Source organism: Nonomuraea turcica, from assembly GCF_030718205.1.
Classification (GTDB): domain Bacteria; phylum Actinomycetota; class Actinomycetes; order Streptosporangiales; family Streptosporangiaceae; genus Nonomuraea.
In genome coordinates this window covers 1-55,127 of sequence record NZ_JAUZQF010000040.1, presented here as the reverse complement: position 1 = coordinate 55,127, position 55,127 = coordinate 1, and the positions used below count along the sequence as shown (strand labels likewise).

Here is a 55,127-nt window from a genome sequence, read left to right as displayed (position 1 = left end):
ACCCGGGCCCGCCGTAGGCGCGTAGGTGCGCGACCCGGCTGAGGCCGGTGCTGATCAGGAGGCGTTCGGCGTGCCCGTCCTCGATGAGGGCGAGGGCGATCCTGGCGGCTTCGTCGGCGCCGAGGCTGACGACGCCCAGGCTCACGTACGCGCCCTCTTCGGCGATCTTGCGTGCGGCCCCCAGGTCGCTGCCCGTGTAGCCGATGGCGATCCGGGAGCCGGGCAGGTTCTGGCCGAGCAGGATCTCCAGCAGGGCCAGGGCGTTCATGCCGTGCGTGGCGACGGGCAGGCGGGACTGGAGCGCGGCGCGGGCGGCGGCGATCAGGCAGCGTTCCTCGCGCGGCGTGGGCTCGGGACCCCAGCAACCGACCTCGCCGATCACGCCGGGGAACACGCCCGTGCCGTCCAGGCCGCTGGAGATCTCGTACATCAGCTGCCTGGTGAGCTCGTCCACGTCCTCGTCGCGCACGTCCGTGAACGGCTCGGCGAACAGGCCCGTCGAGGCGATCACCGGCACCCGGCTGCTCGCCGCGACGCGGGCCAGCGTGGCCGCGTCGCGACCCATGCCCAGGCTGGTCAGATCCACCACCAGGCCCAGGTCGCCGGACTTGCGCAGCTCGCGGAACTCGCCGGCGACGGCCGCCTCCTCGTCGAGCCAGCGGTACGGGTCGGAGTCGACGCCTACTCCCCAGCGCATGTCGGTGCGCAGATGCTCGTGGGGGAGGACGGCGCCGTTGACGGCGTCCGCGCGTACGGGACCGGTGACGGTACGAAGCAAGACCTCGGGCATAGCAGACATTAACCGATATTTGCCGAATAGTGGCAGCTCAGGCCGGTCCGGGGCCGGAAATTTTACGTTACGCGAAGTTTGGTGATTTGCTAGTCATCTGCAAGTTGATGACATGGACGGGGCCGTATCCTAGGGGGCACACCGACTGCCGGGGGGCATTGTGCCGATTCAGAACTCCGACACCGGCGACGCCGACGTCATCAAGGGGGAGGCCGCCGAGGACTCCAGCATGCCCGGACGCCGCCATGGCATCCAGGGCTGGCTCGACGGCATCAGAGCGACCCGTACGGGCGCGCTCACGCTGAAGATCGTGATCGGCGTGATCGGGGCCGTCATGGTGGTGGGCGGTCTCATCATGGTGCCGTTCCCCGGCCCCGGCTGGCTCGTGGTGTTCGCCGGCCTGGCGGTGCTGGCCACCGAGTTCCACTGGGCGCACAAGCTGCTGGAGTTCGGCAAGGCCACGCTGCACGCCTGGACGGAGTGGTACAAGAGGCAGGGCTGGACGGTCCGCATCATCGTGCTCGTCGTCACGCTGGCCGCGGCCGCCGTGATCGTCTACTTCGGTCTGCTCACGCTCGGCTTCGACGTCCTCGAGTTCGCGCAGCGCTACATCTAGAACGGTCCGGTATGGCCGCCCGGAATCGGGCGGATGGCTGCCTATTCTGCGGGCGTGATCGCCACTATCGCCCTCGCGCTGTCCCTGGCCGTATCCGCCGCCCCGGTGGATCTCGCGTTACCAGGCACCGGCGGCATGAAATATCACGAAAACACCGGCGATCCCGTTCGGCTCGCCGCGTACGGCCTCGGCACCAAGCGCACCTACCTGCGCTCCGCCACCGGATCCGCCTTCGCCTGGGAGAAGAGTCTCACCGAGGTGTCCGTCGCGCCCGGCGGCCGGCTGGCGGCAGGCGTGCCGGCCACGTACCGCTCCGGCTACGACGCCCTCGTCGTCACCGACCGCACCACCGGCGCCTCCACCAGGATCCGCACGGTCAAGAAGCCGCTGACCGCCTCCTACGCCTCCTGGTCCCGTGACGGCAAGAAGGTCGCGCTCACCGTCGAGCAGAAGGTGGGCGGCAGGTGGCGGGTGCTCGGCTTCACGGTCGTCGACGTGACGGCGAAGACCGCCCGCACGGTACGGATCGACGGCCTGAGCGCGAGCGCGGGCTTCTGGTGGAGCCCCGACGGCAACCTCTTCTCCCGGCACGGCACGGGCCTGCGCCTCTACCGGCCGTCCGACGGCGCCGTCATGCGCACGCTGGCCGGCGTCGGCCTGCCGACCGGTCCTGAGGACTCGTTCTCGCCGTCCGGGAAACGCCTGACCACCTGGTGCCCGTCGCGCTTCAAGGAGCAGCTCTGCCTGGTCGACCCCATCGCCGGCAAGATCGCCCAGCGGGTCGACGTACGGCCCGAGGCCGTGTTCGGCTGGTGGGACGAGAGCCACGTCATCGCGGTCATGCCGCACCGGGGCGCCTACCGCCTGTCGGTCGTGGACCTGAGCGGAAAGGTGACGCGCGTGCTCGCGAACGTCCCCGCCAAGACATGGGCCGCGGAGTTGTGGGTGTCCTTCACCCGCGGGTCATAGGTAGAGCCCGGTCCCGTGGTCGGTCTCCTGCGTAGCCACGGCGTGCAGGTCGCGCTCCCGCATCACCAGGTAGACCTGCGCGTGCACTTCCACCTCGAACTGCTCCTCCGGGTTGAACAGCACCTTGTCGCCCACCTTGACCGAGCGCACGTTCGTGCCCACGCCGCACACCTCGCCCCAGGCCAGCCGGTTGGCCAGCTTGACCGTCGCCGGAATGACGATGCCGGAGCCGCTGCGCCGCTCCTCCGCCTCCTGCTCCAGCTTGATCATGACCCGGTCGTGCAGCATCTGAATCTCGAACTTGGGCTGTTCCACGGCTCAAGTCTATGAGTCACGGCACCCGCCATCTTCCGGTACGCCCTCGGCGCCTTCGGCCGCCACGCACGACCGCATCGCCGACCTCGCGATCACGGCAGCCTGAGCTCGGCGAACACCGGCCGGTGGTCGGTGCGCCGCAGCGACGGCACCTCGAACGCGCGCACCGCCATCCTGGAGTCGGCCAGCACGTGATCGATCGTCACCCCCGGTGACTGGACCAGCGGGCCGTTCTGCGGCCACGTCGTCACGAAGCCCTTCCCCATGACGTCGGCCGCGTCCCGATAGCCCGCCGCCAGCAGCTCGCGCATCGGCAGGTGGTCGAGCGTGGCGTTGAAGTCGCCCGCCAGCACCCGCAGCACGTCGCCCCCGCGGGGCAGCGCCTCGAGCCCCGCCTGCCAGCACGGCTGGCGCCCGTACCGTTTGGGCGCGCACGGGTGCACCGACACGATCTCGATCCGCTTCCCGCCGGGATGCTTCAGCCAGGCCCTGGCCTGCCCGAACCCGCCCTCCATGATCAGCTTTCCGGCTTCGAGCGGGTGCCGGGCGTACACGGCCGACCCGCCGACGCCCGGCAGGGGGTGCGTGACGGCGTGCGGGAGCACCTTGCGCACCCCCGCCTCGTCCAGCCGCTCCATGGCGGCCGGCGTGAACTCCTGCAAGGCCAGCACGTCCGGTCGCAGCCGGCCGACCAGCTCCATCAGCTCAGCCGTGTCGGCCTGGCCCACCAGCAGGTTGGCCGCCAGCACCCGCAGCACCGGCCCCTTCGCGTCCGGATTGCCGTCGGACAACGCCCGGGGCAGTACGGCCGGCACCAGCCCCAGCACCGCCACGAGCGCGACGGTGCCCGCCGCCCGCCGCCGCAGCGCCCAGGCCAGCAGCCCGCCCGCCACCGCCGCCACGGTCGCGTACGGCGTGTACGCCACCACCGGCACCCACGGCCAGTCCGGCTCGAACCCGCTCAACCGCACCGCCGCCCACAAGGCGAAGGGGACCACCGCAATCCAGCTCACCCATGTCCGCACGCCCTGTATCGCCGCGAGTCCCCTCGTGAGTTCACGCCCCCCAGGCAGCAGGTCAGGCCGTGCGCGGTTACGCGGGCACCGGCACTGCTCGCGGGGCGCCGCCGCGGAGCACCTTGAGCAGCGCGGCCGGGCTCATCAGCGACGGCGGCGGGTCGTAGAGGTTGGTGACCCGCAGGAAGCGCAACACCAGCTCGGGGTCGTGCGCGGCGGCGGCGTGGAAACGCTCCAGGTACGCGTTCACCATGCGCATCCTCGGCGTCGGGTCACCCTCGACGCCGGGCATCTTCAGGTCACCGCCGACCGTGATGTCCCACGGCGCGTCCACGATCTTGGCGATCCGGCGGAAGAACGCCTGCGGCCGCAGCTCCGCCTCGAGCAGGACCTTCGCCTCCAGCGCGGCGACCGTCATGCCCTGGCCGTAGAGCGGGTTGAACGCGCACACCGCGTCCCCGATCACCAGCAGCCCTTCGGGGAAACGGCTCAAGCGCTCGTAGCGGCGCCGGACGCCGGCCGGGTTTCGGTACGAGCGGGGCTCTCCGACGGGCTCGGCGTTCCGCCACTCCGCCGCGCGGGTGCTCTGGCGTGGGGGCGATGATGACGACCAGGTCCCCGTCGAGGTCGCCGGGCCGGCGGCGGAACTCGCGGGTGCCGTACCGCACGTCGATCACCACCCGCTCCTCGCGGGGTGGCTCGTAGCCCAGCTCGCCCAGCCAGAACGGCGTGCGCGAGCCCCGGCCGCCCGCGTCGACCACGAGGTCCGCCGGGATCGGCTCGCCGTCGGCCGGCCGCACCCCCGTGACGCGGCCGTCCTGTGCCAGCAGGCCGGTGGCGATCCGGTCCGCCAGCACCCGCACGCCGGGCAGCGCGCTCACCCGGCGTCGTATCTGGCCTTCCAGCAGCGGACGGCTGGCCAGCAGCCCGGACAGGCCGCTGTCACCGCGGGCGAGCCGGTGCCCGCCGTGGATGTGCCTGGCGTCCCGCTGCAGGTCCCCCCTGATCGCTCCTTGCGCCACGAGCTCGGCCGACAGGCCGGGCAGTAACTCGTCGATGACCTCGCGGCCCTTGGCGAGCAGGCCGTGCGCGTGGCGGCTCTGCGCGACGCCCCTGCGGTGGGCGTCCACCGTGGGCAGCGTGTCGCGGTCGAGCACCGTGACCCGGCCGAACAGCCGGTGCAGGGCGGCCGCGGCCAGCAGCCCCGACATGCTCGCGCCGATGACGACGGCGTGGTCCATTTTCGTCTCCCCCTGTGTCGTGTGACTCGTCCGGGAGAGAGTCGCCTGCGGACCGGATTCCCTCTATGTCCTTTGGCGCGTTCCAGGAGAAAGGCCCGGCCTTGCGGCTGCCGGGCCTTTCTGCTACGGGGAGCGACTCTGCTAGGCGGACTCGACCGGCAGGCCAGCCTCGACCCAGTCCTCGATGCCCTCGACGTACCTGCGGACGTCGGTGTAGCCGAGCGCGCTCAGCCGGGCTGCCACGGCCTTGCTGTTGGAGCAGGAAGGATTGGTGCAGTACGTGACGATGGGGGCGTCCTTGTCGGGCAGCAGCGCGGCCGCACGCCCGGCGACCTCGCTTTCGACCAGGGCGATGGCGCCCGGCAGGTGCTGCTGGGCGTAGTAGTCGCCGCCCAGCGTGTCGACCACCGTCACGGTGCCCAGGGCCGACTTCAGTTCGTCGCGGGTGATGACGTTCATTGTGTCCTCCAAAGAAAATGGACTACAGTCCGGTTCGTGGACGAATCGAAAATTACCGGACCGCAGTCCGGTTCGTCAAGCATGCCTCTGGAGCTGCTGCGGGCCCGACCACCCAAAGAGCGCGCGGACGCGGCACGCAACAGGGAGAAAGTGCTCGCCGCCGCCGCGGCGCTCTTCGCGGACAAGGGCGTGGAGGCGGTGTCCATGGATGCGATCGCCGCGGCGGCGGGGGTGGGCAAGGGCACGCTCTTCCGCAGGTTCGGCGACAAGTCGGGGCTGGCCGTGGCACTCCTGGACGACCGCGAACGCGACCTCCAGCAGCGCATCCTGTCGGGCCCGCCGCCGCTCGGCCCCGGCGCGCCCGCCCGCGAGCGGCTGACCGCCTTCGTCGCCGCCTACCTGCGCTATCTCTTCGACCACCTGGACCTGGTCCGGATGTCGGAGACCGCCAGCCCGGGCGCGCGTTACCGCATCGGCGCCTACCGGTTCTGGCACCGGCACGTGGCCATCCTGCTGGCGGAGTCCCGCCCCGGCGCCGACGCCGACGTCCTGGCGCACGCGTTGCTGGCCGCCGTGGGGGCCGAGGCGGCAGGCGTGCTGAAAGCCGACTACGGCCAGGACCGGGCGGTGCGGGGCATCACCGACCTGGCCCTGGCCGTGGCGAGTCCGGACTGACGGGTGTCAGGCGGAGGCGGCGCTCACGCGGCGGCGCGCCTCCGGGACGATGAGAGGGGTGTCGGACTGCGGGTCGGGGATGATCTCGCAGCGCAGGTCGAACACCTCCTGCACCAGCTCAGGGGTGACGATCTCGGCGGGATCGCCCTCGGCCACGATCGTCCCGGCACGCATCACGATCAGGTGAGTGGCGTACCTGCACGCCTGGTTCAGGTCGTGCAGCACCGCCACCATGGTCCGCCCCGCCTCGTGGAGGTCCGCGCACAGATCGAGGACCTCGATCTGGTGGGAGATGTCCAGGAACGTGGTCGGCTCGTCCAGCAGCAGGATCGGCGTCTCCTGCGCCAGCGCCATGGCCAGCCACACCCGCTGCCGCTGCCCGCCGGACAGCTCGTCCACGATCCGGTCGGCCAGCTCGGCCACGTCGGTGGAGCGCATGGCCTCGATCACGGCCGCCTCGTCGGCCCGCGACCACTGCCGCATGAGGCGCTGGTGCGGATACCGGCCACGGGCCACCAGGTCCGCGACGGTGATCCCGTCCGGCACGATCGAGCTCTGCGGCAGCAGGCCGAGCCGTCGCGCCACCTCTTTCGACGGCAGCGAGGTGATGACGCTCCCGTCCAGGTGCACGGCCCCGGTCTTGGGCTTGAGCATCCTGGCCAGGGCCCGCAGCAGGGTGGACTTGCCGCACGCGTTCGGGCCGATGATCACGGTGAACGACTCGTCGGGGATCGCCACGCTCAGGTCCGTGGCCACGACACGCTGGTCGTAGGCGAGGGTCAGGCCGGTGCCGGACAGACGCGCATCGGGCATCAGTGGCGGTCCTTTCGCAGGAGCAGGGCGAGGTACGTGCCCCCGATGGCGGCGGTCAGCACGCCGACGGGCAGCTGGGTGGGGGCGAGCAGCCGCTGTGCCGCCAGGTCGGCGCCCGTCAGCAGCACGGCCCCCATCAGCGCCGAGGCGCCCATCGTGACGCCGGGGGAGCGGGTGAGCCGCCGGGCCAGCTGGGGCGCGGCGAGCGCGACGAAGATCACGGGGCCGGCGGCGGCGGTGGCCACGCCGGACAGCAGCACGCCGGCCGTGATGGCCACCGCGCGGACCGGCTCGACCCTGATGCCCATGGCCTTGGCCGCGTCGTCGCCCATCTCGATCATCCGCATGGGCCGCGCCAGATACAGGCACACGGGAACCAGCAGAGCCACCGCCAGCGCGACCGGTAGCGCGTGGTCCCAGCCGCGCCCGCTCAGGCTGCCGGTGAGCCACGCGCCCGCGGTGGCCGCGTCGTTGATGTTCGCCCTGGTCAGCAGGTACGAGTTGACCGCCAGCAAGAGCGCGTTCGCCCCGATGCCGACGAGGACCAGCCGGTAGCCCTGCACGCCGCCGCGGAAGGCCAGCGCGTACACGAGCACGGCCGTGACGACGCACCCCGCCAGCGCGCCGCCGGCGATCGTCATGGCCGAGCCGCCCGCAACCACGGCGATGATGCCGCCCGTCGAGGCCCCGGCGGTGAAGCCGATGAAGTCGGGGCTGCCCAGAGGGTTCCTGGTGAGGCTCTGGAAGATCGCGCCGCTCATCCCGAACGCCGCGCCGACCAGCAGCCCCGTCACCACACGCGGCGCGCGCAGCTTGCTCACGATCAGCTCGGCGACCGGTGTGCCCTGGCCGAAGAGCGCGGTGATGATGTCGGGCACGGGCACGGTGAACTCGCCCGTCGAGATCGCGGCCACGGCCACCACACAGGCGACCAGCAGGAGGGCGGCGGTGACGAGCAGGGCGCGGGGCGCCAGCCGTACGGAATAGGGGCCGACCCGGACGTTCACAGCGCCGCCACCCGCTTCCGCCTGGCCAGCATGATGAAGATCGGCGCGCCGATCACCGCCCACACGATCCCCACCTGCACCTCTCCCGGGCGGGCGATGAGGCGGCCCACCACGTCGGCCCCCAGTAGCAGCACCGGCGCGGCCACCGCCGAGTACGGCAACACCCACCGCTGGTCGGGCCCCACCAGCGCGCGCACCGCATGCGGCACGATCAGCCCCACGAACCACAGCGGCCCGGCCGCGGCGGTGGCCGCCCCGCAGAGCAGCGTGACCGCCACTCCGGTGAGCGCCCTGGTGCGGCCCACGGCCACGCCCAGCGCCTTGCCCGCGTCGTCGCCGAGCGCCAGCATGTTGAGCGGCCTGGCCAGCGACAGTCCGAGCACCAGCCCGGCGACCATGAACGGGGCCAGCCGCACCAGCGTGTCGGCCGTCTGCCCGGCCAGCGACCCGGTCAGCCAGAACCGCATCCGGTCGAAGGTCTGCGAGTCCATCCGCAGGATCGCCGAGGCGATGGCCGTGGCCACCATGCCGAGCGCGACGCCCGCGAGCGTGAGACGTACCGGGCTGGAGCCCGAGCGGCCCGCCGAGGCGAGCGAGTAGACCATCACGGAGGCCAGCGCGGCCCCGCCGAACGCGAACCACACGTAGACGGCGGGATCGGTGAGCCCGAACAGGCCGAGCGCCAGCGTGACGCCCAGCGCCGCGCCCTCGTTGATGCCCAGCAGCCCGGGGTCGGCGAGGGGGTTGCGGGTCAGGCTCTGCATGAGCGCCCCGGCCAGGCCCAGCGTGGCGCCCACACCGAGCCCGAGCAGCGTACGCGGCACGCGCAGCTCCCGGATGACCGTGTGGTCGTTCGAGCCGTCCGGCGCCAGGAAGGCGTCGATCACCGTGGCGAACGGCACGGACCGGGCGCCGAGCGCCACGCTGGCCATCGCCATCAGGGCCAGCACCGCCAGGGCGGCGACGAGTCCGATCGCCAGCACCCCGGGACGCGCCCACGCCGGTCTCTTCGCGGACTCGGCCGCCTCCTCGGCCGCCTGGTCCATGGTCACCGCCGGGCGCACCCGAACCCCTCTCGTCGCAGTCAAACTTAGGCAAGGCTAATCTAATGGGCTTGTAGCAAGGCAAGCCTAACCTTAGGAGATGACCATGTCGGGACCGGTACTGGCACGCAGGGGCTTCCTGTCGGCCACGGCAGGACTCGCGGCGGCCGTGACGCTGGCGGCGTGCGGCGACGACGGTGGCACACAAGCGCAGCCCACCACGGCCGGTTCCTCCGCCCCCGCGGCCCAGGCCTGGTCGTTCACCGATGACCGCGACAAGAAGATCGACCAGCCCAAGGTCCCCTCCAGGATCGTGGCCCAGGTCGGCGCGGCCGCCGCGCTGTGGGACTTCGGCGTGCGCCCCATCGCGGTGTTCGGCCCCCACAAGCTCAAGGACGGCAGCAAGGACCCGCAGGTCGGCAACGTCGACATCACCAAGGTCCAGGGCCTGGGCAACGTGTGGGACGAGTTCAACGTCGAGCAGTACATCGCGCTCCAGCCGGACCTCCTGGTCAGCAGCATGTACATCAAGGGCACCCTCTGGTACGTGCCCGAGAAGTCCAAGGACACCATCGAGCAGGTCGCCCCGACCGCCGGCATCATGCTCACCGGCAAGAGTGCCACCCAGGTGATCTCCAAGTACGAGGAGCTCGCCACGTCCCTCGGCGCCGACCTGCAGGGCGTGCCCGAGGCCAAGGCCCGCATGGAGGCCGCCACCAAGGAGCTCGCCCAGTTCAAGGACCTCAAGATCCTCATGGCGTCGGGCGGCGCGGACGCCTTCTGGGTGGTCAACCCGCCCGAGTATCCGGACATCGTCCACCTCACCGAGGCCGGGCTGAACGTGGTCACCCCGTCCAAGGTGGACGAGGGCGGCTTCTTCCAGACGCTGAGCTGGGAGAACGCCGACGAGTACGCGGCCGACGTCATCCTCTACGACACCCGCACCCAGGCGCTCAAGCCTGAGGAGATGATGAAGAAGCCCACCTTCGCCAAGCTCCCCGCCGTCAAGGCCGGCCAGCTCTACCCGTGGAACGCCGAGGCGCCCTACAGCTATCAGGGGTACGCGGACTTCCTCGAGGCCCTCGTGGCGAACCTGAAGAAGGCTAAAAAGCTCCTCTGACCTCGACGATCTCGGCGAGGGGGAACTCCAGGTAGTCGCCCGCCTCCTCGCACCAGGCGTCGAGCGCGCCGCCGTTGAGCTCGCCGTGGCTGATCGTGGCGGTCAGCCCGTCGGTGAGCGTGATGCCGGCCCGCACGCCCCGGTCCACCACGAAGCCCAGCAGCGACTGCTGTGCCGTCGGCAGCCTGGTCGCCATCCTGCCGATGATCGCCCAGGTGCGGCCGCTCTTGTCGGCCTCGGCCCGGCTGGCGGCGATCAGCCGGCGGGCGTGCTCGCCCGGGTCGGGCGGCGGCTCGGCCAGCAGGTGAGCCGGCGCCTCCAACCCACCTAGGCCGGGAAGCTCGGCCACCTGGCCGCCGGGCAGCAGGATCAGCTTGCCGTTGATCGGCTCCTCGCGCTCGGCGAGCTCCGTGGCCCTGACCCGGTGGATGGTGATCTCGCCGGTGTCGGAGACGGGCACCGGCGCGTAGCCGGCCTCCCGGAGTGCGGACAGCGTGCGCTCGGCCTCGGCCGAGCTCACCAGCACGGTGGGGGCCAGCAGGCGCAGGCCGAGCCGGCCCAGCCGCCGGTGTGCGGCGATCTCGGCGAGCAGCGCGGGGTCGCCGGCCTGGATGACGCAGCCGACCGTGGTGACCGTCACCTCACCGTGCCGCCGCGCGGTGTCGCGCACGAGATATTCGAGCGGCTGCGGGATCGCACCCACCGCAGCCAGCTCGTCGAGCAGGTCGTCGGCCTCGTAACCGCGGTCGAGCGCCCGGCGCACGCTCTCGGCGGTGAAACGCCACACCGAGGCGGCACCCCGCGACTCGCGCTCGGCGACCCGGTCCAGCAGCGCCGCCAGCTCCGCCGACGGCGGGCCGGTCACCACCGCCGTCAGGTCAGGGCCGAACAACGCGCTCCTGCGCACGCTCGCCAGCGCCCGCGTGGACACCTCGACCAGCACGGGATCGTGCTCGACCATGGGCACGGCCTCGTCGTTCTCGTCCCCGGGCTGGGCCGTGAGACCCGCCAGCCCCCGGCCGAGATCGGTCAGCGCGTCGTTGGCCACCAGCCCGAGCAGCCTGGCCTCGTCCAGCACCGGCGGCGCGCAGTCCAGCAGCAGCTGACGGTCGATCAGCGGCGCGTGCCAGTGGACGCTCGCGATGAGGCTGTCGCGATCGGCGAACGCCGTGCCGGCGGGCAGGCAGGCCAGCACCGGCAACACCGACCGGCGCACCCGGGCCACGGCGCTGCCCGCGGGGTCGTCGCCGAGCACGGTGCCGTACTTGCCGTCGATCTTGCGGAGCGATGAGCGCTCCATGCGCCACCACGCCGACAGCAGCACACGCAGCCGGGCCGCGCCCTCGTCCAGCCGCCAGCGATCGAAGCGCTCAGTGGGCACCAGACCGCCGGCGGGCTCGTCCCAGGCCAGCAGTCTGGCCACCGCGCAGATCTCCAGCAGCAGGCGGGTCTCGTCCTCGTCGCAGCCGGTCTCCTTGGCCACCCTGCGGATCTCGCGCACGCCCACGCCGCCGGTCTTCAGCAGCGGCAGGGGCGTCTTGGAGGTGTTGTCGAGCAGGGCCGCGCACCGCTCGACCACGTGCGGCGCGGCCAGCGTCATCAGGTGGTCGACCTCTTCGGGATCGACCGGGATCGTGGCGACCTCGGGCGCCGCGGGCACGAACGGCGGGTGGTAGCCGGGGCCGCGCAGGCAGATGGCCACCTCGCGGGGGATCTCGGCCACATGCCAGCTGGGACGGAAGAGCATGCCGTGGTCGGCGCACCACTTTTCCGGCGTGCCGGGCATGACGAACCTGCCGCCGTCCACGGGCAGCGCGGGCCCTTCCCAGGCGAACCGGTCGAGCAGCGCGGCGGTGCCGTCGGGGGCGCCCTGGATCAGCGCCTTGATCCGCTCGGCGTCGCCGAGCGTCTCGGCCACGCGGGCGATCGTGCGGCGTTTGTGGCCCTGGGCGGGCAGGCCGAGGTTACGGGCGAGCGCGCGCAGCGCGTCGTTGCTGATCGTCCAGGAGTTGAGGTAGTGGTCGAGCGGCTCGCCGAGGCCGAGCGGCGCCGCCCACCAGCGCGTGACGCCCTCCGCCAGGTGGATCACGCCGTCCTCGCCCGGCCAGGCCAGCGCGTGGTCATAGAGGTGCTCGAGCCAGCCGATCACGTCATCGGCCGGCGCGTCGACGAAGGCGGCAAGCCGCTCTGCGGTGGGCTCGCGCAGGGCCAGCGCCGCCTCGGCCAGCTGCAGGCAGGGCAGCGGCAGCCGCTGCAGCGTCTCCATCACGGCGAAGCCGTTGCCGAGGCGCTGGGCGAGCGTGTCGAGCCGCCGCGGCCACGGCGCCGCGATGGCGTCGGGCCTGTTCGCCAGGATGCGGGCAAGCCTGTCTTCGTCTAGTGTTCGCAGCCAGCCGAGCAGGTGATCTTCCATCCGTCAGCACTCTCATGGGGTCGCACGCGGGACTCACCGTGAGCCATGACCATCCACGGTAATGCAGACCACCTCCGGTCAGGAGAGGACTGCCCAGACGATCTTCCCTTGAGGTGTCAGCGCCGACCAGCCCCAGCGGTGGCTGAGTGATTCGACGATGTGGAGTCCGAGGCCACCGGTGTCCAGGGGCCCAGGGTAGCGCAGCACCGGCACCGAGGAGCCTGGATCGGTGAAGGCGCAGGTCACCAGTGGTCCCTGGCGGACGAGCGACATGTGGACGGGGCAGTCGCGCGGCGAGCCGGTCAGGCGCAGGCCGTGGCGCAACGCGTTGGTCGCCAGCTCGGAGACCACCAGCTCCATGTTCTCGATCAGCTCGGAGAGCCCCCATCCCGTCAGGGCGCCGACGGTGAAGCTGCGGGCGGAGTGGACCGAGGACGGGGTGGGCGGGAGCACGAAGGTGGCGCTCGCGTAAGGCCCGGGGACCAGCAGATCGCGTGCCGCCTCCGGCCACCAGCCGAGCGGGGGCCACCAATCGAACGTGGTCCACTGGCCGGGCGGCGCCGTGGTGGATTGCACGGTGATCATTGTGCGGCAAACTCTCGTGCAGGTGCAAGAGCGAATGCACGTGCAGACAATCCGTGCACACGCTACGGTAGCCATCAAATGGTCAATATGGGGGAAAGGGGATCTTGCCCGCGGCCATGATCTTTCGGCCGTGAAGTGACAGACTGTGTCGCGAGGAAACGACCAAGGAGCAGCACGTGTCCATTGATCCGCCCGGTTCCGGCTCGACCGTTCGGCGCATCATGCTGGGGGCGAGCCTGAGGCGCCTGCGTGAAGCCAGCGGGCTTGACCGGGCACAGGCCGGATTCCACATCCGGGCGTCCGAGTCCAAGATCAGTCGTATGGAGCTCGGCCGTGTCGGATTCAAGACACGTGACGTGGAAGACCTTCTCACCCTGTACGGCGTCGTCGACGACGCCGACCGCCGAGCTCTGCTGGAGATGGTTCGCGAGGCCAACACCCCCGGGTGGTGGCACAAGTATTCGGCCGAGCTGCCCGCGTGGTTCACCACTTACGTGGGCCTGGAGGAGGCCGCGAGTGTGATCCGCACCTATGAGGTGCAGTTCGTGCCGGGCCTGCTGCAGACGGCCTCGTACGCGCGATCGGTCTTTCAGCTGGGCCACCCCGATGCGGGTTCCGACAGAATCGAACGCCGCGTGCACCTGCGCATGCAGCGTCAGGAGCGCTTCAGCCAGAAGGACGGACCCCGGCTGTGGGCCGTCATCGACGAGGCGGCGCTCATGCGGACCATCGGCGGACGGGAGGTCATGCGCGAGCAGCTCCAGCATCTGCTGGAGGTCGCTGCCCTGCCCAACATCACCATTCAGGTGATGCCCTTCAGATTCGGCAAGCACGCCGCTGAGGGGGGTGCGTTCAGCATCTTGCGGTTTCCCGAGTCCGACTTGTCGGACGTTGTCTACGTCGAGCAACTCTGGGGTGCCCTGTACCTGGACAAGCGTGAGGACGTCGATCCGTACCTCACGGCCATGGAGCAGCTGTGCGTGGAAAGCACCACGCCAGGGGGCACCGTCGAGCTCATCGGCGGTCTTCTCAGAAAGATTTAGATGAACCAGACCTACAACGGCATGCCGGCGACCGATCTGACGCAGGTCGCCTGGCGCAAGAGCCGCTACAGCAACTCGCAGGGCAACTGCGTGGAGCTCGCGCAGCTGCCCGACGGCGCCATCGCGGTGCGCAACTCGCGCTTCCCCGACGGCCCTGCCCTCATCTACACACGCGACGAGATCCGGGCCCTAGTGCTCGGCGTGAAGGACGGAGAATTCGACGGCCTCCTCGTGTAACACCGTGTTAACCTCCGGCGTGCCTGCTTAACGGGGGTGCGCCGGAGGCGTAACCGCCCGGCCTCGTCCCCAGGTCAGGATTCAGGTCATGCTCGACCAGATGACCCTGTATCCGATCGCCGACGACGTGCTGTTCGCGCCGGGCGGCAAGGTCGTGATTCGCACTTATGGCGTGGCGCCCACGACGACGGGCGCCTCCGTCTCCTATCGGACGTGGGTGACCGGCATCCGCGACCAACCGCGCTACTGGCACTGGGGCCACTTCGAAGACGCCACCTCGGGGCACCGCAGGGTGCTGGAGTGGCTCACGGGCCGAGGGCCGCAGCCTTCCCAAGCGCTGGCCTGATCGCTATCCTCATGCCAAGCAACCGCTTGGTAGAGGAGGCGTGGTGCGGCGCGCGATCCACCTGCTCGAGGAGGTCGATTTCAGGCCGATGAACTCCAGACGGCCGCTGGAGTATCTGACCTGGCTGACCACGTACAAACGCGAGGACGAGACCCGCACCGCTCCCGAGCTCACCTCCGGCACCTCCATCAGGTCCCGCGAGATCGACCTCGTCGGCGCCTTCTACGCCGTCGGCATCACCGGCCACCCGCAGTTCAAAGCCGTCACGCTGTGGGACTGCCACGGCGGGTGGGAGGGCGGCTGGCGGCAGATGATGGAGATCTACCAAGGGGTCGACGCCAAACTGTTCCTGTCCGACATCGACGACCTGCGATTCTCCGCGTTCTCCCGGCCGCTCGGCGCCGTGCCCGGCTGCCCGCCGCTGGCCGAGGCGCCCGCCGCCGAGCTCTACCTCTTCGAGAGCGCCCGGGTCCGCCCCGGGGCCGCGCTCGACTACCTCGCCGCCGTACGCGCCGAGCGCGCCCCGCTGCTCGCCGAGCACGGCCACAGCCTGGTCGGCCTGTACGAGGTGCTGTTCTGCGACACCGAGGCGGTCACCCTGTGGGCCGTCTCGCTTGACGACCACCTGGCCACGCAGCGTGCCCGCGACGCCGCCCTCGGCCTCGACGATGAGGTCGCGCCCGATTCCCGGCTGCTGGACTGGGGAAAACGGGCTCGCGACTACCTTGACGGCCCGTGGCGTGAGACGCTTCTGGCACCGTTCCCCGGCTGTCGCCTGGCGCCCGGGGAGCTGCCGGGTTAGCGTCGGCTGCGGAGGTGGCCATGACGGATTCATACCTCTACAACGGACAGAGTCCCGACGATCACGTCGCGTCGTGTCCTGAGTGCAGCGCGGCCATCACGCTGCTCGACCGACCGGACACCGCGCTCGCGCCGCCACCCACGTTACGCGAGGCGGTGTTGTCCAAGGCACGCCGCCGCCGCAGCCCGGCTCTGGTAGGGGTGGCGTCCGTGGCGGTGCCGTACGCCGAGCAGGTCGCGATCATGGACGACCTGCTGGCCGAGCTGAGCCTGGCCCAATGGGAGGCCCCGGTCGCCAAGCACGGCACGATCAGGGGCATGGTCGAGCATCTGGCGGCCAACGACGCCGCTCTCGCCCACTTCATGGGCGTGCCGGCGGCCGGCGCCGCGACGGTGCACCGGCGCTGGCGCGAGCAGGCGGGCACCCTGCTCGAACGCGTCTCCTCCAGCAACGAGGTCCTGCTCGGCGTCGAGGTGACCCTGGCGGGGGCACGGCCGGCCCGCGCGCCGCTGCGCCAGGCCATGATCCAGCGCACGTTCGAGACCTGGACCCACACCGATGACATCAGGGCCGCCACCGGCGGCTCCACGTCCGCGCCGCGCGACGAGCACGTGCACATGATCGCCGAGTTCGGGCTGGCGCTGCTGCCGCGCGCCGTGACGGGGCCGCGCCGCGACGTGTCGGCGACCTTCATGCTGACCGGGCCCGGCGGCGGCACCTGGACGATCCCGCTCTCGCCTGCCTCCGACCATGTCGCCGTGCTCATCTCGGCCGACGCGGTGGGCTTCTGCCGGCTGCTGGCCAACCGATGGCCACCCGGCTCCTTCCCCTACGCCGCCGAGGGCGACCCCGTCCTCGCCCGCGACCTGATCCGTGCCGCCGCGACGCTGGGGTGCGACTGATGGCGACCGAGCCCGCCTCGCGGAGTGAGGCCAATGAACACTGACATGGAGCTGTGCGCGCGGCTGACGGCCGGTGACCTCGACGCGCTGGCCGACGCCTACGATCAGCACGGTCCGCACGTGTACGGCGTCGCCGCCAAGATCACCGGAAGCCGGCAGTACGCCGAGGAGATCACCCAGAGCGTGTTCGTCGCCCTCTGGGAGCAGCCCCTGTCGTACGACCCGAGCCTCGGCTCGCTGCGCGGCTGGCTGGTCAGCCGCGCGCTGCACGAGTCGGCGCTGCGCTCTAAGGTGAGTTGACCGGGGCGTTCCAGGTCAGCAGCACCGGTTCGGCGTGCTCGAACCCGAGCCGCGAATACGTGCCGGTCTCGAGCTTGAGCAGCCGGCCCTCCGCGGGCCCCAGGCCCAGCCAGCGCGCCGCCAGGACCCGCAGGAAGTGCCCGTGCGCGACCAGCGCCACCCGCCCCTCGGCCGCCCTGGCCCGTGCGATCACCCGGTCGGCGCGGGCGGCCACCTGGGCGGCGCTCTCGCCGGGGTGCTCGGCGTCGCCGGGGATCACGCCGTCGCGCCACAGGTACCAGCCGGGCCGGGTCTCGCGGATCTTCGGCGTGGTGATGCCCTCGTAGCCGCCGTAGTCCCACTCCCACAAGTCCGGATCCACCTCGAAGTCCGTCAGCCCGGCCAGCTCCGCCGTCCGCCTCGCGCGCTGGGCGGGGGAGACCAGCACCAGGTCGAACGACTCCTTGACCAGCGGCGCCAGCGCCCGGGCCTGATCCTCGCCGTGCTCCGTCAAAGGCAGGTCCGTACGTCCGGTGTGCCGGCCCGCCTTGCTCCATTCGGTCTCACCGTGCCGGAGCAGCAGCATCTCATCCATGGACTCCATCATCCGGCACGGTTGACCTCAACCAAGCTTGAGGTAGCAGGGTGGGGGCATGGATGCGATCAGACTGCACACATACGGCCCCGCCGCCAACCTCCGCCTTGAGACCGTTCCCGATCCGGCGCCCGGGCCGGGAGACGCCCGCATGGCCGTCCACGCCGTCGGGCTCCACTTCATCGAGACCCTCATGCGCCAGGGGCAGGCCGTCGGACCGCACCCCGCGCCGCCGCTGCCCGCCGTCCTCGGGACGGAGATCGCCGGCGTGGTGGAGTCCGTGGGCGAGGGGGTGCCCGCCGAGTTCGTGGGACGCCGCGTGGTGACGTCCGGCGTGACTTCGGGAGGGTACGCCTCGCTCGCCGTGGCCCCCGCCTCCTCGCTCACCACGCTGCCGGACCACGTGGACTACGGTCCGGCGGTGGCCATGAACACCACGGGGGCCACCACGTTCGGCCTGCTGGAGCTGGCGCCCTTGAGCCCGTCCGACGTGGTGCTGGCCACGGCCGCGGCCGGCGGCATCGGGACGCTGCTCGTGCAGTACGCGCGCCGGGCCGGCGCCCGCGTGATCGGGGCGGCCGGCGGGCCCGCGAAGGTGGCGCGGGCCGAGGAGCTCGGCGCGGACCTGGCCGTGGACTACCGGCAGCCCGGGTGGGACAAGCTGGTGCGGGAGGCGTTCGGCGAGGTCACCGTGACCTTCGACGGCGTCGGCGACGAGCTCGGGCGCGCGGCGTACGGGCTGCTCGGGCGGGGCGGCCGGTACGTGGTCTTCGGGGCGGCGGCCGGCGAGTGGTTCGTCCCCGGCAAGGAGGACGCCGCGGCGCGGGACGTGACCGTGTACGAGGGGATCGCCTACCTCCTCGGCCGCGACGGGGGTGTGGGCGACCTGGCGGCCCGGGCTCTCGACGCGGTCGCCGACGGGTCGCTCACGCCCGCCGTCCAGGCGTTCCCCCTGGCCCGGGCCGCTGCGGCGCACGAGGCGCTGGAGAGCAGGAACACCATGGGCAAGGTCATCCTCGTGCCGTAGCGAGCTCCGCGACGACGGGGACGAGGGCGGGGAGGTCGCGCTCGTGGTGCACGACAAAGTACGAAATATCGTGCTCATCCCGCCAATAACGGAGTTTGTCGACCATCTCGCGCTGCGTACCGAGGAGCACCTGGGGTGTCTCGTCCAGCGACGAGCTGTCGGCCGCGCTCCACGCCTCCTCCGCCTTCCGCCGGCCCGCCTGGACCACGCTCGTGCCCAGCTCCAGGCGGGCGTAGCGGTCACCGGCGGCCGCGCGGACGTGGCGGAGCTTGCCTAGAAACGCCTCAAGACCGCCGTCCCGCGTGTCGGGCCCGCTGCCGTCCGGCCTCACCCGCATCCCGATGTTGACGACGTCGGCCTGCTCGGCCGCCAGCCGCAACACCCGCGGCCCGCCGCCGCCCAGCACCAGAGGCGGATGCGGCCGCTGCACGGGCTTGGGCTGCTGGTCGAGCCCGTCGATCCGATAGTGGTCACCGCGGAAGTCGAACGCCCCGTCCCCCCAGAGCCCCTTGAGCACCGCGACCGCCTCCCGCAGCCGCTCCACCCGCACCCCGGGCGCCTCCAGCGCCATCCCCCCTCCGGCGTAGTCGCCCGCCATCCAGCCGGTCCCGATCCCGACCTCCAGCCGCCCGCCGGACAGCAGGTCGAGCGTCGCCGCCTCCTTGGCCAGCACCGCCGGGTGCCTGAAGTCGTTGGCGAACACCAGCGTCCCCACCCGCAGCCGGTCGGTGGCGCAGGCGGCCGCGGTCAGCGCCGCGATGGGCCCGAACCGGGGCCCGACCAGGTGATCGGGCACCAGGAGCACATCGAACCCGGCCCCTTCCAGCCGTCTGGCCTTCTCGGCCCACGCCTTCCCGGACTCCGCCTCCCGCACCACAGCCCCGAACCTGAACGGCCGCACGTGTCCTCCTAGGTCGTCAAGCAAGCGCTTGGGGGAAACCTTATGGGGAAAGCCTCCCTGAACGTGCCGTCGCGCTCCCCAGGGCGGAGGTGCGCTGAGCCGTCAAGAGCGTGGCAGGGCGAGGGCGATGCCCCCGGAGGCGGCGGCGAAGACGAGCCAGGCCGCGCCTGCCGCCAGGTTGCCCAGTTGGGCGATCCAAGCGATCGGGATGAGGAACGGCGCCACGATCATGGCGATGGCGGCCCACTTCGGCGCCGCGCTGCTCAGCGCCGCGATGCCCAGCAGGACGAAGCCGAGCAGGCTGAAGAAGAACGTGAACCCGAGCAGCGAGGTCGGCAGCCCTTCGTTCAGCTCCGTGATCAGCCGGTTCGTGGTCGGCACGTCCAGCCCTGCCTTGGCCGCCGCGTAGATCACGTCGTCGGTGTTCACCGTGACCGGCAGCGCCAGGATGAACGCGAGGATCATCCCTGCCAAGCCGAGCACCGGCCGCCCCGACCTGGCCACCTTGCTCACCGCGAAGATCGCCGGGATGAACGTGACGAAGCTCAGGACACTGATCCAGCTCCACAGGGGATAGCTGTCGAGGTTGGCGACGAGGCCCCGGATGTACGGCTCGCCCTCGGCCGTAGTGGTGAAGGGTGCGAACAGCAGCGAGAGGGCGAGCGTGAGCGGCGCGACCACCGCACAGGTGATCATGGCGTACCGGGTGAAACCGGCCGTCGCAGGGGGTGTCTCAACTATGGTCATGCCCCGAGGGTGCGGCCGGCGCGCGCCGGCCGCATGAGTAGGGGCTACTCAAAATCGTCTCTTACCAAGCGCTTGCTTCAGGTGCGAGACTGGGGCCATGGAGATCCCGGTGCGCCAGGCCACCGACGACGAGGTGGCGTTCTTCCACGAACATGGCTGGGTGCGGCTCGGCCGGCTCATCGATCCCGGCACCGCGGGCGAGCTGCGCGAGCGGGCCGCCGGCTACCTGAGCGGCCGGGCGAAGAGCAAGCAGACGCTGGTCGACCAGGCGTTCGGGCAGTCGAGGGACATCGCGGCGAGCGACGAGATGTTCGGCGCGCTGACCTTGAGCCCTCAGATGGGCCGCAACGCCGTACGGCTGCTGCGCGGCGTCCGGGCCGTCCGCGTGCAGGTCACCAATCTCCTGGTCAAGGAGGCCGGCGAGCACGGCGCCACCGAGTTCCACCAGGACTTCCCCTGGATGCCCATGGACCGCTCGGCCATGCTGACCGTATGGCTGGCGCTGGCCGACGTGCCCGCCGACATGGGCTCGCTCAGGTTCTACGAAGGGTCGCACCGCCACGGGCTGCTCGGGCGCAGCTTCACCCGGCCCGGGGACGACCAGCTCAGCCAGCACCCATGGCTGAAGGAGCTGGAGGTGTCCCCACCGCTCGACCTCAAGGCCGGCGACGCGACCGTGCATCACGCGCTGACCGTGCACGGCGCGCCCGCCAACCGCCACGACAGCCCGCGGCTGTCGTTCACCGTCACCTACTTCGACGCCGACGCGCTCTACACCGGCCTGCCGTACACGCAGACCGACGGGCTCGGGCTCGAGGTCAACCGGCCGTTCGAGCACGAGAGGTTCCCGTGCCTGAGACCGTGAGAGGCCCGGTCGCCGACCTCGGGGCGACGCTCATGCACGAGCACGTCTTCGGGCTGAGCCCGGAGATCCTTTGGAACTGGCCGGACATTCCGGAGGGGTGGGACCTGGAGACGCGGGCCCGGGAGGCGGCGGGCAAGCTGGAGGCGCTGAAGGCCGAGGGCATCGACACGATCGTGGACCTGACCGTGGTCGGTCTCGGCCGGCACATCCCGTCCGTGCAGCGGGTGGCCGAGCTGACCAGCGTGAACATCGTGGCCGCCACGGGGCTCTACACCTATGACGTGCTGCCGCCGTACTTCGGCAACCGCGGTCCCGGGTCCTTGTTCGGCGGTCCCGATCGGCTGGCGGAGTTCTTCGTACGCGACATCGTCGAGGGCATCGGGCGGACCGGCGTCAAGGCCGCCATGCTCAAGTGCGCTTCCGACCACCTCGGCATGACGAAGGGCTGTGAGCGGGTGTTCCGGGCGGTCGCCGAGGCGCATCTGGAGACCGGCGCGCCGATCACCACACACTCTCACAGCGCCAGCGAGGGCGGCCTGGAACAGCAGCGCCTGCTCGGCTCGCTCGGAGTCGACCTCGGCCGGGTGGTGATCGGGCACGCCGGGGACTCGACCGACGTGGCCTACCTCGAAGAGCTGGTCGCGAACGGCTCCTACCTGGGCATGGACCGCTACGGCATCGAGACGATCAGCTCGTTCGAGGACCGGGTGTCGGTGGTGGCGGCGATGTGCGAGCGCGGACACGCCGGAAAAATGGTCTTAGGTCATGACTCGTACTGCTTCAACGACCGATTCGACGCCGACGTCGTCCGGCAGCGTCACCCGAACTACCACCTCCTCCACATCTCCCGCGACGTCATGCCCGAGCTCCGCAAGAGGGGCGTCACGGACGACCAGCTCCACCAGATGCTCGTCGACAACCCGCGGAGGATCTTCACGTGATCAAGGACTTCGACGTCAGCTCGGACTGGCACGTCGCCGGCCCGTACCCGTTCCTCGCCCGGCTCCGCGAGGAGTCGCCGGTGTTCTGGAGCGAGCATCTCCAGGCGTACGTTCTGACCCGCTACGCCGACGTGCGGGCGGCCTACGGCGACCCCCGGCGCTTCTCCTCCAAGGGCTCGCTGACGATCTCCCGCAGCCTGACCGCCGAGACCAGGGAGAAACTGGGCGAGCACGGCTCGTTCCTGTCCAGCTTCGTGGCGAACGTGGACCCGCCCGACCACACCAGGCTGCGCCGGTCGGTGTCCAGGGCGTTCACGCCGCGTGCCGTCGCCGCCATGGAGGACACGTTCCGGACGCTCAACGAAGACCTCCTCGACAGGATCGCCCCACAGGGCGGGGCCGACTTCGTGGCCGAGATCGGGCACGAGCCGTCGATCAAGCTGACCGCCCGCTTCATCGGGGTGCCGGAGTCGGACGAGTCGTTCGTGCAGGCGCACGTCAAGGACTGGTTCCAGCTCTTCCTGTCACCGCAGCCGCCGCAGCGCCAGCTGGAGCTCGCCGGCAGCTTCCTGACTTACCTCGACTACGTGGACCGCCTGGTGGCCGCCCGGGCCAAGGACCCGCAGGACGACTTCACCTCGCTGATGACCTCACTGATCGGTGCCGAGCTGACCCACAGGGAGGTGGTCGAGCTGATCTCCACGATCCTGCTCGGCGGCAACGACACCGTGCCGAACCAGCTCGGCAACACCGTCCTGCGCCTGCTCAGGGAGGACGCCTGGCCGGTGCCGCCGGAGCAGGTAGCGAACGCGGCCGAGGAGTGCATGCGCATCGACGGCGCCTCGCTGGGCTCCTTCCGGTACGCCGCGACGGACCTCTCACTCCATGGCGTGACGATCCCCGCCGGCGCCCTCGTCCTGCTGTCCACCGATTCCGCCGCCCACGACGAGACCGTCTTCCCCGACCCCGAACGTTTCTGGATCGACCGGCCGAACGCCGCCGACCACATGGTCTTCGGCTACGGGATCCACTTCTGCGTGGGCGCCGCGCTCGGCCGCCTCCAGCTGCGCACCGCGCTCGACGTGCTCGGCCGCCGCCTGCCCAGCCTGCGGCTCGTGCCCGGCCGGCCGGTCGCCTTCAGGAAGTCCATCGTCGGCCGCGGCCTGACCTCGCTGCGGGTGGCGTGGTGACCGGCCGCTTCGACGGGCGCGTCGCCCTGGTGACCGGGGCCGGGTCCGGGATCGGCGCGGCCTGCGCGACCCGGCTGGCCGCCGAAGGCGCCTGCGTGGGCGTGCTCGACCTGCGCGCGGCCGCCGCCAAGGCCACAGCCTCCGCCATCCGCGCCCATGGCGGCACGGCCATGGCGCTGACCTGCGACGTCTCCGACGAGAAGCAGGTGGAGGAGGCGGTCGCGACCCTGGTGGCGTCGTTCGGCCGGGTCGACATCCTGCACGTCAACGCCGCCGTGTTCGACCCCGGCGTGTACGGCCGCGACCGCGAGCTCGAGACGCTCGACGTGGCCGTCTGGGACCGCACCATGGAGGTGAACCTGCGCGGCGCCATGCTCATGGTCAAGCACACGGTCCCCGTCATGCCCGACGGCGGCGCCATCGTGCTCATGTCGTCGGTGTCCGCCCTGGTCGGCGATACGGTGCACGCCGCGTACGGCGCCTCCAAGTCGGCCCTGATCGGCTTCACCCGCTACGTCGCGACCGCGTACGGCGCGCGGGGCATCCGCTGCAACGCCGTCGCCCCGGCCCTCGTCATGACGCCGGCCGCCCAGCGTGCCCTGACGCCGGCGCAACTCGCCGACAAAGCCGCCGAACGCCTGCTCCCGTGGCCGTGCACGGTGGACGACGTGGCGAACCTGGTGGCGTTCCTGGCCTGCGACGAGAGCCGCTGCGTCACCGGCCAGACCCTCGTCATCGACTCGGGCACCCTGGCCCACCGGCCCCAGCACGCCCTCCAGCGGTGGCGCGAGCAGCAGTGAGGCCGGATGCGCTTGGCGACGTGCGGGACGTATGCCCCATAGGGTGACCATGGGAGGTCTCATGGAGCCGGTGGCGGTCGGGTTGATCGGGGCGGGGCCGTGGGCCCGGATGGCGCACGCGCCCATGCTGGCCAAGGGGCCGCACACGCGGCTGGCCGGCGTGTGGGCCCGGCGTCCCGAGGCGGCGGCAGAGCTCGGCGCGCCCGTGTTCGCGCGGGTCGAGGAGCTGTTCGATGTCTGCGAGGCCGTGGCGTTCTGCGTGCCGCCGGCCGTACAGGCCGAGCTCGGCGCCCGCGCGGCCCGCGCCGGCAAGGCGCTGCTGCTGGAGAAGCCCCTCGGGGACTCCCTGGAGGCGGCCCAGAGGCTGGCCGACGCCGTCGCGGAGGCGGGCGTCGCCTCCCAGATGGTGCTCACCCTGCGCTACGCCGCCCAGACCCGCGCCTTCCTCGCCCGATGCGGCGAGATCCAGCCCTTCGGCGGCCACGCCGCGAACATCTCCGGCGCCCTCCTCGGCGACCACCCCTTCGCCACCCCCTGGCGGCTGCAGCGCGGCGCGCTGCTCGACGTCGGCCCGCACGTGATCGACCTGCTGGACGCCGCGCTCGGCCGGGTGACCGGCGTGCGCGCGCACGGCAGCTCGCTCGGCTGGACCGGCCTGCTGCTCGAGCACGAGGGCGGCGCGGTCTCCGAGGCGTCGCTGTGCATGGCCGCCGTCGGCGACGTGCCGCCCGCCACGTTCGCCGTGTACGGGCGTACCGGCACCGCCGTCCTCCCGTCCTTCGACGACGACCCCCTGGATGTGATCGCCGAGGAGTTCGCCGCGACCGTGCGTAACGGCGGCCACCCGCTCGACGCCGCGCACGGGCTCAGGCTGCAGCGGATCATCGCCGAGGCCGAGGCCCAACTCGCCCCTTGACGACACCGGCATTTAGGGGATTGATAGCGTTTGTCCGATGCGCAGGGCGCAGCGAAGTCCGGTGCGAGTCCGGCGCTGTCCCGCAACTGTCATAGCCAGGTCGCCTGCCTCTGCGCTGACGCCATCAACCCTCGTGGAAAAGGGTGATCCGTCGCACATCGCGGGTCTCTCGGTTCCGACAGTGTGAAAGGACTTCTCGTGAGGCCCGTACGCACGGCCTTCGCGGGCGCGCTGCTGGGAACGCTGGTGCTGGCCGGATGCGGCCAGTCCGGCACCACCACTGCCACCCCCACCTCGGCCCCCGCCACCACCTCCGCTCCGGCCTCTGCCTCGGCTGACTTCCCCGTCACGATCGAGGCAGGCAACGGCAAGGTCACGCTCACCAAGAAGCCGGAGCGGATCATCTCCCTCTCGGCCACCCACACCGAGACCCTGTTCGCCATCGGCGCGGGCCCGCAGGTCGTCGCGGCCGACGACCAGTCCAACCACCCGCCGGAGGCCCCCAAGACCGACCTGTCCGGCTTGAAGCCGAACGTCGAGGCCATCGTGGCTCACAATCCCGACCTGGTCATCGTCTCCGACGACCTCGACAAGGTGGTCGCCGAGCTCGGCAAGCTCAACGTGCCGGTCCTGCTCCAGCCCGCCGCCACCAAGATCGACGAAGCGTACGAGGAGATCACCGAGCTCGGCGCGGCCACCGGCAACAAGGCCAAGGCCGACGAGGTCGTCTCCGGCATGAAGGCGGCCATGGAGAAGCTGGCCGCCGAGGCGCCCAAGGACAAGAAGCTCACCTACTACCACGAGCTCGACCAGACGCCGTACGCGGCGACCTCGCAGACCTTCATCGGGCAGATCTACTCGATGTTCGGCCTCACCAACATCGCGGACAAGGCGCCCGAGGCGGCCGGCGGGTATCCCAAGCTGTCGGCCGAGTTCGTGGCCCAGGCCGATCCCGACCTGGTCTTCCTGGCCGACGTCAAGTGCTGCCAGCAGAGCAAGGAGACGCTGGCCAAGCGGCCGGGCTGGGCGAATCTGTCGGCCATCAAGAACGACCGGGTGATCCAGCTCGACGACGACATCGCCTCCCGGTGGGGCCCGCGGATCGTCCAGCTCGCCGAGAGCATCGGCGCCGCCGTGTCCAAGGCCGGCGCGAGCTGAGCATGACCAGGCAGGCCGGCCCGTCCAGGGCCAGACCCCGCTGGGTGCTGGGCGCCCTGGGCGTGCTGGCCGTGTCCATGGTCGCCGGGCTCCTCGACGGGGCCGCCGACATCTCGCCGTGGCAGGTGCTGCTCCAGGCGGTGGACTGGCTGCCGCTCGTCCACGTCGACTCGGGGCTCGCGCCCGTCGAACAGGGGCTGCTGTACGAGCTGCGGCTGCCCAGGGTGCTCGTCGCGGCCGTGGTCGGCGGGCTGCTGGCCATGGCCGGGGCCGCGTACCAAGGGGTGTTCCGCAACCCGCTCGCCGACCCGTACCTGCTGGGCGCCGCCGCCGGGGCGGGGCTCGCCGCGACGCTGGCCATCGTGATGTTGCCCGCCGTGGCCGGAAGCATCCCGGTCGCGGCGTTCATCGGGGCGGTGGGCGGCGTGTTCCTGGCCTACACGCTCGGCAACACGGCCGGGCGGGCCGGCGGCACCGCCACGCTGGTGCTGGCCGGGGTGGCGGTCACGTCGTTCCTGACCGCGATCCAGACGTTCGTGCAGCAGTTCAAGGTCGAGGAGCTGCAGCGCATCTACTCCTGGATCCTCGGCGACGTCGGCGGCGGGTGGGACCAGCTCTGGCTGGTGCTCCCGTACGCCGCCGTCTCCTCCGTCGTGCTCCTGCTGCACGGGCGGATGCTCGACGTACTCTCCGTGGGCGACGAGGAGGCCACGAGCCTCGGCCTGCGGGCCGCCAGGGTGCGTTTCACCGTGTTGCTGGCGGCGTCGCTGGCCACCGCGGCGGCCGTGGCCGTGAGCGGGCTGATCGGGTTTGTGGGCATCGTCGTGCCGCATGTCGTGCGGCGGCTCGCGGGCGGCTCCTACCGGATCGTGCTGCCGCTGTCGCTCATCGGCGGCGCGGCGTTCCTGGTGCTGGCCGACCTCGTCGCCCGCACCGTGCTCGCGCCCGCCGAGCTGCCGATCGGCGTGGTGACGATGTTCGTGGGAGCGCCGTTCTTCGTGACGGTCCTGCGCATGACCCGGCGGTCCTTCACATGATCGGGACCCGGGGCCTGTCGGTACGGCTCGGCGAGCGCAAGGTCGTCCGCGACGTCGATCTCCGGGTACGCAAGGGCGAATGGCTGGCGATCATCGGGCCCAACGGGGCCGGCAAGTCCACCCTGCTCAAGGCCGTCATGGGACTGGTCGCGCACCGGGGCGACGTCACGCTGTCCGGACGGCCGGGGGCGGGGCTGAAACCGCGCGAGCGCGCCAGGCTGCTGGCGTACGCGCCGCAGACCCCCGCCCTGCCGCCCGACATGACGGTCTTCGACTACGCGTTGCTGGGCCGGACGCCGTACATCCCGTATCTGGGGCGGGAGAGCCGCCACGACCGTGAGGTCACCACGTCCGTGCTCGACCGGCTGGACCTGACCGCCCTCGCCACGCGCCACTTGGGGGAGCTGTCCGGCGGGGAGCGGCAGCGGGTGGTGCTGGCCAGGGCGCTCGCCCAGGAGGCGCCCGTGCTGCTGCTCGACGAGCCGACCACCGCACTCGACCTCGGGCACCAGCAGCAGGTGCTGGAGCTGGTGGACCGGCTCAGGCGGGCCGACGGGCTCACCGTCGTCACCACCCTGCACGACCTGACCGTCGCCGGCCTGTACGCGGACGCCCTGCTGCTGCTCGCCGAAGGGCGGGCGGTCGCCTCGGGGAAGCCCGCCCAGGTGCTGACCGAGGAATTGGTGGGGCGGCACTTCGACGCCCATGTCAAGATCGAGCCCGGGCCGGATGGGCGGCCGGTCGTGCACCTGGTCCGGGGAGGATCGTGAAGCTGACGTATCGGGTGGAGGAGGGGGTCCGGCTCGGGGCGCTGCTCTGGGAGTTCGGGCCCGGGTGGCGGATGATCTCCTCGGCGATGCTCGGCGGGGGGATCGGGGTGCGGGAATGGGTGCTGAACGCCCAGGTCGTGGCCGGGTATGAGCGCATGGACCCGGTCGATCACCTCCGCTCGTTAGGGCCTAGGGGAGACGGGGTCGGCATGATGACCGCCGCGTCGGTGGATCGTTACGTGCGAGCCTCCGATGGCGGAGTGGAGGCCTTCGCGACCGTGGGTCTGCGGGTGCCCACGTGGGCGGCCGCGCCAGAGGGTTTCCAGGACCCTGAGCTGGCTCCCATGCGGGTGGGGACCGTCAACATCGTCACCGTGGTGCCTGTCGCCATGACGGATGCGGCACTGGTCAACGCCGTGATGACGGTCACGGAGGCCAAGTCCCAGGCGTTGATCGAGGCGGGGTTCGCGGGCACGGGGACGGCGTCGGACGCCGTGTGCGTGGCCGTGCCGGTCGATGGGCCGGAGGAGTTGTTCGGCGGGCCGCGGTCGGAGTGGGGGGCTCGGGTGGCGCGGGCGGTGCACGCGGCGGTGCGGCGCGGCGCCGACGCGTGGCGGCCTCGTGACTCAGAGTGAAGGAATTTGGGGAAGTAGCATGTGGGCGAGGGCGAGACTCCCGATACTGAGTGGGTGACCGCAATGGCGACGATCGAACCGACTCCGGGGCGCGGGTTTCTTCCCGGTGCACGGCCGTTCACGGTTGACGACCTGTTCAAGTTCCCCGATGACGGGAATCGTTACGAGCTCTTCAACGGGAGCCTGGTAGTGAGTCCTGCCCCCACCCCCCGGCACCAGCGCATCATCTACCGGCTGCAGCGCATCCTCGACGATGCGGCACCGGCTGAGCTGGAGCCCCTGTCAACCGTCAACGTCCGCCCCAGCGATAAGGATTTCTACATACCTGACCTCGTCGTGGTGCCCAAGGCGGTGTCTGACTCGGTAAGGCTCATGTTCGCCCCTCGTGACCTGCTGCTAGTTGTGGAAGTAGTCAGCCCGACCACCGGTGTCCATGACAGAACGGCCAAGGTAGCCGCATATGCGGCGGCGGGCATTCCCTTCTACTGGCGCGTCGAGCCCGATGAAGGCCCGTCACTCTATGTCTACGAGTTGCAAGGTGACTCCTATCGAGGGCCCGTCGCCTACAAGCCTGGAGCCCTGGCGATCCTGTCGTGGCCTTACCCGGTGAGCTTCGATCCTGCCGATCTGATCGGCGGCTGAGTCTCGAAACCGTAATCCTCAGCCGCTCCTCGAGGCGTGACGCGCCCCGCCTCGAGGTCGGCCAGGATCGCAGCAGCATCCCGTTCGGCCGGTGGGCCGAGGCCGGCGCCGCCTGTCGTCTCCACGATGAACGCCTCGTCGGCCGCGAACCGTACATTGTTGACCTTCGACGCCAGCCGCTCCACCGTCCCGTCCAGATGGCGCTTGAAGAAGCCGCCCAGCCGCCCCGGCAGCCCGCCGTCCCGGCCCGGGGGCGGCAGGCGGAGGCGGTCGCCGCGGGTTGTGACGTGGCAGTCGGCCAGGAAACGGTAGACGGTGCGCGAGCCCAGCCCGCCGCGATACCGCCCGGGACCGCCCGAATCCGGGATCGTCTCGATCGACTCGACGATCAGCGGGCAGCGGCTCTCCACCGGCTCCACCTGCGGCACCGAGTTGCGCCCGATGCCGAAGTGCACGCCCGTCGCGTCCGGCCCGTCCAGCCCTTGCCGGGCGCCGACGCCGCCGAAGTCGTACGACAGGTGGATCCAGTACGGCGCCCCGACGGCGGCGATCGAGAACGGCTGCAGGATCCCGCTGGGCGCGATCGCCCGTTCGGGCACCGCGTCGGACAACGCCTGGAAGACGGCCTCCATAGCGGCGTAGATCGGGACGTACCGGCCGCCGCAGGGATAAGGGGAGCGGGCGTTGAGCAGGGAGCCCTCCGGCAGGCGCACCTCGATGGCGCGCAGGCAGCCGTCGTTCATGGGGATCGTCGGGTCCAGGAAGCAGCGGACCGCGAAGACGGCCGCCGCCAGGGACTGCGAGGCCGAGGCGTTGATGGCGGCCGGGACCTGCGGGTCGGTGCCCGCGAAGTCCAGCACGGCCTGGGTGGCGCTGAGGGTGACGGCGACGCGGATGTGATGGGATTTTTCGGGATTTATGCCGTCGTCGTCGAGCGGGTATGCCGCCTCGAAGCGGCCCTCCGGGAGGTCGGCCAGGGAGGCGCGGGTCCTGGCCTCCGTGTAGTCCAGGTAGTCGTCGACGCCTGCCGCCAGCCCGTCCACCCCGTGCTTGGCGATCAGCGCCTCCAAGCGGGCGGCGGCCACCGCTGTGCCGGCCACGAGAGCTCGTACGTCCCCCATGACCTTGTCCGGGGTGCGGCTGTTGGCCCGCAGGATGGCCTCCATGGCCGGGTCGATGCCGTCGGCGGTCGCCAGGCGTACCGGCGGGAGCTGCAGGCCCTCCAGGAAGATGTCCGTGGCCAGCGGCGCCATCCCGCCTGCCGACAGGCCGCCCAGGTCCGAGACGTGGATCATGGTGGCGGTGAAGTACGCGGGTGCGCCGTCGACGAAGACCGGGCGGTAGACGAGCAGGTCGTTGGTGTGCACGCCGCCCCGGTAGGCATCGTTGAGCACGTACGCCTCGCCGGGGCGCATCGTGTCCAGATGGATGTCCTTGATCAGCTCCGGGAGCGCCACTTTGAGCGCCATGCTGTTCATGAGCGTGGTGGCCATGGACTGGGCGATCAGGCGTCCCCGGGCGTCCAGGACGGCGGCGGAGGCGTCGGATCCCTCGACGATGAAGGTCGAGTACGCCGAGCGCACCACCACGATGCTGGCCTCCTCCGCGGCCACCACCAGCGCGTTCCTGAGCACCTCCGCGGTCAGGGCGTCGATCATCTGCCGCTCCCGGGTGTCAGGTGGACGGCGCGGGACTCGGTGAGCGTGGCGGTCCAGGCGGGCGGGACGACGATGGTGGACTCGGCGTCCTCGATGACGGCCGGGCCGGGGAGCGTGGCGCCCATGGTGTCCCTGGTGTGCACGGGGATCTCGACGTAGCCGCCCAGCTCGGGGAAGTACGCCCGGCGTGGAGCGGGGAGGTACGGGTGGGCCTCGCTGGTCTCCGGGGACACCGGGTCGGCCGCCGCACGTGTTGCGCCGGACTCCGCCGTACCACGTCCCGCCGCATCGGCGCTGGCACTGCCCTCGTCGGCCCGGACGATCACGCGGACGCGGTAGCTGACCAGCTCGATCTCGCCCTGCTGTGCGATGCCGTACACCTGCCGATATCGCTCGAAGAACCGGGACGCGAGCATCTCCGGCGAATCGGACCACTCGACGGTCAGGTCGTGCGACTGGCCCTTGAAGCGGACGTCCACCGACCGCTGCATAGAAACCTCGGGATCCGCCGGCGAGACGCCCAGGTCGGCGGCGGCCTCCGCGGACAGTTCGGCGAAGATCGGCTCCGGGTCGCCCGCGCCCAGCCGGGATAGCACCCGGTCCGTGGACAGCTCCCCGGCCAGCAGGCCCGCCGCCGAGGCCACCCCGCAGTACGCGGGCGCCACCACGGTCGAGATCCCGAACCGCTCGGCCACCCTGGCCGCGTGCATCGGCCCGGCCCCGCCGAAGGCCACCAGGGCGAAGCCGCGCGGGTCGATGCCGCGCTGCACCGTCACCACGTGCACCGCGGACGCCATCGAGGCGCTCACGATCTCGTGCACGGCGTACGCCGCCTCTTCCCGCGACACCCCGAGCGGCCCCGCCAGCCGGTCCAGGGCCTTGTCCGCCAGCGACGGCGACAGGGGGATCGAGGCGGAGGAGAGATAGCCGAGCACCAGGTTCGCGTCCGTGACGGTCGGCTCGGAGCCGCCCAGGCCGTAACAGGCGGGGCCGGGTGACGACCCGGCCGAGTGCGGGCCCACGCGCAGCGCGCCCGCCGCGTCGAGCCAGGCGATGCTGCCGCCGCCCGCCCCCACCTCCGCCAGGTCGATGGCAGGCGTCTTGATCGGCACGCCGGTGCCCGCCCGCCGCCCGCCGAAGCTGCCCTTGCCGCCCACGTGGAACTCATGGGTGATCTCCGGCCGCCCGCCGCGCACCACGCACGCCTTGGCGGTGGTGCCGCCCATGTCGAACGAGATCACGTCCGCGAACCCGGCCCCGGCGGCCGCCAGCACCCCCGCCGCAGGCCCGGACTCGATCGTGGCCACCGCCCGCCTGGCGGCCAGGTCGGCGGAGATCACGCCGCCGCTGGACTCCATGACGTGGATGGGCGCGTGGATGCCGATCTCGGCCAGCCGGTCGCGGAGCCGCGACAGATAGGAGGCCATCAATGGCCCGATATAGGCGGACATGATGGTGGTGGTGGCGCGCTCGTACTCGCGGATCTCCGGCCATACCTCCGACGAGGTCACCACCGTGGGGACGGACTGCCGGAGGATCGCCGCCACTTGCCGTTCATGGTCAGGGTTGGCGTAGGCGTGCAGCAGGCACACGGCCGTCGACGCGATGCCGCGCCGCGCGATCTCCGCGGCCACGTGCCGTACGGAGTTCGCATCCAGCGGCGTCAGGACCTCGCCGCGCGCCGAGATCCGCTCCACCACCTCGAAGCAGTCCGCCGCGGCCACCGGGGGAGGGGGCGGGGAGAAGCGCAGATCGTAGCGGTCCTCCTCGACCCGCGCGTAGCGGCCGAGCGGGACGGAGGCGCGGAAGCCCTGAGTCGTGACGTAGGCGACGCGCACGCCCTTGCGTTCGAGCACCGCGTTGGTGGCCAGCGTGGTCGCGTGCACCACCCGGGTGACCTGCGCGGGGTCGCGGTCGCCGAGCGCGCGCGTAACGCCGGAGACGATTCCCGCGATGGGGTCGTAGTGGGTACTCAAGCACTTGACCACGGAAATCGCGCCGGACGTACTACGAAGGACCACATCGGTGAAGGTGCCCCCGACATCGACGCCGATCGTGTAGGCCACGCGGGTACGTTATGCCCCCTAGCAAGCGCTTGTCTACCGAGTGGTCTATTGACTTACGACAGGTGATTGGGACCCTGGTCCTATCCCTTGTGTTTGGAGCGGAGAGATGGCGCGCCTCACAGCTCTGGCAGGTGGCATCGCGGCAGCCCTGGTGCTGACCGCGTTACCGGTCGCGGCACACGAGCACCCGAGCGGGATCACCGACCTGGTGAGTCCGGCCGTGGTGCGCGTGGAAGCCGTGTCCCACGTGGAGATCACCCTGCTCGACCACCTCGGCGAGCTGAAGCACGTGGAGCGGTCCTATGACATCCCGTTCGGGTCGGGCACGGGGACCGTGGTCAACCCCGACGGGACGATGGTCGGGCTGCGGCGCTTCGCGGTGAACGACAACGATGTCGCGATCTACGCGGCCAACAAGATCTTCGCCGAGCACCACAAGGTGAAGCTCCCCGTCGACTACGAGAAGCACAAGCTCGCCGACGACCAGCTCAACCGCCATCTGCAGGCCTGTTATCCGCCCAAGAGCGACACCGCCACCTGCATCATCAACGTCACCCCCGACATCACGGCCTTCCCCAACGTCTCGCCGGCCAGCACCGAAGGTTTCAAGGTCAAGTGCATCAAGGCGGGCTCTGACCCCGACAGCCCAGCCGTGCTGGTGCCGGTCACGCCGGTCGCCGGCGGCGTCGGCATGCCGACCGCGCCGCTCGCCGACAAGGTGCCGGACCAGGTGGGCGCGCCCACCAACATCGCCGGTTTCCTCGGCCGGCCGGGCCCGAACGTCCAGCACACCGTCGAGATCGCCCACCTGAGCAAGGGAGGCGGGGCAGGCGAGAGCGGCAGGCCGTTCGCCGACCCCGAGAAGAAGGTGGACGAGCCGGTCAAGCTGGGCGCCCTGGCCGACAAGGGCCTGGTGGGCGCGCCGGTGATCGGTGACAAGAACGGCCACGTCGTCGGCCTGCTCGTCGGCGGCGGCAAGGAAGGCAAGATGATCGGGGTCAGGGAGATCACCGGCATCCTGTCCCAAGCCAAGGTGGTGCCGCGCCGGGGCCCGATCGACACGGCGTTCGAGGCGGCGCTGACCCGCTACCACACGAAGTACTACACCGACGCCGCGCCCGGCTTCCAGCGCGTGCTCGAGCTCTACCCCGGCAACGTGGTGGCCGCGGGGCTGCTGAAGACCTCACTGGCCAAGCGGGGCGGCCCTGAGGACCAGGGCACCAAGCGGGCGGCGGCCGAGCCGACCGGGTCCACGCCACTGTGGCCGTTCATCGTGGCGGCGGCGATACTTTTCCTGGCCGCCGGCGGCGGAGCGTATTTGTTGTGGCGCCGCCGCACTCCGGCTCAATCGACAGCACTGCCACAGCCGCTGGCGGCCGGTCCACCGCTCGACCTCGACGACGGAGCCAACCAGACCGTGGTCGTCCGGCGGTCCCAGTCGTTCCACGTGGCCCCACAGCAGCAGCAGGTGATGACGGCGCCCGATTCGGCGATCAAATACTGCACGTCGTGCGGCATGAGGCTCGGACAGGCGCATCGATTCTGCGGCTACTGCGGTCACCCCATCGAGACGTGATGCAATTGAACGAAAGATCGCTCATCGGCCAGGAGGTGGCCGGGTATTACATCGAGGACATCGTCGGCAAAGGCGGCATGGCCGTCGTCTACCTGGCGCTCGACCCCCGGTTGAGCCGCCGCGTGGCGCTGAAGATCCTCAACCCGGTGCTCAGCGTCGACGACCGGTTCAGGCAGCGGTTCATCCTGGAGTCCAGGACGGTCGCCAGCATCGAGCATCCCAACATCATCCCGATCTACGAGGCCAACGCCGACGCCGACGGCGTGCTCTACATCGCCATGCGCTACGTCGACGGCCTCGACCTGCGCCGCCTCATCTACGACCGGGGACCGCTGCCGATCGGCCCGGCCAACCAGCTCTTCGCGCAGGTGGCCGCCGCGCTCGACGCCGCCCACGCGCACGACCTGATCCATCGCGACGTCAAACCGGCCAACATCCTGCTGGCCGACAACCACGTCTACCTGACCGACTTCGGCATCACCAAGCACCGCTCGTCGATCTCCGGGCTGACCCAGACCGACCAGTTCATCGGCACGCCCCGCTACATGTCGCCCGAGCAGATCAACAAGGAGCACATCGACGGCCGGTGCGACCAGTACGCGCTGGCCTGCGTGGTCTACGAGGCGCTGTCGGCGCGACTGCCGTTCCAGCGCGAGAACGACATCGCGCTGCTGTGGGCGCACCTGGCCGAGCAGCCCACGCCGCTGTCCCAGCTGCGGCCCGACCTGCCGCCGCAGATCGACGCCGTGATGAACCGCGCCCTGGCCAAGTCGCCCGAGCAGCGTTACACGACCTGCACCGAGTTCGTCTCGGCGCTGCGCGACGCCGTCAGCGGGCACGCGCCCGACGACCTCGCCGGTGGGGCCTACTCCATCCCGCGTCCCGGCGGCAGCCCGCACTCCGGGCCGCACCCCGTGCCCGGCTCGGGCCCCGGGTCGGGTCCTCATTCCCTGCCGCATGCGGGACCGTCGTCCGGACCCCATGCCGGGGCCCCGCTCGCGGCCCCGCTCCCGCAGGCCGCCGCGGGCAGGGCGGCGGCGCCGCCCGCGCCGCCCACCCACCCCACCGGGCCGCACAAGCGCCCGGGCCGTGTCCCGATCGTGGCCACCACGCTGGTCGCCGCCGTCGCCGCGCTCGCGCTGGTCGCGTTGATCATCATGAACCACCGGGGTGACACCTGGTCCCGCTACCAGACCAGCACCGCCGCCCCGCTGACGTTCGAGTATCCGGGCGACTGGACGGCACGTACGCACCGCGACCTGTTCGCGGTGGCCTCGCCGCACGCCACGGAGTTCGAGGCCCTGTTCGTGGCCGGCCCCGGCGCCGACTGGTCGAAGGTCTCGCAGATCGTCAGCGACGACCCCGAGGCGGCGTCCGGCGTGTACGTCCAGACCTCCGACACCCTCGACCCCGCCGGCGACTCCGAGCAGATGAAGGCCAAGATGGAGGTCCTGCTGCCGGGCGAGGTCGATGTCGGCAAGCCCGTGCAGGATCAGGCCGGCAACAGCCCCGCCACCCGCTTCGACGGCTCGCTGCGCGATCCCGCGACCGGCACCAGGCTGGGCTTCGTGAGCTACGTGATCGACCGCCAGCCCAAGACGATGCTCGTGATGTACTTCTGCGCCAAGGCCACCTGCGACGACGCCACCCAGACCCGCATCAGGCAGAGCGTCCACGTGTCGTGACTTGTAACTCACTTGTGCCCGGCTTGGCCTGGGTATTCAAGGCAGGCGCCGGGCGTCTACCCTCCGCCTTGTGGGCATTCGCATAGTCATCGCCGACGACCAAGCGATGGTCAGGGCCGGGTTACGCATGGTCGTCGATAGCGACCCCGGCATGGAAGTCGTCGGCGAGGCCGCCGACGGGCGCGAGGCCGTCGCCGTGGCCCGGCGCACGCGTCCGGACATCGTCCTCATGGACATCTCGATGCCCAGGCTCGACGGGCTGTCCGCGGCGAAGGAGCTGCTCGACACACCGTCGCCGCCCAAGGTCATCACCTTGACCACGTTCGACACCGACGAGAACCTCTACGCCGCGCTGCGCGCCGGCACCAGCGGCTTCCTGCTGAAGGTGTCGCCACCGGAGCAGCTGCTCGAGGCGATCAAGGTGGTGCACGCCGGTGACGCGCTGCTCGACCCGGCCGTGACCAGCCGGGTGATCGCCTCGTTCGCCGGCCGGGCCGACCCGGCACCCTCGCCCATGCTGGCCGAGCTGACGCCGCGTGAGCTGGAGGTGCTGCGGCTGCTCGCCCGCGGCCTGACCAACGCGGAGATCGCCAGGGATCTGTACGTGGGGGAGGCGACGGTCAAGACGCACGTGGCGCGGGTGCTCATGAAGCTCTCCCTGCGCGATCGGGCTCAGGCGGTGGTGTTCGCGTACGAGACCGGCGTCGTCCGGCCCGGTGCCGCCTGAGGTTTGGCGAGGCATGCGGTAGTTATGTGTATATTTTCCTGCATAAGGCGGTAGATGCAGGAGATATTTCATGCGAGCGTTCCCTCGAGTGTTGTTCGACGAAGCCCACAGCGAGTCGTGGACCATCCGGCGCGAGGTGGCCGAGGCCATCAATCCCGCGCATCCCGACGACAACAGCTATGCCCGCGCGGCCGGGCTGCTGCGGCACCTGGGGCACACGGTGGTCGCTCACTCGTCGGGGCCGCTCGACGCCGCGGTCCTTTCCGATCAGGACGTCGTGGTGATCGCGCACCCCTCGGGGGAGCGATGGGAGCGCACCACCGGGCAGGGTAGCCCGGTGTTCTCCGCCGCCGAGCTGGACGCCGTCGAGGCGTACGTGGCCGCGGGCGGCGGGCTGGTGGTGCTGGCCGAGGAAGAGCAGGACAAGTACGGCAACAACGTGCGTGAGCTGCTCGGGCGGTTCGGGGTCGGGGTGGAGCACACCACCGTGCGCGACCCGAGGCACGCGCACCGGGACGTGGCCACCTGGGTGCTCGCCACGCGCGCCACCACGGACGGGCTGCTCGCGGGCGTCAAGACCGCCTGCTTCTACCGGACCGGCGTCCTGACCCTCGCGCCCGCCGCCGGGACCGCTGGCACGCCTTCGTCCGTCGGGGGCGCCACCGCGGCGGACGCGACCGTGTTGTTCACGACCTCGCCCACCGCCGATCCGGCCGGTGCGCCGCTGGCCGTGGCCGTACGGCACGGCCGGGGCCGCGTGGTCGTGTTCGCCGACTCCGACCTGTTCGGCGACGACTCCCTTGACGACTACGACCACCGCAGGCTCTGGGCGAACGTGATCACCTGGGCCGCCCGCGTCCCGGTGGGCGACGAGGCGGCGGGGACGCGCGACGAGGCCAAGGCAGCCCTGTTCGCCCGGCTCAAGGCCGCCGTCGAGCAGCTCAGGCCGCTCCAGGTCAAGGACGGCTCGGTGCCGGAGGAGTCCAAGGAACGCGCCAAGGCGCTGGTAGGCGAGATCGCCGGCCACGTAAGCGAAATATCGCCGTATTTCCCGCACGATGCCGCGTACCTCGAGGCCGTGCGCCATGACCTGGCGAAGTGGGCCGGCGAGGGACTCGGCGTGCCCGACTTCCTCGACTCGCTCGATCGCTTCCACCCCGACACCCAGCGGGTGGACGGTCTGGAGCACGTCGTGGTGTTCCCCATGTACACCCAGAACGGCAACACCAACCGCAACCTGGAGGCCGTCTGGATCCGTACGATCTGGCCGGACTGGCTGGCCAGGCTGGAGGCGAACGGCTACGACAACCCGATGTTCGTGCCGATCGCGTTCGAGGACTTCACCTCCGGCTACGACACGCACTCGGCCGTGTTGTTCCCCGAGACGGTGGCGGTGCGCCAGGCGCCGGCCCGCTTCACCTGGGGCGGCATCTTCGCCGACCGCGAGGCCGCCAGGTTCAGGCGGGTGTCCGCGGCGGCCGCGCAGACGCTCAAGCTGGACCTGCCGCCGGACGCCGCCAGGCTGCTGGACTCGCAGCAGCTCGCGCAGGACACGTTCGTGTTGTGGGACCTGGTCCACGACCGCACGCACAGCCACGGGGACCTGCCGTTCGACCCGTTCATGATCAAACAGCGGATGCCGTACTGGCTGTACTCGCTGGAGGAGCTGCGCTGCGACCTGACCGCGTTCGGCGAGGCGGTGAAGCTGGAGCAGCAGGGGGTGCCGCACGCCCGGTACGTGCAGCACGCGATCCTGTTCGACCGGCTGTTCAGGTTCCCGATCAGCGGGGAGCGGGTGCGGAACTACGACGGGCTCGGCGGGCAGCTGCTCTTCGCCTACCTGCACCGCAACGATGTCGTGCGGTGGACCGACAACCGGCTGTCGATCGACTGGGAGCGGGTCGCGGACGGGGTGGCCGACCTGCGGGGCGAGGTGGAGAAGCTCTACCGGGACAGCATCGACCGGTCCAAGCTGGCGCACTGGCTGGCGGCGTACGAGCTGGTGAGCTCCTACGTGGCGCCGCACCCGGGCTCGACCTGGGCCAAGGGGATCGAGGCGCTGCCCGAGGAGCAGAAGGCCAAGGTGGACGCGGTGCTGCCGGACGAGTTCCCGCTGAGCATGTTCTACGAGGCACTGCGCCGTAAGCTGGGCGAAGTCGTCGAATCGACCAAGGGACTCCGAGCATGATCATTCTGGTTACCGGGGCTGGAGGGCCCACAGGTGAGGCCGTTTCCGGATTTTTCCGGAAAAATGGCCACACCGTGATCGGTGTCGACAAGGACGACGTCGACCTGCTCGACCGCGCGGCCGTACAGAGCCTGGCGGAGCGGATCGACCGCGAGCACGGCCGGGTGGACGGCGTGGTGCACCTGGTCGGCGGGTGGCGCGGGGCGAGCACGTTCGCCGAGACCGACCTCGAGGACTGGGACGTCCTGCACGACCTGCTGATCCGTACGCTCCAGCACGTGTCGCTGGCCTTCGAGCCGCTGCTGCGCCGCAGCGACAACGGCCGCTTCGTGATCGTCTCCGCCAAGGCGGCCGAACGGCCGACCGCCGGCGGCGCCGTTTACTCTGCGGCCAAGGCTGCGGCGGAGGCGTGGACGCTGTCGCTCGCCGACGCCCTGTCCGGCACGGACAGCGCAGCGGTGATCCTCGTCGTCAAGGCCCTGGTCAACGACGCCATGCGGGCCGCCAAACCGGACGGGCGCTTCCCCGGTTTCACCGACGTCAACGACCTCGCGGCGGCGATCGGCGGCCTGTACGACCGCCCGGCCGCCGAGCTCAACGGCACCCGATTGGACCTCACTTCTTGATTCCCCGGCACGACCCCCAGCACAAGGCGTTCGCCAGCGACAACTACGCGGGCGTGCACCCCGAGATCCTCCAGGCCATCGCGACCGCCAACGGCGGCCACCAGATCTCCTACGGCGACGACGTGTACACCGAGGCTCTGCAGGACGTCTTCCGGCAGCACTTCGGCGAGCAGGCGCAGGCGTGGCCCGTCTTCAACGGCACGGCCGCGAACGTCGTCTCCCTGCGCGCCATGACCGCGCACTGGGAGGCGGTCATCTGCGCCGAGAGCGCCCACATCAACACCGACGAGGGCGGCGCCCCCGAGGTTGCCGGGGGCATCAAGCTCCTGACCGTCCCCACACCCGACGGCAAGCTGACGCCCGAGCTGATCGACCGGCAGGCGTGGGGCTTCGGCGACGTACACCGAGCCCAGCCACGGGTGGTGTCCATCTCGAACACCACCGAGCTGGGCACCCTCTACACACCCGGCGAGATCGCCGCCATCTGCGCGCACGCCCACGAGCTCGGCCTGCTGGTCCACCTCGACGGCTCCCGCCTGACGAACGCGGCGGCGGCGCTGGACGTGCCGATGCGGGCGCTCACCACGGACGCCGGCGTGGACGTGCTGTCCTTCGGCGGCACCAAGATCGGGCTCCTGTACGGCGAGGCCGTGGTCGTGCTGAACCCCTCGGCCGCGACCGGCGTGGACTACATCCGCAAGACGTTCATGCAGCTGTCGTCGAAAATGCGCTTCGTGTCGGCCCAGTTCGAGGCCCTGCTGTCGGGAGATCTGTGGCTGCGGAACGCGCGCCGGGCCAACGCCATGGGGCGGCGCCTGGCCGAGGCCGTGCGCGACATCCCCGGCGTCACGCTGCCCCGGCCCGTGGAGGCCAACGCCGTTTTCGCCGTCCTGCCCAGGGACGTGACGGAGCGGCTGCAGAAGCGGTTCCGGTTCTACACGTGGAACGAGGCGACGGGGGAGGTGCGGTGGATGTGCGCCTTCGACACGACGGAGGCCGACGTGGACGCCTTCGCCGCCGCCATCGCCGAGGAGATGCAGGCCGCCGGCTCCTGACGCCACCCGCCCCGGCTCGCGTCGACCTGGCCCGGCCTTGAGCGCTGCATGGCTCGCGCTGCTCGCGCCGCGCTGCTCGCGCCGCGCACGTGGCGTCGCGCATCTCGCGTATTTCACCTGGCGTCGCGCTGCTCGCGTCGCGCTGCTCGCGTCGCGCTGCTCGCGTCGCGCTGCTCGCGTCGCGCTGCTCGCGTCGCGCTGCTCGCGTCGCGCTGCTCGCGTCGCGCTGCTCGCGTCGCGCTGCTCGCGCCGCGCTGCTCGCGTCGCGCTGCTCGCGCCGCGCTGCTCGCGCCGCGCTGCTCGCGCCGCGCTGCTCGCGCCGCGCTGCTCGCGCCGCGCTGCTCGCCCCGCGCTGCTCGCGCCGCGCTGCTCGCCCCGCGCACGTGGCGCGCACGTGGCGTCGCGCATCTCGCGTATTTCACCCGTCGTCGCGCAGCTCGTGTCGCGCACCTGGCGTCGCGCAGCTCGTGTCGCGCACCTGGCGTCGCGCAACTGGCGCCGTCCACCTCGCGCCGCACCCTCCCATGGCGCACTTCGCGTGGCGCACCTGGGTCGCACACCTGGTGTCGCGCACCTGGCGCGGCGCTGGCGCAACTGCCGTGCCGCAACTGCCGTGCCGCAACTGGCGTGCCGCAACTGGCGTGCCGCAACTGGCGTGCCGCAACTGGCGTGCCGCAACTGGCGTGGCGCAACTGGCGTGGCGCACCTCGTGTCGTGCACCTCCCACCGCACCACCTCCAGCCGCACCGGCGCAAGGCGCGGAGGTACGTGTCGTGCGCGGCTGGGGTGCCGTTTGCGGTGCTCCGCTGCGTGTCGTGCGTGGGGGAACCGGCGGAGGGCGCGATCCCGGCACCCGGCGGAGTGCGCGCTACCCGGGGCCGGGAAGCGTCACGGCGTGCGAGGGCGGAGGGCCAGGCGGGCGGCCTGCCAGCCGCCCATTCCGTGCGCCCCGGCCCCCGGCGGCGTTGAGGCCGAGCACAGGAACACTCCGGGAAGCGGCGTGCGCCACGGGGCGGGGGACCACACAGGGCGGCGCAGGAACTGGGTCAGGCTCGCCAGCCCACCCCCGATGTCGCCCCCCACCAGGTTCGGATTGGCCGCTTCCAAATCCGCCGGCCCCATCGTGTGCCTGGCCAGCACACGGTCACGGAACCCCGGCGCAAACCGCTCGATCTGCGTCTCGATGGCGTCCGTCATGTCCACCGCCGACCCGTTGGGAACGTGGCAGTACGCCCAGAGCGTGTGCCCGCCCCTGGTCGGGTCGGCCGCGTACGGCTGGACGAGGAGCACGTACGGACGCGGCGAATGCCGCCCCGCCGCCGTCTCCGCCTCGCTGAGCGCGATCTCCTCCAGCGTCCCGCCCAGGTGCACCGTGCCCGCGCCCGCCACCGCCGGTTCCCGCCACGGCACGGGCCCGTCCAGCGCCCAGTCCACCTTGAACACCCCGGGCCCGTAGCGGAAGCGTTCGAGCCGCCGGCGGTAGCCCGCAGGCAGGTCGGCCATGGCGATGAGCTGCCGGGGTGTCACGTCGAGCACCACGGTCGGCGCGGACAGCTCGGCCAGGCGGCGCACCCGGTGCCCGGCGACCGCCTCCCCGCCCAGCGCTCTGAGCTCGGCCACGAGGGCGTCGGCCAGCACCTGGGACCCGCCCCGCACCAGCGGCCAGCCCACCAGGTGAGCCAGAGACGCCAGCATCAGGCCGTATCCGGCGGTGATGGGGGAGCGCAGGTCGAGCATGGCATGCGCGGCCATGCCCGCGATCAGCGCGCGCGCTTCCACGGTGCGGAAGGCCCGCCGCGCGAACGTCGTGGCGGGCAGCGCGCCCGCGAGCCCGAATCTGGCCGCCTGCGCGAACGCCCGCGGCGGCACGTGCCACGGCCCCAAGGGCTCGAGCAGCAGATCCACCAGCGGAAGCCCGGCTCGCGCCGCCGCGCCGGCGGTGGCCAGCCACGCGCCCGCGTCCCGCCCGAGCGCCTCGGCGGTGCGGCGCGGGTCGCGGTGCACGAGCACGGCGGGACGGTCGTCCAGCGGATGGGCCGCGGGCACCGCGGGATGGACGAACTCCACCCCCCTGAGGGACTCGCCCCCCTTGCGAAACGCGCCGCCTTCGAGGCCGAGCCGGCGGAACGCCGGCGAGGCCAGCGCCATCGCCATGACGGTCGCCCCGAAGTCGTGCACCCGCCCCGGCAGGGTCAGCTCGCCGGAGCGCAGCCCGCCGCCGAACCGTTCGGCCGCCTCCAGCAGCAGCACCTTGCGTCCGGCACGGGCCAGCGTGACCGCGGCGACCAGCCCGTTGGGCCCAGAGCCGACGACGATCGCGTCGGCGTCCATCACTGAGGTTGGAGTATCGACGGATAAGGCTGGGCGCCACGCTGGCGCAGCATGTCCGTCATGAGCTTGATCTCGCCGCTCTGCCCCTGGACGATCTTCTGCGCCATGCTGACGACCTCCGGCCGGGTGGACAGCTTGAGCAAGCCCTCGGCCATCTCCACGCCGCCCTCGTGATGGCGGATCATCAACTGCAGGAAGAGGATCTCGGCCTGCGTGCCCTGCGCTTGCTTGAGCTTGGTCAGCTCCTCGGGCGTGGCCATGCCGGGCATGGTGCCGGGCGCCGCCGTGGCGCCGCCGTGCCCGTGGCCGCTCATCCAGGCCATCGGCCGCTGGTCGCTCGCCTGGCCCAGCTCCCACTGCTGCAGCCAGCCGAGGAACATGCCACGCTGGTTGGCCTGGGTGTTGATGATGTCGAAGGCCAGATTCCTGACTTCCTTGGCGGGGCCCTTGTCCCTGATCGTGAACGCCATGTCCACGGCCTGCGCGTGGTGCGCGGCCATGTCGCGGGCGAATCCGGCCTCGGGCGAGGAGTCGCCCGGCGTGCCCGCTCGGCCGAACAGCAGAAATGCGGCTGCGGCGAGCACCAGCACGCCGCAGACGACAAGGAGTGGATTCCTGACGGGCTTTTTCATGGCTCGTCCAGCGTACCCACCTGCACGCGCGCCCGTGATCGCACGCTTACACCGGTCTTATTCTCCGCATACGGCCGGAGGGCATAAGGTGACCCCTGTTGGTACGCCGATGGAGGAACGATGACGAAGGAGAAGGCGCAGGCAAGGCGCGAGCATCTGCAGCAGATGCGGGCCGAGCAGAAGCGCAAACAACGCCGCGCCGCGCTGCTCATGTGGGGAACGGGCGGGCTGATCATCGTGTTGCTCGTCGGCGTGGTCGGCTATTACCTGATCGACCAGGCTCGGAAGACCTCGCTGGACGCCGTGGCCAACTACAAGTACGAGGCCGGCCAGCACGTGTGGAACGCCGTCACCTACAAGGAGACCCCGCCGGTGGGTGGCGAGCACAACAACTACTGGCAGCAGTGCGCGATCTACGACAAGCCGATCCACCCGGAGCACGCCGTGCACTCGATGGAGCACGGCGCCTCCTGGATCACCTACCGGCCCGACCTGCCCAAGGCGCAGGTCGACAAGCTGAAGGAAGTGGCCGCGTCCACGGGCAACCAGGAATACATGCTGATGAGCCCGTTCCCCAACCTGCCCGCACCGATCGTCGTGTCATCATGGGGTCACCAGCTCAAGCTGAACAGCCCGGACGACCCGAAGCTCGGGGCGTTCATCAAGCGCTACCAGAACGGCGCTGACACGCCGGAGCCGGGCGCCACGTGCGGCGGCGCCGACGCCATCACGACCACGGCCGACCAGGCTCCGCTGCCGCCCGAGCCCACGGGCCAGCAGCAGCAGCCGACGGGGACCGCCTCCCCGTCGCCGAGCCAGTCCCAGCAGTAGCGGAGCCCGCGGTGCCGGGTGTCAGCCCAGCACCGCCTCCGACGGCGTCCACTCCAGCCCGTGCGCCTCGGCCACGGGCTGGCTGGTCAGATGGCCCTCGTGGCTGCTCAGACCGAGCGCGAGCGCCGCGTCCTCGCGCATGGCCTGCCGCCAGCCCAGGTTGGCCATGGCCAGCGCGTACGGCAACGTGACGTTCGTCAGCGCGAACGTCGAGGTGTGCGGCACGGCCCCCGGCATGTTGGCCACGCAGTAGAAGATCGAGTCGTGCACCCGGTACGTCGGCTCCCCGTGCGTGGTCGGCCGCGAGTCCGCGAAGCAGCCGCCCTGGTCGATCGAGATGTCCACCAGCACCGAGCCCGGCTTCATCCGGCTGACCAGGTCGTTGCTCACCAGCTCGGGCGCCTTGGCGCCGGGCACCAGCACCGCGCCGATGACCAGGTCCGCCTCCAGGACCGCACGCTCGATCTCCAGCATGTTGGAGGCGACCGTCTGCAGGTGCCCCTGGTAGATCATGTCCGCCTGGCGCAGTTTGTCGATGTTCTTGTCGAGCAGCAGCACCTCGGCCTGCATGCCGAGGGCGATGGCGGCGGCGTTCATGCCGGACACGCCGGCCCCGATGACCACGACGCGCGCCGCGTGCACGCCGGAGACGCCGCCCATCAGCACGCCCCTGCCGCCCGCCGAGCGCATCAGGTGGTAGGCCCCCACCTGCGGCGCCAGCCGGCCCGCCACCTCGGACATGGGCGCGAGCAGCGGCAGCGCGCCGTCCGGGGTCTGCACGGTCTCGTACGCGACCGCGGTGCAGCCCGAGTCGAGCAGCGCCCGCGTGCACGCTTGGGAAGCGGCCAGATGCAGATACGTGAAGAGCACCTGCCCCTTGCGCAGCCGGTGGTACTCCTCCGGCATCGGCTCCTTTACCTTCATGATCAGGTCGCTCGCGCCCCACACCTCGTCGGCCGTGGGCACGATGACGGCGCCAGCCGCGGCGTAGTAGGAGTCGGGGATCGACGACCCTTCGCCGGCCCCCCGCTCGACGTAGACCTGATGGTCGTGGCGCACCAGCTCGTTCACCCCCGCTGGGGTGAGCGCCACCCGATATTCGCTGTTCTTGACTTCTAGAGGAACGCCGATCTTCATGGAACAACTCCCGTCCATTCGGGATCCTTCTTTCATTCTTCCTCCACAGGGGCGGTTGAACGGGGATGCTCCGGCTGATTACCTCGGTAAGGCCTGTCCTCGATAGGCTCACCGGCAGCCCGAACATCAGGATGGGAAACGTCATCGATGGACAAGCCGGAAGAGCCGCCACTCGCGGACCCGGGGGAGCCGAAGGCCAGCAGACTCACCACCATCGTGTTGATCGTCTCGCTGGTCCTCGTCGTGCTCGTCGCAGGCGTGGCCGGCACGGTCGCCGTGCTGATGACGCAAAATCCCGACACGCCGCTGTTAGGCGGCACGCCGCCGCACCGCCTGCCCGTGCCCATCCACTTCGCCCCGGTCAGGGAGACCAAGCCCGCGCCGTGCCCGGGCGATCCGGCCGTGCTGGACGAGCCGCAGAAGACCTGCTACCTGCTGGAGGACGGCGTCACCGTCGGCGCCGTCCAGCAGATCGAGCCGGTGCGCGAGAAGGACGGCCAATACTCCGTGCGCATCGCGATCGCGCCGGCGTTCAAGGAGCGGCTGGTCCAGCTCATCGACGAGTTGGTGGCCGAGCAGCGACAGGTGGCGGTCGTGCTGGCGCCCGAGCAACCCGACCAGCCCAAGATCGTGCTGGCCGCGCCCATCGTCACCCAGAGCATGGACGGCGACAGCATGAGCATCGCCGGGTACACCGAGGCTGAGGCCCGCGCGCTGTCCTCCCGTCTGCTCGGCCCGGTGGCGAGCGGCACCCCCGCGCCCACTGACTCCCTCGGCAGCAGCGCGCCGGCCACGCCCCCCGGCACGACCGGGACAAGCGGGACGACCGGCACCACGGGGACCCCTGGCACCACAGGGAGCACCGGTGGCACGGGGACGAACCCCGGCGTGACGAACCCCGCGACCAACGCCGGCCGCACCCCCGGCCGCCGCTACGCCACCTGCAAGGAGGCCGTGGCGGCCGGCTACGGCCCCTACCACAAGGGCACGCACGAGGAATACTCGTGGTACCCCGACGTCGACAACAACGGCACGGCCTGCAACTCCGCGGACATCCGCTAGTCGAAGAGCCGCTCAAGCCAGTCGATCCCGAAGTACGCCAGGAAGATCGCCGACACGATCCACAACAACCACGGGATCTCGGCGAACTTCCCCTTGACGGCCTTGATGAGCGTATAGACGATCACACCGGCGCCGACGCCGTTCGTGATCGAGTAGGTGAACGGCATCAGCGCGATCGTCAGGAACGCCGGCACGGCGAGCTCGACGTCGTCCCATGGCACGTTCTTGCTTTGCATCATCATCAGCGCCCCGACCAGCACCAGCGCGGGCGCCGCCGCGGCGGCGGGCACCACCGCGGCCAGCGGCGTGAACAGCAGCGTCAGCCCCAGCAGCGCCCCGGTCGCCACACTGGCGAGGCCCGTCCGCGCCCCCTCGCCGACGCCGGCGGCCGACTCCACGAAGACGGTGTTCGCCGAGGAGCTCACCACGCCGCCTACCACGCCGCCGACGCCGTCCACCGTCAGGACCCGGCCCAGCCGCGGCACGCGCCCCTGCCGGTCCACGAGCCCGGCTTCGTCGCTGACACCGATGATCGTGCCCATCGCGTCGAAGAACCCGGACAACACCAGGGTGAACAGCACCACTCCCGCCGTCAGCGCCCCCGCCCTGGCGAACCCGCCGAACACGTCGAACTCGCCGACCAGCCCGAACTGCGGCGCGGCGACCAGCGACTCGGGCACCCGCGGCGTGACCACGCCCCACGATCTGGGATCGATCGTGGCCAGCGCGTTCACCAGGATGGACAGGGCCGCGGTGACCACGATGCTGATGAGGATGGCGCCAGGGATCCGCCGCGCGAACAGGGCGATCATCAGCAGCAGGCCGACGCAGAACATCGTGACCGGCCAGCCCGTCAGGTGCCCGGTCGTGCCGAGCTGCACGGGCGTGGCCGCGCCCGCCGCCACGAAGCCGGCGTCGACCAGCCCGATGAGCGCGATGAACAGGCCGATGCCCACGCTGATGGCGTGCTTGAGCGCCAGCGGGATCGCGTTCATGATCAGGGTGCGCAGGCCGGTCACGGCCAGCACGATGATCACCAGGCCTTCGAGCACCACCAGCCCCATGGCCTCGGCCCACGTCATGTGCGGCGCGGCCTGGTAGGCGACCACCGCGTTCAGCCCCAGCCCGGCCGCCAGGCCGAAGGGCGCGTTGCCGATGAAGGCCATGAGCAGCGTGGTCACGGCCGCGGCCAGCGCGGTGGAGGTGGTCAGCTCGGCGATGGAGAGCCGAGCCCCCGTGACGTCCTTCGCGCCGGCCAGGATGATCGGGTTGAGCAGGATGATGTAGGCCATGGCCACGAACGTGGTGATCCCGCCACGCACCTCGCGGCCGACGGTGGTCCCCCGCCCGGTCAGCTCGAAGAATCGGTCGAGCACGCCATCCCCCTCGACGATCAGGGGGAGTGCCGGACCACCTACCCGGCGGGGGACAAGATCACGCTTTCTCGTGCCGCCCGTGGCCGACGAGACCGACGAACTCCTCGAGCCCGATCGTGCCGTCGCCGTCGCGGTCGGCGGACTTGATGAACGCCTCGACTTCGCTCTCGGACACGCCCTGCCCGCCCAGCGCCTCGTTGGCCTGGCGGATCTCGGCCGCGGTCAGCAGGCCGTCGCCGTCGGCGTCGAAACGCCGGAATTCCGCCTCGGCCGCCTCACGTGCGCTTGCCATCGGATACCTCCCCGTTGTTAGACCCCTTTACCGAACAGGGCGATATCTTCCGGCCTGATCGGAACACGCGTCAACCTGAGCCCCGTCGCCGCCCGCACCGCCGCGGCGATGGCGGGCGTGGAGGACAACGTCGGGGGCTCGCCCGCGCCACGCAGCCCGTACGGAGCTGCAGGGTCAGGATTTTCCAGGATTTTCAGCTGCATGGGCGGCATGTCGAGAATGGTGGGGATGAGGTAGTCGGTGAACGACGGGTTCAGCACCTGCCCGTCGCGCATCTGGATCTCCTCCATCAGCGCCAGCCCGAGGCCCTGCGCGCTCCCGCCATGGATCTGCCCCTCCAGCGCCAGCGGGTTCAGTATCCGCCCGACGTCCTGCACGGCCGCCAGCTCCACCACCTTGACCAGCCCGAGCTCCACGTCCACGTCCACCACGGCCCGGTGCACGCACAGCGCCAGCTGCGTGTGCGAGTCGCCCTGCCCGGTGCGCGGATCCATCCGGTACGTGGGCCGGTGCCGGTACTCGCGGGTCTCCTCGATCGGCCCGAACCTCTCCAGCGCCTCCCGCGCCGGCAGCCCCTTGAACCGCTCGCGCACGGCCTCGCAGGCGGCCTTCACCGCGCCGCCGGTGACGTACGACTGCCGCGACGCCGACGACGAGCCCGCCGAGCCCACCTGCGTGTCGGCGGTGGCCACGGTGACGTGGTCGACGCCCAGCTCGGTGCGCGCGATCTGGGCCTGGATCGTCACCAGGCCCTGGCCTACCTCGGCTGCGGCCGTGTGCACGGTGACGTGCGGCTCGCCGCCCACCAGCTCGGCACGCACCCGGGCCGTGGAGTAGTCGTCGAAGCCCTCGGAGAAGCAGATGTTCTTGATGCCGACGCCGTACCCGACTCCGCGCCGCACCGACTCGCCGTGCGTGGTCTGGGAGACGCCGCCGGGCAACCCCCGCAGGTCCCGATCCTGGGCGTCGGCGGGCAGCGGCATGGCCTCCAGATCACGCAGCATCTCAGCGAGCGGGGCCGGCGAGTCGATCAGCTGGCCGGTGATGAGCAGCGAGCCCTGGGAGACGGCGTTGCGCACCCGGATCTCCACCGGCGACAGCCCGCACGCCTCGGCCAGGCGGTCCATCTGCGACTCGTAGGCGTAACAGGCCTGCACCGCGCCGAAGCCCCGCATCGCGCCGCACGGCGGGTTGTTGGTGTAGACGCCGGTGGCGTCCACGTGCACGTTCGGCACCTCGTACGGGCCCACCCCCAGCGACGCGGCGTTGCCCACCACGGCGGGCGAGGAGGAGCAGTACGCGCCGCCGTCCAGCAGGATGTCGGCCTTGACGTAGACGAGCCGGCCGTCGCGGGTGGCGCCGTGCTCGTAGCGCATCCTGGCCGGGTGGCGGTGCACGTGGCCGAAGAACGACTCCTCACGGCCGTAGACCATCTTCACGGGGCGGTCCAGGCGCAGCGCCAGCATGCAGGCGTGCACCTGCATCGATAGGTCCTCGCGGGCGCCGAACGCGCCGCCCACGCCGGACAGCGTCAGGCGCACCTTGTCCTGAGGCAGGCCGAGGCAGGGGGCGAGCTGGTCGCGGTCCACGTGCAGCCACTGTGTGGCGATGTACAGATCGACGCCGCCGTCCTCGGCAGGGACCGCCAGCCCGGCTTCCGGGCCGAGGAAGGCCTGGTCCTGCATGCCGACCTCGTACTCGCCGGTGACCACGACCTCGGCCTCGAACGTGTCGCCCACCCGCACCGGCTGGTACCGCACGATCTCCTGGGACTCGCGGGGGTCGGTGACGGCCTGGCGGACCTCGTACTCCACCACGATCGCCGCGGCCGCCCTGCGGGCCGTCTCCGGATGGTCGGCCGCCACGATCGCCACCGGCTCGCCCTGGTAGCGGACCTGGTCGATGGCCAGCACCGGCTGGTCCTTGTGCTCCAGCCCGTAGAACTTCGCGCCCGGCACGTCCTCGTGCGTCAGCACGGTGAACACGCCGGGGATCTTCAGCGCGGGGCCCACGTCGATCGAGCGGATCCACGCCGACGGATGCGGGCTGCGCAACGTCGCCCCCCAGGCCATGCCGTCGATCCACAGGTCGGAGGCGAAGGCGAACTCGCCGCTCACCTTCAGCGCCGCGTCAGGACGCCGCGCGCTCTCACCGACACCGTGTCGCGTCGTGTACGCCGTCTCCGTCATCCTCCGAGTAGAGCACCGCCGCCCGTCCCGGTCCTATGCACGCGACGTGAAATCCATGTCAAAGCACGTAACATGCGGCTTGTATATTCCTCCAAGTGCGTATCAGTGACCTGCTGGCCATCGACGATCTGCGGCTGACGCTGCTCACCGGCGACCCCGATCGCGAGTTCAGCACGGTCCACATCACCGACCTGCCCGAGCCGGGGCGCTACCTGTCGGGTGGGGAACTGGTGCTGACCGGGCTCATGTGGCGGCACACGCCGGAGGACTCCTCCAGGTTCGTGGCCGCGCTGGCCGAGGCCGGCGTCGCCGCCCTGGGCGCGGGCGCGGCCTGGCTGGGCCACGTGCCCGGCGACCTGGTGGACGCGTGCAGGGCCGCCGGCCTGCCGCTGATCGAGGTGCCGACCGAGGTCTCCTTCCGCACGCTGACCGAGCTGGTCGTGCCCCGGCTGTCCGGCGACGTACGCGACGCGCTCGGACGCCACCGCAGGCTGGTCGCGGCCATCGCCGAGGGCGCCGACCTGCGCGAGCTGTTCGAACTGACCGCCGCCGAGCTCGGCGTCACCGGCGCCGTCCTGTCCGCCTCCGGCGGGATGATCGTCGGCTCGGTCCAGGATCCCGTGGGGCTGGCCAGGGCATACCTGACGGCGCCACGGCTGCCCGCCCTGGTCGCCGGCAGCACCATCTTCGCGGTCGGGCGCGGGCACCGCGCTGCGGGCTGGATCCTGGCCTGCGACGGCGACCTGATCGGCCGCGCCGACCTCGGCTACGAGCTGGCCGCCTGCGTCGGGCTCGAACGCAGCCGCATGGAGGAGGGCCGCAGGGTCGAGCGCCGCCTGGCCGAGCAACTCATCGTGGCCGCGCTCGCCGACGCCGACGTGGCCGAGCTCAACGCCAGGCTGCGCACGTGCGGGATCGACGCGGCGGAGCCGTACGCGATCGTGAACGCCACCGCGCCCCGCCCTGGAGCCACCCGCGGACCCGACCCCGCCACACTCGGCGGCCAGATCGTCGAGGAACTGCTCGGCCGCGAGGTCGTGGCGGCGGCCGGCGCCGACGGCGCGGTCGCCGTGGTGCCGCTGCGCGGACGCACCACGGCGGAGCTGGCCGACCGGCTGCGTGCCGGGGCTGAGGTGCTGGCCGTGCTGCCGGACGCTCGCGTCTGCGCGGGGCTGAGCGGCGCCCTCACCGGGCCCGCCGCGATCAAGGGCGGCGTGGAGGAGGCCGGGCACGCCCGGCGGCTGGCCGAGGCCCGCGCCGGCGGGGTGGTGACCAGCGACGAGATCTACACGCACGCCCTGCTGCTGGCCACGGTGCCGGGCGACGTGCGCCGCTCGTTCGCGGCCCGGCTGCTGTCGCCGCTGCTCGCCTACGACCGCAGGCACCAGTCCGAGCTGGTGCGCACGCTCGGCGTCTTCCTCGACTGTGCAGGCTCATGGAACGCCTGCGCCGAGCAGCTCCACGTCCACGTCAACACCGTGCGTTACCGCATCCGCAGAATCGAGGAGCTCACCGGCAGAAACCTGTCCACCATGGCCGACCGCGTGGACTTCTTCCTGGCCCTCAGAGACACGGGTCTGCCGCGATAACCGCATTACAGATCGCCGAAAAACATACGGATGCGTGACCGGATGATAACGTTGCGTGCATGCCCTCCCCCCGGCACGACGCCCTCAACCGGCTCATCCGCGACCATCTCGACCTGCCCATCCGCCTGCTGCGCGAGGTCGGCGGGATCGCATTGCCGACCGACGCCCCGCTGTGGGTGGGGCCGGGAGACCTGCGGGACCGCATCTCCAGGGAGATGCATGCCGACACCGTCGTATTCGGCGGCCCGCCCCAGGACCGATGGTTTTCCACCATCGTCGAGGTCGAGACCGAAATGTCGGAGCAGAAGTTGCAGCAGACCGTCGAGGCGGCCGAAATGCTGCGCCTGGAGACCCGCAAACCGGTCTACGTCATCTTTATCACGCCCGATCCCGGCGCGGCGCGCTTCACCGAGCGGGTGGAGATCAGCAGCGGCTGCCTGACCATCACCATGCAATCGGTGATCGTCGGGCCCGACCGCATCCCCGTCCTGACCGACTCGAAGCAGATGGCCGCGGACCTGCTGACGGCGGCGCTGTCAGTAATGGCTCACGGCCACCTGCAGGAGGTCGCCGAGGCATTCATCAAGCTTCTCACCGACTTGCCGGCCGATGACGCGGCGTCGCTGTTTGGCTACACTATCGACATGGCCGCGCCGCAGGCCCGCCGGCTTCTGGAGGAAACCGTGACGATCTACATCCCCGAGCACAGCCCCTGGGCCCAGAACCTGTACCGCAAGGGCCAGGCAGCAGGTCTGGAAGAAGGCCTGCAAGAAGGCGAGCACAGAGGCCGCGCCGCAGGAGAGGCGGCCTCTGTGCTGTCCGTTCTGCGCTTCCGTGGCATCGACGTTCCCCTCGACCGGCACCAGCAGATCACCACCTGCACCGACCTTGCCCTCCTGGAGGTCTGGCTGCGGCGCGCTCTCGAAGCCACGCACATCGACGACCTTTTTGACGACGGTTCGGAGAGCGTGGTGGGGGAGTAGCGCATCGCAGGCCATCGACGTTCTCCGTGGGCGGGCATCGTACTCGCCGAGGATGGCCTGACAGGGTCATGCCTGCTTCGTCCAGCACGCGCAGGCTGTCCTGCTTGCTGGTCGGGTTCGATCACCCTGGCCAGCACCAGCTGCCGGAACACCTCATCACCCTCGGACGCGGCGTCGAACCCGAGCGCGGCATAGGCGCGGGACAGGGCATCCCACAGATGTTCCATCCGAGAGCTGGCGATCTCCAGCGGCCCGCCCGCGGCCGGGCCGTCATCCAGCCCGAGATCCAGCTCTTGCTGCCCAGTAGCCAGCCGCTGACGCGCGATGGCCTTGAGCGTCTCCAGCTCGGCGTCGTCGTGCGCGGATCCGATGTGCTCGATCTTCCGCGACCCGCGGCGCGAGGAGTACACGATCTGCACCGCGCGGGCACCTGAGGCCGTTTTCACCGTCCGCACGTACGGAGACACGGCCTACAGGGTAGAGATGCGGCCGGTTTAGTGCGCACTTTTCGCCATCCTCGACGGCGAAGCCCAAGGTGAGCGCCCTACGCCTCGAATTCGATCTTGAACGTGAGCCAAGTCAGGACAAAACACACCGAGCCTGCGCGTCATGCTCAGCCCGGCAACCCCGGACCCCGCGCGATGTGAGGATGCAGAAATGACGCACCCCGAGCGGGCACTCCCCGCAGAAAACCAATGGGATCTGATGGTCGAGCACGGGCACGGTCTCCAGAACGGATTCCACGGCCTCTGGGTCGAGAGCGATGATCCTTTAGAACTGTCCCGGCTGCTCCGGGTGGATCCGGACTCGCGCCTGGACTGCGATCTGGAAACCGCCATTGAGGTGTACGGACGCATACCGGAGCGGGCCGCTGTGTGGATCGGCCCGCACGCCCCCGGCTGGACACATGTCCTCGTCTTCGGCCTGCATCCGTACCATCCCGCCATCCGAAACCTTGGAAAGCGACGTGTTTTCGAGATCTTCTGCCGCGAAGAGCTGGGCGAGCTCGAACCCCTGAACCTCTACTACGACGGAGAACAGCTCGGAGACGTCACCCCGCCGTACAACGAAGGCGGCGATATGGATCTCCCTGAGTACATGCCGTACACCCCTGGACTGGAGCTCGGCGAGACGAGGAACCTCAAGCGGGATATGCATTTTATGGTGTGCATGGTGGGCCGGATATCCGGCCGCTTCCTCAATCGGGAGTGGTTCGCGTCCAACCGATCCTTTTGCCGGATTCCGGACGGGTTGTGGGGAGTTCTCTGACTCAGATGCAGGTGGACAGGCGCCGATCATGAAGGAAGGCAGCCCGTAATCCACCCAGGAGGGGCATCTCGCGGGATGCCCCTCCTCCCGAGAGGCAGCCATGCAGTCACCGACCTACCTGCACGAGCTTCTGGTCTCGACCTTCGTCACCGAGGGGCTCGATCATGACCCGGACCTGTGGTCGCTGGGGTTCAGCACCATTGGGATCAAGGGCGCGGATCTCGGCGTTCTCGCCCAAGCCTTCTCCTTGGACCTCACCACCCGCACCCCGTGCCACCTGAGCGAGATCCTCGACCACCACATCCACGACGGATTCCTCTGGGTGGCCGAGGCCGGAGGCTGGATCGGCATCATGCCGGCACGTTCTGACGACGCGTTCCTGCTGTTGCTCACCGAAGGAGGCCGTCAGGCCCTCACCCTCAGCATGAACATCAGTGGCCACGACCACTTCAAATACGCCCAGGACGGGCGCATGGTCGCCTCCTTCATCCGTCTCCGGCCCGACCCGATGCACGGCGACGACCCGCACGCGCTTGATCATCTGATGGACGGGCTGCGCTTTCAGATCAGCGGTGACGACGTTTTCGAAAATCGCGTGGAGGAGAACGAGAGCATCAGCTCGGCCCTGGCGCTGATCGGACGCAGCACGGAAACTGACATCGCCACCGACTGCTTCCAGGGCGCAGCACTCGCGCATCGGCACCAGCACTACCTGACGGTTCGTACTTGGGCTTGCGGCTCCGTGCAGGTGGTCGACGCTGTGGTTGCTATACAGCGGGACGCACTGCAATGCTGCCGCACGTACCCAACCTGGTCGCGGGTTGGTCGCCGGTTAGGCCGTGTTTCAAAAGGGTCTTTGAGGGCTTGCGGCGTGGCGGTCATCGATAAACGACGAGGCCTCCGGTAGTTGGTTCAACGACCAAGAAGAGCCAAGTACCGGAGACCTCGTGGCCAGCGTAG

Annotated in this window: 56 protein-coding genes and 1 pseudogene (1 of these 57 running past the window's edge); 33 read left to right on the top strand and 24 right to left on the bottom strand. The window is 70.7% G+C overall.

From position 1 onward, the window contains the following. A protein-coding gene (locus tag Q9G87_RS55110) for a phosphotriesterase family protein (protein WP_305924702.1) crosses the window boundary here: on the bottom strand, positions 1 to 790 show its 5' portion. The gene continues 119 nt to the left of window position 1, outside the view; 790 of the gene's 909 nt are visible here — the first part of the coding sequence; its start codon is at positions 788 to 790; its stop codon lies beyond the left edge, outside the window. A 160-nt stretch (positions 791 to 950) separates the two neighbouring features. Between Q9G87_RS55110 and Q9G87_RS55105 the strand changes: the two genes are divergently transcribed. Both Q9G87_RS55105 and Q9G87_RS55100 read left to right on the top strand, forming a co-directional pair. Continuing rightward, positions 951 to 1,406, top strand: a complete 456-nt coding sequence (locus Q9G87_RS55105; RefSeq protein ID WP_305924701.1) for a TIGR02611 family protein — start codon at positions 951 to 953, stop codon at positions 1,404 to 1,406. A gap of 54 nt (positions 1,407 to 1,460) precedes the next feature. Further along, positions 1,461 to 2,375: a TolB family protein gene (locus Q9G87_RS55100; protein WP_305924700.1), complete on the top strand. Its 915-nt coding sequence runs from the start codon at positions 1,461 to 1,463 to the stop codon at positions 2,373 to 2,375. On the opposite strand, the gene Q9G87_RS55095 is transcribed toward Q9G87_RS55100, so the two are convergent. The 5 genes from Q9G87_RS55095 to Q9G87_RS55075 form a co-directional block, all read right to left on the bottom strand. Further along, complete coding sequence (locus Q9G87_RS55095) at positions 2,370 to 2,690, bottom strand: GroES family chaperonin (protein WP_138670682.1); 321 nt, start codon at positions 2,688 to 2,690, stop codon at positions 2,370 to 2,372. The genes Q9G87_RS55100 and Q9G87_RS55095 overlap by 6 nt on opposite strands. 92 nt (positions 2,691 to 2,782) lie before the next feature. Next, positions 2,783 to 3,703, bottom strand: coding sequence for an endonuclease/exonuclease/phosphatase family protein (locus tag Q9G87_RS55090; protein ID WP_305924699.1), 921 nt, complete (start codon positions 3,701 to 3,703; stop codon positions 2,783 to 2,785). Positions 3,704 to 3,782: 79 nt separating this feature from the next. Further along, a complete protein-coding gene (locus tag Q9G87_RS55085; protein ID WP_305924698.1) occupies positions 3,783 to 4,040 on the bottom strand; it encodes a hypothetical protein in 258 nt (85 codons plus the stop codon). Beyond that, the gene (locus Q9G87_RS55080; RefSeq protein WP_305924697.1) at positions 4,006 to 4,947 is read right to left on the bottom strand and encodes an FAD-dependent oxidoreductase; all 942 of its coding nucleotides are present in this window, start codon (positions 4,945 to 4,947) and stop codon (positions 4,006 to 4,008) included. The genes Q9G87_RS55085 and Q9G87_RS55080 overlap by 35 nt, the downstream gene beginning before the upstream one ends. A gap of 141 nt (positions 4,948 to 5,088) precedes the next feature. Next, a complete protein-coding gene (locus Q9G87_RS55075; RefSeq protein ID WP_305924696.1) occupies positions 5,089 to 5,406 on the bottom strand; it encodes a rhodanese-like domain-containing protein in 318 nt (105 codons plus the stop codon). A 36-nt stretch (positions 5,407 to 5,442) separates the two neighbouring features. Here Q9G87_RS55075 and Q9G87_RS55070 point away from each other — a divergent pair, with 36 nt between their 5' ends. Then, positions 5,443 to 6,081, top strand: a complete 639-nt coding sequence (locus tag Q9G87_RS55070; protein ID WP_305924695.1) for a TetR/AcrR family transcriptional regulator — start codon at positions 5,443 to 5,445, stop codon at positions 6,079 to 6,081. Positions 6,082 to 6,087: 6 nt separating this feature from the next. On the opposite strand, the gene Q9G87_RS55065 is transcribed toward Q9G87_RS55070, so the two are convergent. From Q9G87_RS55065 to Q9G87_RS55055, 3 genes are read right to left on the bottom strand one after another with little or no spacing between them, the layout of a single operon-like run. Continuing rightward, on the bottom strand, positions 6,088 to 6,894 hold the full coding sequence (locus Q9G87_RS55065) for an ABC transporter ATP-binding protein (protein ID WP_305924694.1): 807 nt from the start codon (positions 6,892 to 6,894) through the stop codon (positions 6,088 to 6,090). After that, positions 6,894 to 7,901 (bottom strand): FecCD family ABC transporter permease, encoded by a 1,008-nt coding sequence (locus tag Q9G87_RS55060; RefSeq protein WP_305924693.1) that lies wholly within the window; start codon positions 7,899 to 7,901, stop codon positions 6,894 to 6,896. Before Q9G87_RS55060 ends, Q9G87_RS55065 begins: the two co-directional genes overlap by 1 nt. Further along, positions 7,898 to 8,947, bottom strand: coding sequence for a FecCD family ABC transporter permease (locus Q9G87_RS55055; RefSeq protein WP_371825983.1), 1,050 nt, complete (start codon positions 8,945 to 8,947; stop codon positions 7,898 to 7,900). The genes Q9G87_RS55060 and Q9G87_RS55055 overlap by 4 nt, the downstream gene beginning before the upstream one ends. A 103-nt stretch (positions 8,948 to 9,050) precedes the next feature. Between Q9G87_RS55055 and Q9G87_RS55050 the strand changes: the two genes are divergently transcribed. Continuing rightward, complete coding sequence (locus Q9G87_RS55050) at positions 9,051 to 10,064, top strand: ABC transporter substrate-binding protein (RefSeq protein WP_305924691.1); 1,014 nt, start codon at positions 9,051 to 9,053, stop codon at positions 10,062 to 10,064. Here the strand turns inward: Q9G87_RS55050 and Q9G87_RS55045 are convergent. Both Q9G87_RS55045 and Q9G87_RS55040 read right to left on the bottom strand, forming a co-directional pair. Beyond that, positions 10,048 to 12,477, bottom strand: coding sequence for a helicase-associated domain-containing protein (locus Q9G87_RS55045; protein WP_305924690.1), 2,430 nt, complete (start codon positions 12,475 to 12,477; stop codon positions 10,048 to 10,050). The genes Q9G87_RS55050 and Q9G87_RS55045 overlap by 17 nt on opposite strands. A 78-nt stretch (positions 12,478 to 12,555) precedes the next feature. Beyond that, on the bottom strand, positions 12,556 to 13,062 hold the full coding sequence (locus tag Q9G87_RS55040; RefSeq protein ID WP_305924689.1) for an ATP-binding protein: 507 nt from the start codon (positions 13,060 to 13,062) through the stop codon (positions 12,556 to 12,558). Positions 13,063 to 13,283: 221 nt separating this feature from the next. Here Q9G87_RS55040 and Q9G87_RS55035 point away from each other — a divergent pair, with 221 nt between their 5' ends. From Q9G87_RS55035 to Q9G87_RS55010, 6 genes are all read left to right on the top strand, one after another. Next, positions 13,284 to 14,105: a helix-turn-helix domain-containing protein gene (locus Q9G87_RS55035; RefSeq protein WP_305924725.1), complete on the top strand. Its 822-nt coding sequence runs from the start codon at positions 13,284 to 13,286 to the stop codon at positions 14,103 to 14,105. Further along, on the top strand, positions 14,106 to 14,342 hold the full coding sequence (locus Q9G87_RS55030; protein WP_305924688.1) for a DUF397 domain-containing protein: 237 nt from the start codon (positions 14,106 to 14,108) through the stop codon (positions 14,340 to 14,342). It abuts the gene before it with no gap. 88 nt (positions 14,343 to 14,430) lie between these two features. Further along, positions 14,431 to 14,688, top strand: a complete 258-nt coding sequence (locus Q9G87_RS55025) for a 3'-5' exonuclease family protein (RefSeq protein ID WP_305924687.1) — start codon at positions 14,431 to 14,433, stop codon at positions 14,686 to 14,688. A 43-nt stretch (positions 14,689 to 14,731) separates the two neighbouring features. Then, on the top strand, positions 14,732 to 15,490 hold the full coding sequence (locus Q9G87_RS55020) for a hypothetical protein (RefSeq protein WP_305924686.1): 759 nt from the start codon (positions 14,732 to 14,734) through the stop codon (positions 15,488 to 15,490). 20 nt (positions 15,491 to 15,510) lie between these two features. Next, the gene (locus Q9G87_RS55015; protein ID WP_305924685.1) at positions 15,511 to 16,392 is read left to right on the top strand and encodes a maleylpyruvate isomerase mycothiol-dependent enzyme family protein; all 882 of its coding nucleotides are present in this window, start codon (positions 15,511 to 15,513) and stop codon (positions 16,390 to 16,392) included. Between the two features lie 33 nt (positions 16,393 to 16,425). Then, on the top strand, positions 16,426 to 16,692 hold the full coding sequence (locus Q9G87_RS55010; RefSeq protein WP_305924684.1) for an RNA polymerase sigma factor: 267 nt from the start codon (positions 16,426 to 16,428) through the stop codon (positions 16,690 to 16,692). On the opposite strand, the gene Q9G87_RS55005 is transcribed toward Q9G87_RS55010, so the two are convergent. Then, positions 16,679 to 17,266, bottom strand: coding sequence for a histidine phosphatase family protein (locus Q9G87_RS55005; RefSeq protein WP_305924683.1), 588 nt, complete (start codon positions 17,264 to 17,266; stop codon positions 16,679 to 16,681). The genes Q9G87_RS55010 and Q9G87_RS55005 overlap by 14 nt on opposite strands. A gap of 58 nt (positions 17,267 to 17,324) precedes the next feature. Between Q9G87_RS55005 and Q9G87_RS55000 the strand changes: the two genes are divergently transcribed. Then, a complete protein-coding gene (locus tag Q9G87_RS55000; protein ID WP_305924682.1) occupies positions 17,325 to 18,293 on the top strand; it encodes a zinc-binding dehydrogenase in 969 nt (322 codons plus the stop codon). On the opposite strand, the gene Q9G87_RS54995 is transcribed toward Q9G87_RS55000, so the two are convergent. Both Q9G87_RS54995 and Q9G87_RS54990 read right to left on the bottom strand, forming a co-directional pair. After that, positions 18,277 to 19,194, bottom strand: a complete 918-nt coding sequence (locus tag Q9G87_RS54995; protein ID WP_305924681.1) for a TIGR03621 family F420-dependent LLM class oxidoreductase — start codon at positions 19,192 to 19,194, stop codon at positions 18,277 to 18,279. The genes Q9G87_RS55000 and Q9G87_RS54995 overlap by 17 nt on opposite strands. Positions 19,195 to 19,296: 102 nt before the next feature. Next, positions 19,297 to 19,941: a hypothetical protein gene (locus tag Q9G87_RS54990; RefSeq protein WP_305924680.1), complete on the bottom strand. Its 645-nt coding sequence runs from the start codon at positions 19,939 to 19,941 to the stop codon at positions 19,297 to 19,299. A 97-nt stretch (positions 19,942 to 20,038) separates the two neighbouring features. Here Q9G87_RS54990 and Q9G87_RS54985 point away from each other — a divergent pair, with 97 nt between their 5' ends. The 10 genes from Q9G87_RS54985 (at position 20,039) to Q9G87_RS54940 (ending at position 28,895) form a co-directional block, all read left to right on the top strand. After that, positions 20,039 to 20,806, top strand: a complete 768-nt coding sequence (locus Q9G87_RS54985; RefSeq protein WP_305924679.1) for a phytanoyl-CoA dioxygenase family protein — start codon at positions 20,039 to 20,041, stop codon at positions 20,804 to 20,806. Continuing rightward, the gene (locus Q9G87_RS54980; RefSeq protein ID WP_305924678.1) at positions 20,791 to 21,747 is read left to right on the top strand and encodes a phosphotriesterase family protein; all 957 of its coding nucleotides are present in this window, start codon (positions 20,791 to 20,793) and stop codon (positions 21,745 to 21,747) included. Before Q9G87_RS54985 ends, Q9G87_RS54980 begins: the two co-directional genes overlap by 16 nt. Beyond that, positions 21,744 to 22,937, top strand: coding sequence for a cytochrome P450 (locus tag Q9G87_RS54975; protein ID WP_305924677.1), 1,194 nt, complete (start codon positions 21,744 to 21,746; stop codon positions 22,935 to 22,937). Before Q9G87_RS54980 ends, Q9G87_RS54975 begins: the two co-directional genes overlap by 4 nt. After that, positions 22,934 to 23,737, top strand: coding sequence for an SDR family NAD(P)-dependent oxidoreductase (locus tag Q9G87_RS54970; protein ID WP_305924676.1), 804 nt, complete (start codon positions 22,934 to 22,936; stop codon positions 23,735 to 23,737). Before Q9G87_RS54975 ends, Q9G87_RS54970 begins: the two co-directional genes overlap by 4 nt. Positions 23,738 to 23,786: 49 nt before the next feature. Beyond that, complete coding sequence (locus tag Q9G87_RS54965; RefSeq protein WP_305924724.1) at positions 23,787 to 24,653, top strand: Gfo/Idh/MocA family protein; 867 nt, start codon at positions 23,787 to 23,789, stop codon at positions 24,651 to 24,653. A 198-nt stretch (positions 24,654 to 24,851) separates the two neighbouring features. Continuing rightward, positions 24,852 to 25,811, top strand: coding sequence for an ABC transporter substrate-binding protein (locus tag Q9G87_RS54960; protein ID WP_305924675.1), 960 nt, complete (start codon positions 24,852 to 24,854; stop codon positions 25,809 to 25,811). 2 nt (positions 25,812 to 25,813) lie between these two features. Next, positions 25,814 to 26,848, top strand: a complete 1,035-nt coding sequence (locus tag Q9G87_RS54955) for a FecCD family ABC transporter permease (protein ID WP_305924674.1) — start codon at positions 25,814 to 25,816, stop codon at positions 26,846 to 26,848. After that, positions 26,845 to 27,618, top strand: a complete 774-nt coding sequence (locus Q9G87_RS54950) for an ABC transporter ATP-binding protein (protein WP_305924673.1) — start codon at positions 26,845 to 26,847, stop codon at positions 27,616 to 27,618. The genes Q9G87_RS54955 and Q9G87_RS54950 overlap by 4 nt, the downstream gene beginning before the upstream one ends. Then, positions 27,615 to 28,253 (top strand): adenosylcobinamide amidohydrolase, encoded by a 639-nt coding sequence (locus Q9G87_RS54945; protein WP_305924672.1) that lies wholly within the window; start codon positions 27,615 to 27,617, stop codon positions 28,251 to 28,253. The genes Q9G87_RS54950 and Q9G87_RS54945 overlap by 4 nt, the downstream gene beginning before the upstream one ends. Positions 28,254 to 28,316: 63 nt before the next feature. Further along, complete coding sequence (locus Q9G87_RS54940; protein WP_305924671.1) at positions 28,317 to 28,895, top strand: Uma2 family endonuclease; 579 nt, start codon at positions 28,317 to 28,319, stop codon at positions 28,893 to 28,895. Here the strand turns inward: Q9G87_RS54940 and Q9G87_RS54935 are convergent. Beyond that, on the bottom strand, positions 28,853 to 30,553 hold the full coding sequence (locus tag Q9G87_RS54935; protein ID WP_305924670.1) for a hydantoinase B/oxoprolinase family protein: 1,701 nt from the start codon (positions 30,551 to 30,553) through the stop codon (positions 28,853 to 28,855). The two genes, Q9G87_RS54940 and Q9G87_RS54935, sit on opposite strands and share 43 nt — an antisense overlap. Next, complete coding sequence (locus Q9G87_RS54930) at positions 30,550 to 32,619, bottom strand: hydantoinase/oxoprolinase family protein (protein ID WP_305924669.1); 2,070 nt, start codon at positions 32,617 to 32,619, stop codon at positions 30,550 to 30,552. Before Q9G87_RS54930 ends, Q9G87_RS54935 begins: the two co-directional genes overlap by 4 nt. A gap of 106 nt (positions 32,620 to 32,725) precedes the next feature. Between Q9G87_RS54930 and Q9G87_RS54925 the strand changes: the two genes are divergently transcribed. The 6 genes from Q9G87_RS54925 to Q9G87_RS54900 all read left to right on the top strand — a co-directional run bounded on the left by Q9G87_RS54925 (position 32,726) and on the right by Q9G87_RS54900 (position 40,476). Then, entirely contained in the window at positions 32,726 to 34,195 is a 1,470-nt protein-coding gene (locus Q9G87_RS54925; RefSeq protein WP_305924668.1) for a zinc ribbon domain-containing protein, read from the top strand. Next, positions 34,195 to 35,880, top strand: coding sequence for a serine/threonine protein kinase (locus Q9G87_RS54920; RefSeq protein ID WP_305924667.1), 1,686 nt, complete (start codon positions 34,195 to 34,197; stop codon positions 35,878 to 35,880). The genes Q9G87_RS54925 and Q9G87_RS54920 overlap by 1 nt, the downstream gene beginning before the upstream one ends. A gap of 70 nt (positions 35,881 to 35,950) precedes the next feature. Then, positions 35,951 to 36,607 (top strand): response regulator, encoded by a 657-nt coding sequence (locus Q9G87_RS54915; protein ID WP_305924666.1) that lies wholly within the window; start codon positions 35,951 to 35,953, stop codon positions 36,605 to 36,607. Positions 36,608 to 36,677: 70 nt separating this feature from the next. Continuing rightward, on the top strand, positions 36,678 to 38,795 hold the full coding sequence (locus tag Q9G87_RS54910; RefSeq protein ID WP_305924665.1) for a DUF6421 family protein: 2,118 nt from the start codon (positions 36,678 to 36,680) through the stop codon (positions 38,793 to 38,795). After that, positions 38,792 to 39,421: an SDR family NAD(P)-dependent oxidoreductase gene (locus tag Q9G87_RS54905; RefSeq protein WP_305924664.1), complete on the top strand. Its 630-nt coding sequence runs from the start codon at positions 38,792 to 38,794 to the stop codon at positions 39,419 to 39,421. The genes Q9G87_RS54910 and Q9G87_RS54905 overlap by 4 nt, the downstream gene beginning before the upstream one ends. After that, a complete protein-coding gene (locus tag Q9G87_RS54900; RefSeq protein ID WP_305924663.1) occupies positions 39,418 to 40,476 on the top strand; it encodes a threonine aldolase family protein in 1,059 nt (352 codons plus the stop codon). Before Q9G87_RS54905 ends, Q9G87_RS54900 begins: the two co-directional genes overlap by 4 nt. A 113-nt stretch (positions 40,477 to 40,589) precedes the next feature. Here the strand turns inward: Q9G87_RS54900 and Q9G87_RS54895 are convergent, their stop codons facing one another. The 3 genes from Q9G87_RS54895 to Q9G87_RS54885 form a co-directional block, all read right to left on the bottom strand. Beyond that, positions 40,590 to 40,898 (bottom strand): hypothetical protein, encoded by a 309-nt coding sequence (locus Q9G87_RS54895; RefSeq protein ID WP_305924662.1) that lies wholly within the window; start codon positions 40,896 to 40,898, stop codon positions 40,590 to 40,592. 466 nt (positions 40,899 to 41,364) lie between these two features. Next, the gene (locus Q9G87_RS54890) at positions 41,365 to 42,807 is read right to left on the bottom strand and encodes a phytoene desaturase family protein (protein WP_305924661.1); all 1,443 of its coding nucleotides are present in this window, start codon (positions 42,805 to 42,807) and stop codon (positions 41,365 to 41,367) included. Then, positions 42,807 to 43,439: a DUF305 domain-containing protein gene (locus Q9G87_RS54885; RefSeq protein ID WP_305924660.1), complete on the bottom strand. Its 633-nt coding sequence runs from the start codon at positions 43,437 to 43,439 to the stop codon at positions 42,807 to 42,809. The genes Q9G87_RS54890 and Q9G87_RS54885 overlap by 1 nt, the downstream gene beginning before the upstream one ends. A gap of 120 nt (positions 43,440 to 43,559) precedes the next feature. Between Q9G87_RS54885 and Q9G87_RS54880 the strand changes: the two genes are divergently transcribed. After that, positions 43,560 to 44,270: a DUF3105 domain-containing protein gene (locus tag Q9G87_RS54880; RefSeq protein ID WP_305924659.1), complete on the top strand. Its 711-nt coding sequence runs from the start codon at positions 43,560 to 43,562 to the stop codon at positions 44,268 to 44,270. A gap of 21 nt (positions 44,271 to 44,291) precedes the next feature. Here the strand turns inward: Q9G87_RS54880 and ald are convergent, their stop codons facing one another. After that, positions 44,292 to 45,407, bottom strand: coding sequence for an alanine dehydrogenase (gene ald, locus Q9G87_RS54875; RefSeq protein WP_305924658.1), 1,116 nt, complete (start codon positions 45,405 to 45,407; stop codon positions 44,292 to 44,294). A gap of 147 nt (positions 45,408 to 45,554) precedes the next feature. Between ald and Q9G87_RS54870 the strand changes: the two genes are divergently transcribed. After that, complete coding sequence (locus Q9G87_RS54870; protein ID WP_305924657.1) at positions 45,555 to 46,469, top strand: excalibur calcium-binding domain-containing protein; 915 nt, start codon at positions 45,555 to 45,557, stop codon at positions 46,467 to 46,469. Here Q9G87_RS54870 and Q9G87_RS54865 read toward each other — a convergent pair. The 3 genes from Q9G87_RS54865 to Q9G87_RS54855 are packed head-to-tail and all read right to left on the bottom strand — an operon-like array spanning position 46,466 to position 50,326. After that, entirely contained in the window at positions 46,466 to 47,845 is a 1,380-nt protein-coding gene (locus tag Q9G87_RS54865) for an NCS2 family permease (RefSeq protein ID WP_305924656.1), read from the bottom strand. The genes Q9G87_RS54870 and Q9G87_RS54865 overlap by 4 nt on opposite strands. Positions 47,846 to 47,903: 58 nt before the next feature. Then, complete coding sequence (locus Q9G87_RS54860; RefSeq protein WP_305924655.1) at positions 47,904 to 48,137, bottom strand: EF-hand domain-containing protein; 234 nt, start codon at positions 48,135 to 48,137, stop codon at positions 47,904 to 47,906. A gap of 17 nt (positions 48,138 to 48,154) precedes the next feature. After that, positions 48,155 to 50,326, bottom strand: coding sequence for a molybdopterin cofactor-binding domain-containing protein (locus Q9G87_RS54855; protein ID WP_305924654.1), 2,172 nt, complete (start codon positions 50,324 to 50,326; stop codon positions 48,155 to 48,157). 95 nt (positions 50,327 to 50,421) lie between these two features. Between Q9G87_RS54855 and Q9G87_RS54850 the strand changes: the two genes are divergently transcribed. Continuing rightward, positions 50,422 to 51,915, top strand: a complete 1,494-nt coding sequence (locus Q9G87_RS54850; RefSeq protein ID WP_305924653.1) for a helix-turn-helix domain-containing protein — start codon at positions 50,422 to 50,424, stop codon at positions 51,913 to 51,915. Between the two features lie 59 nt (positions 51,916 to 51,974). Then, positions 51,975 to 52,898 (top strand): RpnC/YadD family protein, encoded by a 924-nt coding sequence (locus Q9G87_RS54845; RefSeq protein ID WP_305924652.1) that lies wholly within the window; start codon positions 51,975 to 51,977, stop codon positions 52,896 to 52,898. Between the two features lie 67 nt (positions 52,899 to 52,965). Here Q9G87_RS54845 and Q9G87_RS61145 read toward each other — a convergent pair. Further along, positions 52,966 to 53,365, bottom strand: a pseudogene (locus Q9G87_RS61145) (IS1634 family transposase); the annotation flags it as partial. A gap of 190 nt (positions 53,366 to 53,555) precedes the next feature. Between Q9G87_RS61145 and Q9G87_RS54835 the strand changes: the two are divergent. Further along, positions 53,556 to 54,167 (top strand): hypothetical protein, encoded by a 612-nt coding sequence (locus tag Q9G87_RS54835; RefSeq protein ID WP_305924650.1) that lies wholly within the window; start codon positions 53,556 to 53,558, stop codon positions 54,165 to 54,167. Between the two features lie 100 nt (positions 54,168 to 54,267). Continuing rightward, a complete protein-coding gene (locus Q9G87_RS54830; protein WP_305924649.1) occupies positions 54,268 to 55,074 on the top strand; it encodes a DUF6461 domain-containing protein in 807 nt (268 codons plus the stop codon). The last annotated feature ends 53 nt before the right edge of the window (positions 55,075 to 55,127 follow it).

Bases quoted from the DNA above. Each gene is read 5' to 3' on its own strand.
- Q9G87_RS55080 (WP_305924697.1), bottom strand. From the start codon at position 4,947: ATGGACCACGCCGTCGTCATCGGCGCGAGCATGTCGGGGCTGCTGGCC.
- Q9G87_RS55075 (WP_305924696.1), bottom strand. From the start codon at position 5,406: ATGAACGTCATCACCCGCGACGAACTGAAGTCGGCCCTGGGCACCGTG.
- Q9G87_RS55065 (WP_305924694.1), bottom strand. From the start codon at position 6,894: ATGCCCGATGCGCGTCTGTCCGGCACCGGCCTGACCCTCGCCTACGAC.
- Q9G87_RS55055 (WP_371825983.1), bottom strand. From the start codon at position 8,947: ATGGACCAGGCGGCCGAGGAGGCGGCCGAGTCCGCGAAGAGACCGGCG.
- Q9G87_RS55050 (WP_305924691.1), top strand. From the start codon at position 9,051: ATGTCGGGACCGGTACTGGCACGCAGGGGCTTCCTGTCGGCCACGGCA.
- Q9G87_RS55045 (WP_305924690.1), bottom strand. From the start codon at position 12,477: ATGGAAGATCACCTGCTCGGCTGGCTGCGAACACTAGACGAAGACAGG.
- Q9G87_RS55040 (WP_305924689.1), bottom strand. From the start codon at position 13,062: ATGATCACCGTGCAATCCACCACGGCGCCGCCCGGCCAGTGGACCACG.
- Q9G87_RS55035 (WP_305924725.1), top strand. From the start codon at position 13,284: ATGCTGGGGGCGAGCCTGAGGCGCCTGCGTGAAGCCAGCGGGCTTGAC.
- Q9G87_RS55030 (WP_305924688.1), top strand. From the start codon at position 14,106: ATGAACCAGACCTACAACGGCATGCCGGCGACCGATCTGACGCAGGTC.
- Q9G87_RS55025 (WP_305924687.1), top strand. From the start codon at position 14,431: ATGCTCGACCAGATGACCCTGTATCCGATCGCCGACGACGTGCTGTTC.
- Q9G87_RS55015 (WP_305924685.1), top strand. From the start codon at position 15,511: ATGACGGATTCATACCTCTACAACGGACAGAGTCCCGACGATCACGTC.
- Q9G87_RS55010 (WP_305924684.1), top strand. From the start codon at position 16,426: ATGAACACTGACATGGAGCTGTGCGCGCGGCTGACGGCCGGTGACCTC.
- Q9G87_RS55005 (WP_305924683.1), bottom strand. From the start codon at position 17,266: ATGGATGAGATGCTGCTGCTCCGGCACGGTGAGACCGAATGGAGCAAG.
- Q9G87_RS55000 (WP_305924682.1), top strand. From the start codon at position 17,325: ATGGATGCGATCAGACTGCACACATACGGCCCCGCCGCCAACCTCCGC.
- Q9G87_RS54990 (WP_305924680.1), bottom strand. From the start codon at position 19,941: ATGACCATAGTTGAGACACCCCCTGCGACGGCCGGTTTCACCCGGTAC.
- Q9G87_RS54985 (WP_305924679.1), top strand. From the start codon at position 20,039: ATGGAGATCCCGGTGCGCCAGGCCACCGACGACGAGGTGGCGTTCTTC.
- Q9G87_RS54965 (WP_305924724.1), top strand. From the start codon at position 23,787: ATGGGAGGTCTCATGGAGCCGGTGGCGGTCGGGTTGATCGGGGCGGGG.
- Q9G87_RS54955 (WP_305924674.1), top strand. From the start codon at position 25,814: ATGACCAGGCAGGCCGGCCCGTCCAGGGCCAGACCCCGCTGGGTGCTG.
- Q9G87_RS54950 (WP_305924673.1), top strand. From the start codon at position 26,845: ATGATCGGGACCCGGGGCCTGTCGGTACGGCTCGGCGAGCGCAAGGTC.
- Q9G87_RS54940 (WP_305924671.1), top strand. From the start codon at position 28,317: ATGGCGACGATCGAACCGACTCCGGGGCGCGGGTTTCTTCCCGGTGCA.
- Q9G87_RS54935 (WP_305924670.1), bottom strand. From the start codon at position 30,553: ATGATCGACGCCCTGACCGCGGAGGTGCTCAGGAACGCGCTGGTGGTG.
- Q9G87_RS54925 (WP_305924668.1), top strand. From the start codon at position 32,726: ATGGCGCGCCTCACAGCTCTGGCAGGTGGCATCGCGGCAGCCCTGGTG.
- Q9G87_RS54920 (WP_305924667.1), top strand. From the start codon at position 34,195: ATGCAATTGAACGAAAGATCGCTCATCGGCCAGGAGGTGGCCGGGTAT.
- Q9G87_RS54910 (WP_305924665.1), top strand. From the start codon at position 36,678: ATGCGAGCGTTCCCTCGAGTGTTGTTCGACGAAGCCCACAGCGAGTCG.
- Q9G87_RS54905 (WP_305924664.1), top strand. From the start codon at position 38,792: ATGATCATTCTGGTTACCGGGGCTGGAGGGCCCACAGGTGAGGCCGTT.
- Q9G87_RS54890 (WP_305924661.1), bottom strand. From the start codon at position 42,807: ATGGACGCCGACGCGATCGTCGTCGGCTCTGGGCCCAACGGGCTGGTC.
- Q9G87_RS54885 (WP_305924660.1), bottom strand. From the start codon at position 43,439: ATGAAAAAGCCCGTCAGGAATCCACTCCTTGTCGTCTGCGGCGTGCTG.
- Q9G87_RS54880 (WP_305924659.1), top strand. From the start codon at position 43,560: ATGACGAAGGAGAAGGCGCAGGCAAGGCGCGAGCATCTGCAGCAGATG.
- ald (WP_305924658.1), bottom strand. From the start codon at position 45,407: ATGAAGATCGGCGTTCCTCTAGAAGTCAAGAACAGCGAATATCGGGTG.
- Q9G87_RS54870 (WP_305924657.1), top strand. From the start codon at position 45,555: ATGGACAAGCCGGAAGAGCCGCCACTCGCGGACCCGGGGGAGCCGAAG.
- Q9G87_RS54860 (WP_305924655.1), bottom strand. From the start codon at position 48,137: ATGGCAAGCGCACGTGAGGCGGCCGAGGCGGAATTCCGGCGTTTCGAC.
- Q9G87_RS54855 (WP_305924654.1), bottom strand. From the start codon at position 50,326: ATGACGGAGACGGCGTACACGACGCGACACGGTGTCGGTGAGAGCGCG.
- Q9G87_RS54845 (WP_305924652.1), top strand. From the start codon at position 51,975: ATGCCCTCCCCCCGGCACGACGCCCTCAACCGGCTCATCCGCGACCAT.
- Q9G87_RS54835 (WP_305924650.1), top strand. From the start codon at position 53,556: ATGACGCACCCCGAGCGGGCACTCCCCGCAGAAAACCAATGGGATCTG.
- Q9G87_RS54830 (WP_305924649.1), top strand. From the start codon at position 54,268: ATGCAGTCACCGACCTACCTGCACGAGCTTCTGGTCTCGACCTTCGTC.